Genomic DNA, 56,918 nt, shown 5'->3' with positions numbered 1-56,918 from the left:
AAGCGCAGGCTGCCGCCCTGGCGCGCGGGCGTGACGTCGGCGGCCTGGGCCTCGTTGCCTAGCAGGGCCGAGCCCAGAAAGGTGCTGGCGCTGGCGACGGTGACGCCCAGCAGCGCAGCGGTACGCAGAAATTGGCGACGGTTTATCTCACCGCTTTTTACTTGCGCGCACAGTTTATCAACGGCTGGATGCGGCAGGGAGCCGTCCAGGGTAGTCAAGTCTTTCATAAGCCTCTCCGGAACTTGCGAATATGCGTTTTTGTTGAACCGCAAGGGTCAGTGGCAGGCGCAGCAACGGCGCAGCACGGACCTCTGTGAAACCGGCAGAAGAACAAAACACAACGAATTCAGGAGGCGGGCAACGGGATAGGACATAGGGCAGCTCTCATGTTGTTTTTATTAGAGATGCCCGCAGTTTTGTCATTTACACAACGATGGACAAACGACAAATTCTGCGCAGTAACCTTCTATAAATGCATGTTACAGATCCGTCCCACGGCCGCCTGTGTTGCTGGACCGGTTCAGCGCGGCAATAGGCGCGCATCGAACGGGTAATCGGAGAGCAGCTCGATGCCGTGCTCGTGAATGTAGATCTGTTCTTCGAGCTTCACGCCTTCGCCGCCGTCGTCGTGGCCAATGTAGCTTTCCACGCAGATGGTCATGCCGGCTTCGAATACGCCGTCGTAGCCCAGCGCATCAATGTCCTCACGGTGCACCACGTAAGGGTATTCACCGGTCATGCCAACCCCGTGCACCAGGGCGAAATAGCGGTTGTTTTTGTAATGCTCGGGGATCTTCCAGGCCATCTCGGCGTATTCCTTGAAGCTACGGCCGGCCTTGAGCATTTCCACGTTGGTCTGCACCTGTTCATAGGCGAGCTTGTACAGTTCCTGCTGCCGCGCGGTGGCGGGTTGATCGCCACACAGGAACGTGCGGGAAAAGTCGGCGTAGTAACCGAAGCGCCCGACCACGTCCGTGTCCAGTGCAACCAGATCACCGGCCTCGATAGGCCGCGTGCTGCATTCCTGGAACCACGGGTTGGTGCGCGGCCCGGAGGACAGCAGGCGGGTTTCGACGTAGTCGCCGTCAGTGGCGATCACATGCTGGTGCAGATGCGACCACAGTTCGTTCTCGCTGATGCCCGGCACCAGCTTGCTTTCCATCAGGCGCACCCCGGCCTCGGTGGCGCGCAGGCTGGCGCGGATCATCTTGAGCTCATTGGGTACCTTGATGCAGCGCGCCCGCTCCAGGGGTTCCTGGGCGTCGAATACCTGGTAGCCGAGGCGTTGCAGTTCGAATGCGGCGGCCGAGGTAGCGCTCTCGATGGCGATGCGTTTACCGCCGCCGCACTGACGTACCAGTTCGTCGATCTCGGCAGCCCAGTCGGCGGTGACGTTGCTCAGGAAACTGTCGCAAAAGTAATAAGAGATGGCTTTGGCCGGGCGCACTTCGTCCACGGTATTGAGGGTGTCGGCCAGGTGCAGGCAGCCGCCGAACTCGAAGATCACCACCGGGCCTTCTGCCGGGATAAAGGCATAACGCGCCGGGTTGCGTGCCGAGTACACCTGCATGTTGCGCGAGCCGGTGGCGTAGCGCATATGGGTGGGGTCGAACAGCACGCAGGCGGCGTAGTCGCGTTTTTTCAGTTCATTGCGTACCCGTTGCAGCCGGTCCAGCTGGATCTGCTGGATTTCGTCATAGGTAGGTTCGCAGTCGGCGGGGTTGCGGTTCGGGCCGGACAGACTCATGGGTGTTCCTCGCAGGGCAAATACGGTTCTGGGTTTTCAGGACGGTGAATCAGTCGAGCAACTGGTCGCTGCGCACCAGGTTGCGTTCGGCTTGCAGATGAGCCTCGGACAAGCGTCCGTAAAGCTGTTTGGTACGTTGGGCGCGGCCGATGATCCCGGGCTTTTCCGAGTAGGCGAAAATCGCCGTGTTGCGCTCTATGGCGCCTTCCACGCGGGTGACGCGGTGAACCGAGAAGCGGCCTTTGAAGATCTGCAGGTCGCCGGGGTTGAGCTCCAGTTCCTGCACGCGTGAGCGGTCTTCACCGCGCACCACTTTGCCGACCGCGCCGAGGTTTTCCTGGCTGCGCGAGCGGATCATCGGCGCGTACTCGAACAGGCCGCCGGCCTCGGGTTTCTGGGTCATCATGCTGACGATGAATTCGTTGGTGTCGAAGTGCCAAGGCTGTTCGGTGCCTTCTGGCATTACGTTGATGACCAACCCGGCGAAAGGGTCGGCGTATTCGAAAATCTCCGGTTCATCCAGGCAGGCGCCGATAAAGCGTTTCATCATGGGTGAGACGTACAGACGGTGGATGATCGCGTCAGGGGCAATCATGTCGCGGGTCACAAAGCCACTGGTGCGCTCCATGAATGTGCGGCGCGGGTCATCCTGGGGCAGGCTGGGGTCATCTTCGGTGAAATAGGCGTTGACCTTGCGCACCGAGTAAAACGTCTTGCCCGACAGTGCCTGGCCTTCCAGGCGCGCCTGTTCCAGTACTTCGGGGCGCAGGAAGTTCTTCAGCAGGCAGCAACCGTCTTCGGCCAGTTCGGCCCGTGCATGTTCAATGAGTGCCCGTAATTGAACATGGCCCGAATCATGTATGGGATAAAGTTCGGTATTAACGATGTCGCTGATATCACCGGTTTCGGCATCGGCAAGTTTAAGACTCATACACGTCTCCTGAAGTCGGTTGTTGTGTTGAGTTGATAGTTGCGTAAAGCGCTTTGAAGTGGAAATTACAAGTTGTGATCGAATCCATCGGCAGGGGCGATAGTTATGTCAGGCGAACTGGATGGCGGCTTACTTAAAGTATTTGTGGCAATTATCGAGTGCCAGGGGTTCTCGGCCGCTGCCGAGCGTCTGCATAAAACCCAGTCCACCGTCAGCCAGAGTTTGCAGCGACTGGAAGATATTGTCGGCACGCCGTTGATCCACCGCACCAGCCGCTCCATCGGCCTCACGCCGAGCGGGGAAACATTCCTGATCTATGCCCGGCAAATCCTCAAGCTGCACGTTGAGGCGGTCAATGCCGCGCAGTTGCCCAATGAGCAGGTGTGCATCCACCTCGGCATGCCGGAGGACTATGCCGAATACTGCCTGGGTGGGATGCTCAAGGACTTCCAGGCACAGTTCGCCCAGGTGCGCCCGGATATCTGCTGCGAGATGTCTACTGCGCTGGTCAGCCGCTTGTTCCGGGGCGAGCTGGATCTGGTGCTGGGGGTTGAGCATGCCGGCCTGCAGCCGGGGGAATACCTGTGCGATGAGCCGCTGGTGTGGGTGGCGGCACCGAGTTGGAGTGGCGTGGGGCGCCAGTCGGTGCCGCTGGCGGTGTACGCCGAGGGCTGCGCGTTCAGGGCCAATGCCGTGCAGGCGCTGGCCCATGCCGGGCGTTCGTGGCAGGTGGTCTACACCAGCCAGAGCCCGCGGGGGATTGCGATTGCCATCGAGCAAGGACTGTCCGTGGGCGTTATGGCGCAGCGTTTGGTGCCGCAGGGCTGGCAAATCCTCGACGAGCGCCAGGGCTTTCCGCCGATTGCCCCGGCACGCCTGATGTTCTGGCGCTCAGTCGGTTGCCAGGTGCCGGAAGTGGACGCACTGGTGCAGATTCTGCAGCGTCAGTTGGGCGATTCAGGGGATCGGCACCCCCGGCGCTTCCACAGCCTTTCCACGTGCCATGCGCTTGAGCAATAGCAGGCTGGCCAAGACCCAGCCGGCGATCCAGGCATGCACCACGGCAAACTCGCCGCTGACCTGCAACAACCAGCCGCACAGTGCATTGGCCGTGGCGCTGGCCAGGCCATAACTGACCATGCTCAGGCTGACTACCTGCAGGCTGTGCACCGGCTCCAGGCGAGCACTGAGGTAGGCCGCCATCAAGCCCCAGGACGGGAAATAAAACAGCGCAAACAATCCGGCGGCCCACCCACTGAGCAACAGGCTGGGATGCCCCAGCAGGCCGAGCATGGCCAGGCCGAAGGCGCCGATACTCCATGCCATGACCCGCAGCGCGCCCCAGCGATCGGCCAATGCTCCGAGAAGCAACCCGCCGACGGCGCCACCGATGCCGATCAGTGTCCACAGCGTCCCGGTCACGGTTGCGCCGGCCTGCAGTTGATCGCTGACAAACGCCGATAGAAAGTTGAGAAACGGCCCACTGATCGCGCCGATAAACCCGCTGAGCAACACAATCTGCAGGGCCACCGGCTGCTCGAGGCACAGGCGCAGCCATTGCTTGAACACCTGGCTGAATGTAGGCGGCGCCTTAGCGGAGCGGGGCGCTTGCTCCGTGTGGGGCGCCAAGGCCCATAGCGTCAGCAACGTGACCAGCAGCGTCAAGCCTGCGCAAATCAACCAGAACTGGCGCAAGGACAAGCCCTGCAGCAATGCAATCAATAGCCCGTTCAAGCAGATTGCAAAGGCCGCTCCCGATGAAGCCAACCCCAGGACACGGCTACGATGGCTGGCCGGGATGACCTCACGCGCCAGGGCCGCAATCGCGTTCCAGTTCGACACCGCGCACGCCGACACCAGCGCCAGGCACAGGGCAAACGGCAGCACCCACGGCGTGGCGACGGCCAGCGCCAGCAGTACCGGGCTCAACATGATCGTCAGGCGCACCATGGTGCGCGGGCTCACCCACGCGGCGGCAATGCCGCTGGCAATCGAAGCCCCCATGTAGAACAGCTGCAGCAACGCGGCAATCAGGGCGGCCTGGCTGTAGCTCAATTCAAATAACTCACGGATCTGCGGCAATAACGCTGAATACAGGAAAATACTGAAACCGTGGGTGGTCGCATTGCAAGCGGTAAAGACAAGTGCCAGCAGCCCCATACTTCGTCGCGATGAGACAGTTGTTTTCGACATCGTGCGACCCGGAGTTAATGAGTGAGCTAGTTATTGAGCAGACTAACTTTTGTAGCAGGTCAGCCACCAATGCTTAATTGTCTTAGTGTGCATGCGTAATACGCGTGCTATTTATTCGATAACGACCTCATCCGTCGAAAAACGACGCGCAGGGTTAAAGAACAGCGTTTTTCCAGCCGCGTGGGGTGCTACCGCTGACCTGATACAAAAAGGTATGTTGTGGGCAAATTTCCTGCGTTGCCGTGGGATTTCGTTTCCTTGCCAGCGACTGTCGAGTGCCCCCATGAAACGCAAGATGCCCGGTCTCAATGCCCTAAAAGCCTTCGAAGTCGCCGGCAGCACCGGCAGCTTTACCCGGGCGGCGGAGTTGTTGAACGTGACCCAGAGCGCGGTCAGCCGCCAGGTGCGCCAGCTTGAAGAGCAACTGGGAGAGAGCCTGCTGGAGCGACGCCACCACCACCTCGAACTCACCAGCGCCGGGCGCGTATTGCTGCGGGCGCTGCACCAGTCCTTCGACAAGATCGAGCTGACGGTGCGTAGCATCCAGCAGAAAACCCATTCCAACCGGTTGCATATCAACGCTCCGCCGACCTTCACCAGCCGCTGGTTGATGCCGCGCCTTGGACGTTTGCGCGAGGCGCATCCCGAGTTGGAACTGAGCATCACCACCTGCCTGCAGGACAGCCTGGCGCAAACCAGCACACTCGATTGCGCCATTCGTTTCGGTAACGGTGAGTGGGACGGGCTGGACAGTTCGCTGTTGATCCAGGAGCGGCACATTGCGGTGTGCGCGCCGTCGCTGTATGCCCGGGAATGCAGTGATGGGGTAGATCTGAATCGCATGACGTTGTTGCATGTGTTGGCCAGTGAGGACCAGCGTTACCTGACGTGGAAGCATTGGCTGGACGCGGCGCGGATTCATGGCGTCGATACCCAGGGCGGTTATGAATTCGACCTGCTGGACCTGGCGATCCGCGCGGCGACGAATGGGTTGGGAATTACCATTGCGGACTGGCATATGGTCGCGGCGGAACTGGCCAGCGGGCAGTTGACGCAAGTGTTGAATGTGCACGTGGAGGGCCATCAGTCGTACTGGCTGGTGACCCGGCCGGAGCAGACGGATATGCCGCAGTTGCAGGTGTTCGGGCGGTGGTTGCAGGAGGAGATCTGGTTGGCGCAGCGCCAGCTTGAGCCATCTACGGCGGCGGTCTGATTGGGTACCTATCCGCCATTGCCTGAAAACGGACAGGTAACCGCGTCACTGTCCATAACCTGCATTTTTCTCACGTTACCCCACCCAATAAGTCGTTTGCCCACCGCCCTGACTGCGACAAAACTGCATGTCACTCGCAAAACAACAACGTTGGGCAAACCACATGCAATTCGAGCGCAATTTCTACAACGGCCAGTTCGTCGAGCCGGCCAGCGACGCCCTGATCGCCGTCTACAACCCTGCCGATGAAACCCTCGCAGGTCACGTCAGTGCGGCCACCGCCGATGAAGCCATCGCCGCCGTCGACGCCGCCGCCATTGCCCAGAAAACCTGGGGCAAGCTCACCAGCATCGAGCGTGCCGAGCACCTTCGCGCGTTTGCCGATGCCCTCGACAGCCGTGCGGTAGCCATCGGCACGGCCCTGGCGAGCGAGTCCGGCAAGAGCGTCAGTGATGCCAGCAACGAAGCCCGTTATGCCGCGCAAATCACCCGTTACCACGCCGAATGGGCACGCCGTATCGAAGGCGAGATCATCCCCAGCGACACCCCGGACGAAAACCTGTTCCTGCACCGTGAGCCGATTGGTGTGGTGGCGTGCCTGATTCCGTTCAACTACCCGGCGTACACCTTGCTGCGCAAGATCGCCCCGGCGCTGATTGCCGGTAATACCGTGGTGATACGCCCGAGCAACAACACGCCGCTGTCGGCGTTTGAAATCGCCAGGGCGGTGGCTGCCGCCGGGATTCCCGCCGGTGTGATCAATATCCTGACCATGGACCATGCGACCGCGGCCAGCGTCTGCACCCACAAGGCCGTCGGCTTGATCACTCTCACCGGCAGCGTGAACGCCGGGCGTATCGTGCTGGATTACTGCAAGGCCAACATCGCCAAGCCGTCCCTGGAACTGGGCGGCAAGACGCCGGCGATCATCGAGGCCGACGCCGACCTGGAAAAAGCCGCCAGTGCCATCGTCGCCTCCAAGACCACGCATTGCGGCCAGCTGTGCACGGCGGTGGAGCGGGTGTATGTGCATGAAAGCATCTACGACAGGTTCCTCGCACTGCTGAAAGCCAAGATCAGCGCAGTGAAGTTCGGCGACCGCGCCAAGGATGAAAGCCTGATGGGCCCGCTGGTCAACGCCAGTTCCCGGAAGACTATCCACGCCATGGTCCAGCGTGCCGTCGCCGACGGTGCTGTACTGGAAACAGGCGGCGTGTTGCCTGAAGGGGCGGGGCATTTCTACCCGCCGACCTTGCTCGGCAACTGCCGGCAGGACATGGAAATCATCCAGGAAGAAATCTTCGGCCCGGTACTGCCGGTGCTCAAGTACCGCGACATCGATGAAGCGCTGGCCATGGCCAACGATCATCAGTTCGGCCTGTCTTCGGTGCTGTACACCGAGAACTACCGCACGGCGATGAAAGTGGCGAATGCCATCGAGGCCGGCGAGTTGTACGTCAATCGCACCCCGGCCGACCCTTATCAGGGCTTCCACGCCGGTTGGAAACGCTCGGGGCTGGGCGGCGATGACGGTAAGCACGGGATGCTTGAGTTCACCCAGACCCGTCTGGTGGTCATGAAGTACTGACACACGCACACCTGCCTGATGCCGGTCAGTTAAGAAGGAGAAAGCTAAAAAATGACCTGTGGCGAGGGAGCTTGCTCCCGTTGGACTGCGCAGCAGTCCCATGCTTTGTAAACAAAGAGCGGGGCCGCTTCGCGGCCCAACGGGAGCAAGCTCCCTCGCCACACATACAGCGTTCACCCTTAACTGACTGGCATTAGGGGTATGCCCCTCTCTCGTTTATTTATTGCGCAACCAACGCATCGACTTCAGCGGTGCCGGGAGACGTCGCCGGTCCCCAGCGCGTTACCGCTAATGCCGCCGCCGCATTCGCTCGCCGTGCAGCCTTGGTTGGGCTCAAGCCATTTGCCAAGCCTGCAATAAATACGCCCGCGTGCGCATCCCCCGCGCCATTACTGTCCACGGCCTGCACCTTGAAACCGGGCACGTGTTCTATCGCCCCCACGCGTCCTACCCAGCATCCATTCGGTCCATCACGAACGATCAACAATGACTCGGCGGGCAGATGTCGGCTCAGCTCCGGCAACGCATCTGCAATGGACGCCGCGCCGGTAAATGCCAAGGCTTCGGGACCATTGCTGGTCCAGATATCGATACGCGGCAATAACGCGCGCATCAGCGTCGAGTCCCGCGTCTTCACCAACGGGCCAGGGTCAAACACCACCATGATCGCCCGTGGCAGCGCCAGCAACCAGTCCACCAGCGGCTGCGCCTTGCCCTCCAGCAACAGGCTGTAGCCGCTGACATACACATAGTCGTCAAGCTGCGGTCTCACCTTGGCCAAGTCCTCGGCGCTCAGTTCGCCCTCGACCCCAATATGGGATATGAACGTGCGCTCGGTGGTGGCTTCGGTCAGGGACACGCACAAACCGGTGTCCTTGCCATCGCTGGCCGCAAGGGCCATCTCAATGCCCTCGGCCTGCATCGCCGTACGGGCCAAGTCACCAAAACGCCCGCTCCCATGACGGCCCAGATAGAGCGTCGACAGCCCATTGCGCCGCGCAGCCGCCATTACATTGAAGCCACCCCCGGCTTCAAAGCTGGCCGATTGCGCCAGCACGTCGCCGCCGGTGGCAGGCAGCGTATCGAGGGCCATGACCAGGTCGACGATGACCTGGCCTGTGTGCAGCAACCTAGACATTGTGGCTCTCTACCAGTGACGCGGGGCGACGGTCGGCCGCGCCGCCCAGCGCCGCATATATCCCACCGGCCACCAGGAAGGTGACGATCCAGCCCAGGCCGTTGTGGCCCAGCCAAGAGTCGGACAATGGCCCGGCGAACCAGATATTTTCGGCGGTGGTGCCGATGGTGGTGAAGCTGAAGCCCAGCACGATCGCCACTGCCCAGGCGCCGAACGCACGCCATTCCACGCCACCGCGATACCAGTAGGCACTGCTAGGACTCACGTCCAGCAAGTCTTTGGCGCTGTAGTAGTGACGGTGGATCAGGTCAACTACGAAGATCCCGACCCACGCGGTGATCGGCACCGCCAGCAGCGAGATGAACGTGATGAACGGGCCGTAGAAACTGTCGGCGATCAGCATGAAGTAAATGGAGCCGGCAAAGATCGCTACGATGTCGACAATCACCGCGTGCACGCGCTTGACCTTGAGACCCAGGGTCAAGGTGGTGAGCCCGGCCGAGTACACCGAGAGGTTATTGGACAGCAACAGCCCACCAAAGGCGGTGATCAGGTAAGGCACGGCCATCCAGGTCGGCAGCATGTCGCGGATCGCGATGATCGGGTCGGTGGCCGAGGCCAGGTCATTGTTGCCCACCGACAGCAGCCCGCCGAGGGTAATCAACAGTACCAGCGGAATGCCCGCACCAAACGCGGCGGACGCCACCAGGCGCGCCGCCTTGACGCTGCGGTGCTGGTAGCGCGACATGTCGGCACCGGCGTTGGCCCAACCGATCCCGGTACCGGCGGCCATGGTACCGACGCCAATGATCATCGCACTGAGCGGCGCCGGCGTGGCGTTGAACACCGCGCTCCAGTCGATCGTGGCACAGAGGAAGCCGCCCACCAGAATATTCAAGGCGCCAAACACGTAGGTGGCCCACTTCTGGATGACCAACAACGTGGCGTGGCCGAGGCCGGAAACCGACAAGGTCAGCAGCACGAAAATCGCGATGAAGATCAATGTCAGCATCGGTGCGCTTTTCGCTTCGACCGGCGAATCGAACAGGATCGAACACAGCGACAGCAATACGAAGGCCGCGGTGGTGGTGTTGACGGTTTCCCAACCCAGGCGCGACATCAGCGACACCAGAGTGGGACCGATATTGCCGCGCACGCCGAAGATGGCGCGCGACAGGGTCAGGCTGGGCGCCCGGCCACGACGGCCGGCGATGGAAATAATGCCCACCACCGCGAAAGAACCGGCGGCGCCGAGGATCGCGACAATGATCGCCTGCCAGATGGACAGGCCACGAAACGCCACCAGGGTCGCGCCGAGCGGCAAGCCGAGGATGCTGATATTGGCCGCGAACCAGACCCAGAACAGTTGCAGCGGATGGCCGTTGCACTCGCTGTCAGGGACCGGCTCGATGCCGCGTGTTTCCAATTGCCCGGCGCTTTGGCCGGAAGAAGTGCTGCTCATGAGGAGCTCCTGGTGCCTGTATTGTTGTGGTTGTGGCAAGGAATCAACGCGTTTGTCAGTCGTCCTGACTCAAACACGATTGAAGTCGGCAGTGCGGCGTCTATCTCAACGCCAGCAAGCCCTGAACAAGCGGCTGCAAATCCAGGCCATTGACCCGCTTGACCTGCTCGATCAACGCCTGCGGCCAGCACTGCATGCCCAGGCACGCACCGAGCATGGCGCCGAGAATCGCGGCGATGGTGTCGGTGTCACCGCCGAGGCTCGCGGCCAGGCACAGCGCTTCGAACGCGTTCATGTCGCCCACCGCTACTTGCTGGGCCAGGGCAAACGACACCACCACCGACTCCTGGGACGCAACGGAGGTGCCGATCAACTCATAGAGCAGATCGGCGAACAGCGCCTTGTCGCCACTGCCCACGCTCAAGGTGCGTGCCCAACTGATGCGCGTGGAAATACGTCCGCCGGCAACCCAATAGCCATGCTCTTGCGCTTGCTGGACGACCTGGACGCCAATGTTCAAGGCTTCGCCCAGGTCCACACCGTTGACGCCAGCCGACACCACCGCCGCCACCGCTGCCGCACTGGAGATGCCCAGCGTAGTGTTATGGGTGACCTGGCACGCTTGGATAACTGCCTGGATAAACTGCGCCGGGTCGCGGATGTCGGCGGCGATCCCCACCGGCGTGATGCGCATGGCAGCACCATTGGTGGTGCCGTAGCGTCCGGACTCTTGTGGGGTGTGGCCGGCGAGGATCATGTCGATCGCGCGCTTGGTCGACGGGCCGAGCAAATCCTGTGAACCCTTGGCGCGCATGACCGCTTCCCAGTCGATCAGGCGTTGGGCGAGCACCTTGGGTTCGATCTTGCCCTGGCCCTCTACCAGTAATTCGCCGACCAGGATCGCCTGCTCGGTGTCATCGGTAATGGACCCGGCCGGCATGTTGGGTGCGATAGGTTGCTCGGCGCCGGCGTCTTCCAGAGCGGTGATCACACCGAAGCGTGCGCGAACCTGCTCGCGACTCAAGGACTGGGTGGGCATACCCAAGGCATCGCCCAAGGCCAGACCGTAAAAAGCACCCAGGGCGCGATTTTCCATGCTCATTTCGACGCTCCAAACTGCAGGTGCAGGCGAAAGTGCAAAGGGTCAAGCCAGCTTTCGACATACTCCATGAAGCGCTTGCGACGGTCGTAGGTGGTGCGCGAGGCTCTGAGAAACACAGTGCCGGCGGGCCGCCCGAGCAACTCGGCATCTTCGTCACTCAAGGCTTCGGCGCCGATCCATTGGTCGCCGTCAGCGCCCACGTAGCCAAAGGCCGCCAAGGTGATGGTCAAGGAGTTATCGATCAGGCCGACGCTGGGCAAGCTTTCCAACCCGCCGGAAGCAGGCATCAACGAACGCTCCAGGGACACCGCTATGCCATCGAGGGAGCGACGACGACGGTCGAGCGCAATGAACTGATCGCTGCCGAAGCGGCTGAGCAGGTCCGGACGCGTCACGGCTTCCAGGCGCAGGATATCGGTGTTGACCAGGGCGCCGGTATCCGCCAGGGCCTGGGCCCAACCGTTGCGTTGGTCGAGCACCATACCGTCAAAGGTGACGATAGAGCCGACACCGCTCTGGGTGGCGATGTAGTTGCGCCGCTTGAGTTCGGCCAGCGCTTCGCGCAGGGTGCCGCGGCTGACCGCGAACTCCTCGGCCAGTTGGTGCTCGCCGGGCAGCAGGAAACCGTCAGCCATCATGCCACCCTCGATACGGCGGATGAGCTCGTCGACGACGCGTTTTTTCTTATCAAATCGAACATGTTTAATCATGTACAAATTGATAGCCGAAAGTGCCTGTTTCCAGCAAGCAAATTATTTCAGGGAGATGAAAAAACTCGGCTCAGGGTTCCAGGCCAATGGGGAAAAACGCCCCACCGCTCCAGACACCCAGCCAGTTCTGACCGTTGATCGGGCGACTTACCGCCAGCTCGACCAACTGATAGAACGCGTTGCGATGCACAAGGGCTTCCAGATTGGTGCGCACTCGCACATAGGGGGCGGGTTCCTGAGTGACGGGATCGATCACCACCCGCAACGGGTGTTCGAGGCCGGCTTCGATCTGCTCGTCGACGTTGGTGGTGAAGCGCAGCAGCTGATTTTCGCCGTGCCCTTGCACCTCCAGGGTCACCGCGACAAACGGCGCATCATCGACGCTGATGCCAACCTTTTCCACAGGCGTGACCAGGAAATACTCGTCACCGTCGCGGCGGATAATGTTGGAGAACAATTTGACCATCGGCTTACGCCCAATCGGCGTGCCCTGATAAAACCAGGTGCCGTCGCGGGCGATGCGCATGTCGATGTGGCCGCAGAAATCCGGATTCCACAGGTGCACCGGCGCCGGTCCCTTGCCCTTGGGCAACTGGGCCAACAGATCATTGGCCTTAGTGGAATCGGTCATCGGTTTCTCCTGTTTTTACTGGTCGCTCATGCCCAGCAAGCCTCGGGCGTACTGCGCCAGCGGGCGGGCAATCAGATCTTCTGGCTTGTTGTCATGGAACGTCAGTAAACCGCCACGACTGCGAATGCGTGCAGTATCAATCAAATACTGGGTGCTGGTCTCGATCAACATGATCTGAATTACCCCGCTGTCCAGCCCAACCCGGTCCAGGGCTTGCTGATCGGTCCACTCATCGGCGTTGCCGATACGGTCATCGGCTGCCGCAAAGCGGCAATACAACAGGTAATGCGCCCCTGCGGCCCGCGCTTCAGCCAATGCTTGCTCAAGCCCTTCCGGCTTGCGCGCCCGGCGCACCATAGGGAAATACTCGACGAAACCATTGAAGGCTTCCTCGGCCACCACGTTGGGTCGCGGGTAGGCGCTGCCCGGCGGCACAAAGGCGCCCTGGGCAATAAAGACAAAGGAGTCCGGCTGTATGCGCACCGACGCCGTACGGCGTGTATCGCTGTGGTCCAGCAACCCGGCGTCGCTCATCTGATAACGGGTGCCTTCGGCCATATCGCTGACGGTCATGCAACCACTCAGCGTCAACGACGCCAGCAACAACACCAGACTACGCATCCTAATCCTCCAGAAGCCGGTGACGGAAAACCGGCGAATGGGCGTGAGATGCAGGTTCTGCGCCAGCTTGGCTCAGCCGCCGATGATCTTCATGATCGTCGCGCCGCCGGAAAAGGCCACTTCCTGTTTGTCTCCCAGGGCTTTCATCAACAAGCCTTGCAATGCCGGCAACGCCTGGTGGCGCGGCTTGTCCAGCAGGTCGCCGATGTAATGCCGGTTGCTCGACGACAGGCAACCATGTAACCAACCGGTAGAGGACAGCCGCAGTCGTGAACATGTGCGGCAGAACGGTACGCTTTCGTTGGCGATCACACCAAAGAAGCCTTTGCCCGGCACCTCGTAGCGCACCGCCGTGGCATCCACAGGGGCATCGGCCTGCAGGTATTCGTGATGTTCGCCGATCAGGCCGAGCAGTTGCTGCAGGCTGACAAATTGCTGCAGGAAGGCATTCGAGTCCTTGGCCAAGTGGCCCATGCGCATGAGCTCGATAAAGCGCAGCTCGTAGCCACGCTCCAGGCAGTAGTCGAGCAGCGGCATCACCTGATCCAGGTTCTGCCCGCGCAATGGCACCATGTTGACTTTGATCTTGATCCCGGCCGCATGCGCCTGGTCCATGCCAGCGAGCACGCTGGCCAGGTCGCCGCCACGGGCAATGCTGCGAAAGGCATCGGCATCCAGGGTGTCGAGGGAGACGTTGATGCGCCGGATACCGGCATCCAGCAACAGCGGCAGTTTGCGTGCGAGCAACTGGCCGTTGGTGGTCAGGCTGATGTCATGCAGGCCCATCTGCCCTACCGCGCCCATGAAGGCTTCCAGCTTGGGGCTGACCAGCGGCTCACCGCCGGTGATGCGCAGGCGATCGATGCCCGCCGCTTCGATAAGGTAGGCCACGCCACGGGCCATGGCTTCAGCCGAGAGTTCATCCTGGGCAGCCACCAACCGCTTGCCGTTGGGCACGCAGTAGGTACACGCATAATTGCAGGCTGAAGTCAGGCTGATTCGCAAATTGCGAAACCGCCTGCCTTGACGATCAACGATCATGGATCACTCCGGCAGAGGATAATGTGGGCGCGCTTGAAGCTGACTCAAAAATCAGCTTTTAGCAAGATCCCTGCCTGAGTATATTCCCGGGATAATACGCCTGGCAGTAAATCATTATGAGGCGGGTGGCAGGTCCGTCGAGTGTTTGCGCTTGTTGCCCATGCGCACGCCGATGTCCATCAGGAACTGGAAAAAGCCTTCCTGATCTTCCAGGACATTGCTCCAGAACGGCGAGTGGTACAGCGCCACGGCCCCATGCACCAAGGCCCAGGCGGCGCAGTAATGGAAATAGGGAGGCACATCTTCAAGCTTGCCTTCACTGATGCGCCCCTTGATCAGCAAGGTCAGGCGTTCGAAATTCGAGGCACGGATCTTGTGCAACTCCTCGACCATTTCCGGCACCTGATGCCCCTTGACCACCTTCTCTTCCAGTCGGTCGAACAAGCGATAACGCTGCGGGTCACGCATGCGGAATTCGAAGTAGGCCCGCGACAGGGCTTCCTTATCCTTGTCCACGTCAGCCGAGTGCAACAGCTCGTTCAAGTCGCGCTCGTAGTCGAGCATCAGGCGCAGGTAAATCTCGGCCTTGGACTTGAAGTGCTTATAGATGGTGCCTTTGCCGATACCCACGGCATCCGCAATCATCTCGACGGTGACGCTGTCTTCACCTTGTTCGAGGAACAGCTTGAGTGCGGTGTCGAGAATTTCCTGCTCACGGCGGCGAAACTCACGGACCTTACGGGGTTCTTTGTACATGAGGAAAAGGTCTGCAGAGGTGAATAGGGGAAGGGTTGCGCAAGGCCAAGGATACCTGGCGATACGATTTACCCGGTGCGAGGGATTATCCCGACTGAACGGTCGTTGGGCAACGCCTATGTGAACCCGTTCCGTACTTAACTTTCAGCACGCCAACGATTTCACCGGTATCAGTCAGAAATAATACGCAACATCTGCCCTTGCCCATCCACCCAATGAGAACTCAAGCAAAGCGCGTGTATTCCAAATCTGTTTAAAAAACGATCAGATCCGACTGGACTGAATGGGATAGTGATCAATACTTGAACTGTCGGCGTGGCATCTCCCCCAAGTGGCGCGTCGACCTGGGTACCGACGGACTGCGTGCCCTTGTTTTACTCCTAATGGTCTTAGCCCGGATTCACCCCCCAGAACCCGGGTTTTTTTTGCCTGGCGTTTGGCCCCGTTAAACCGCGACGTGAGCCAACGGAAACAGGCGCCTGAAGTTCTCGGTGGTCTGTTCGGCAAAACGCTCATAGGACTCGCCGCGCAACATCGCCAGATAATCCGCCACGTCGCGTACGTACTCCGGCAGGTTCGGTTTGCCACGATGGGGAATCGGCGCCAGGTAAGGCGAATCGGTCTCCACCAGCAAGCGGTCGGCCGGCACTTGGCGCGCCACGTCACGCAGAGCGTCAGCGTTGCGAAAGGTGACGATGCCTGACAGCGAGATGTAGAAGCCCAGGTCCAGGGCGGCCTTGGCCATGTCCCAGTCTTCGGTGAAGCAATGCAGCACGCCGGCCTGAGGCAATGCGGCTTCGCGCAGCAAGGCCAGGGTGTCGGCACGGGCGCCACGGGTGTGCACAATCACCGGCTTGGCGGTTTGCCGGGCAGCCTGCAGGTGCAGGCGGAACGATGCCTGCTGCAGTTCGGCGGCTTCAGGTTCGTAGTGGTAATCCAGGCCGGTCTCGCCGATGGCCACTACACGCGGGTGGTTGAGCTCACTCAGCAACCAGTCGAGGGCCGGCGCTTCGCCGGGCTTGAGGTCCAGTGGGTGGATACCGACCGAGCAATCCACATCGGCATAACGCTCGGCCAGGGCCTTGACGTCGGCGGCGTTGTCGGCGCTGACGCCAATACACAGGAAGTGCCCTACCCCGCGCAGGCGCGCCGCTTCAAGGGCGGCGTCAAGGGAGCCGCCGTGCTGGGCAAGGTCGAGGCGATCAAGATGACAATGGGAATCTACGAGCATAGGAAGTTACGACTTGAGTCACGATAAGTGTCTGGCCAACGATACACCCGTCAGCCACGGAATTTAACGACGGCCGAGCAGACCGGCCCATTGCACCAACAACGCTTCGAGCAGCAGCACGCGGTTGAGGTTGGCCTTGCCGAGGACCTTCTGGCGCTGAGCGAGAATCCAGTCCTGGATATTCAGCACTTTGTCCTGCGCACTTTTCTGCGCGAGGTACTGAACAACTTTGCGCATATCCGACAGCCCCAGGCCGCTTTCATCCTGGGTCAACTGGTAGCGCAGGATCAGGCTCGACCAGTCGCAGAACCAATCGAACAGCAACAAGAGGGGAATATCTTTCCAGGCGCTTTCCGCCAGTTGAGTGGCCGAGAGTTCCTGCTTGAGCAGTTTCTTCACGCCATCCACCACCAGCGCCCGTTGCTCACGCACGCCCTGGGCCTGCAGCTTGACGGCGGCCAACGGTGAACCGGCGGCCAAGGTCAACAGTTCAACCCGTTCCTGCGCAGAACAGTCCGGCAGCACCTGCGCCAGCCACTCAAGGCTCATCGCTTCACTCGGCAATGGGCACGCCTGCTGCACACAACGACTGCGAATGGTCGGCAACAAACGGCTGGACTGGTGGCTTACCAACAGCAGTACCGTATCGCCGGACGGCTCTTCCAGGCTCTTGAGCAAGGCGTTGGCGGCGTTGATGTTCATCGCCTCCACCGGCTCGATCAATACGACCTTGCGCCCGCCCGTCTGCGCGGTCTGCACCACGAAACTGACAAGGTCGCGCACCTGGTCGACCTTGATCGCCTTGTCGGCTTCCTCGGGTTCCAGCAGGTAGTTATCCGGGTGGCTGCCGGCCTTGAGCAACAGGCAGGATTTGCACACGCCACAGGCTTCCAGGTTGACCGGCTGCTGGCACAACAGGCTCGCCATCAGGCGCTCGGCCAAGTCACGCTTGCCGATACCTGCCGGCCCGTGCAACAGGTAGGCGTGAGCGTGCTGGGCACGACCGGCCAATTGCTGCCAAAGGCTATCCTGCCATGGGTAGGCTTCAGCCACGGGTGCGCTCCAGCAATTTGGGCAACAGCGCATCGATGGCGAGTTGTACCTGGCTCAGTGGCTGGGCGGCGTCCAGCAGGTAGTAGCGCGTTGGCTCGGCGGCAGCGCGCTTGAGGAACGCAGTGCGCACGGCGTCAAAAAAGGCCCGGCCTTCCAATTCGAAACGGTCCAGGCGACCACGGGCGCTGGCCCGTGCCAGGCCGACTTCAACGGGCAGGTCGAACACCAGGGTCAGGTCAGGGCGCAAATCGCCTTGCACGAAGGTTTCCAAGGTGGCGATACGCTCAAGCGACAATCCCCGGCCGCCCCCCTGATAGGCGTAAGTGGAGTCGGTAAAACGGTCGCAAATCACCACGGCACCGCGCGCCAGCGCCGGGCGGATCACTTCGGCCAGGTGCTGGGCACGCGCGGCAAACACCAGCAGCAGCTCGGTGTCCGGGTTCATCGGTTCTTCACCCGGCGCCAACAGCACTTCACGAATGCGCTCGGCCAGCGGCGTGCCGCCTGGCTCACGGGTCAGCACAACCTCGATACCCTCGTCGCGCAGTCGTTCGGCCAGGTAATCGCGGTTGGTACTTTTGCCGGCGCCTTCCGGGCCTTCCAGGGTAATAAACAAGCCAGTCACAGGCAGTCCTTAGTCAGAGTCATTGCGGCTTTGCGGCGCGGCGGTGTCCGGCGCAGGCTCAGGGGGTGCATCGGCCGGTGGCGCTGTGTCCTGCGTCGGTTTGACCACCGGCGCCGGGCTGGAACGATAGTCGGCACGGCGCTTGAGTTGGAACTCACGCACGGCAGCATTATGCGCATCCAGGTCATCGGAAAAAATATGACTGCCATCGCCACGTGCAACAAAGTACAGGCTGCTACCGGGCACCGGGTTCAGCGCAGCGTGGATGGCCTCGCGGCCGACCATGGCGATCGGCGTCGGCGGCAGGCCGACGACCATGTACGTGTTGTAGGGGTTGGCCTCCTTGAGATGCGCACGGGTCAGCTTGCCGGTGTAGCGCTCACCCAGGCCATAGATCACCGTCGGGTCGGTCTGCAGCAGCATGCCGATCTTCATGCGCCGCACGAACACCCCGGCAATCTGCCCACGTTCTTCGGGCACTCCCGTTTCTTTCTCCACCAGGGAGGCCATGATCAGCGCTTGATAAGGGTCGGTGTAGGGGGCATCGGCAGCACGCTTGCTCCACTCCTGAGCGAGTACATCGTCCAGGCGGTTGTAGGCTTTTTTGAGGAATTCGACGTCGGTCATACCGCGCACGAAGCGGTAGGTATCCGGGAAGAAGCGGCCTTCAGGAAACACGTCCGGGTGACCGAGTTTGTCCATCACCTCTTTGTCGCTCAGGCCGGACAGGGTCTGCACAATCTTTTCGTGCTTGGCCAACGCCGCGCGCACTTGGCGGAAGTTCCAGCCTTCCACCAGGGTCAGGCTGTATTGCACCACTTCGCCACGCTGCCACAGGCCGATCAAGCCCTCAGCAGTCAGGCCAGGGGTCATGCGGTATTCGCCGCTGTGCAGTGGCTGGCCGTCCAGGTTGAAACGCCAGTACAGGCGTAACCAGAAGGCACCGTCGAGCACCCCCTCCGCCTCGAGACGATTGAAGGTGCCCGTCGGCGTTGCCCCAGCCGGTACATCGAGCAACTGCTCCTGGCTCAGCTTCAGGGGCTGCTTCAAGGCAGAATCGAGCTTCCAGGCCGAAAAACCCAGCACCAAGCCTGCCGAGACCAAGCCAATCAGCAGCAGTAAAACCAGTTTTCGTATCAACTCAAATATCCAATAGCGCGCGAACAATGCCCTGCAGTTTACGGGTGAGCGGCCCAACCGACCAGCTCATCGCAGCGCATCCACGCACCGGCCAAATGCCATAAATGCTGTTGCACACAAAGACTTCATCAGCCTGCTGCAACTGCTCGAGACTGATGTCGGCCACGGCCATCGGGAGGCCCAGCACCTGTGCCTGGGCCAAAACCTCAGCGCGCATCACCCCGGCGACACCGCAACGATTCAGATCAGCGGTCAGCAACCTGCCGTCGCATACCAGAAACAGGTTGCTGAACACGCCTTCGATCACGCGGCCGGACATATCCAGCATTAAACCTTCGGCATGCTCGGCATCCTGCCATTCGGCACGGGCGATCACCTGCTCCAGGCGATTAAGGTGTTTGAGCCCCGCCAGCAACGGCTGTTCGGCCAAGCGAGTGGCGCACGGAAACAGGCGGATACCGTCGATTCCATGGGCCTGGGGATAGGTAGCGGGCGGATTGCCCTGCAAAATACGGCGCACGGGAGCGCCAGGGTTGATGCCATAACCGCGCAGGCTGTCGCCACGGGTGAGGATCAACTTGAGCACACCGTCGCCGAGGGCGGCGGCATAAGCCAGCACTTCGCTGCGGATCAGTGGGTGATCCGCAACCAGCGCCAACCGCCTGCACCCCTCATCAAGGCGTTGCAGGTGGCGGTCGAGCAGCACGGGCTGTCCAGCCTTGACGGCGATGGTCTCGAACAGCCCATCGCCATACGCCAGGCCGCGATCTTTCAGAGGCACGCTGTCCGCTGGCTGACCGTCGACCCAGCTGTGCATCACTCGGCGAACCGGCGGAACACCAGGGAACCGTTGGTGCCACCAAAACCGAACGAGTTGGAAATCGCCACGTCGATCGGCATCGGCTGCGCTTCGTGAGGCACGAAGTTCAGGTCGCACCCTTCGTCCGGCTCATCGAGGTTGATGGTCGGCGGAGCGACCTGATCCTTGATGGCCATGACACTGAAGATCGCCTCAACCGCGCCCGCCGCACCCAGCAGGTGGCCGGTCATGGACTTGGTGGAGCTTACCGCCAGCTTGTAGGCGTGTTCGCCGAACACCGACTTGATGGCCTCGGCTTCCGCCAGGTCACCCGTCGGAGTCGAAGTGCCATGGGCATTGATGTACTGCACCTGGCTGGCATTGATCTTCGCATCACGCAGGGCGTTGGCGATACAGCGTGCAGCACCGGCACCGTCGGACGGTGGCGAGGTCATGTGGTAGGCGTCACCGCTCATGCCGAAGCCGATCAGCTCGGCGTAGATGGTGGCACCACGCGCCTTGGCGTGTTCCAGCTCTTCCAGTACCAGGGCACCGGCACCATCGGACAGTACGAAACCGTCACGGCCTTTGTCCCACGGACGGCTGGCACGGGTCGGCTCGTCATTGCGGGTCGACAGTGCGCGGGATGCACCAAAGCCACCCATGCCCAGGCCGCAGGCAGCCATTTCGGCGCCGCCGGCGATCATCACGTCCGCTTCGTCATAGGCAATATTGCGCGCCGCCATGCCGATGCAGTGAGTGCCTGTGGTGCACGCCGTGGCGATGGCGTAGTTGGGTCCCTGTGCCCCCAGGTGGATGGACAGGAAACCGGAAATCATATTGATGATCGAGCCCGGCACGAAGAACGGTGAAATTCGACGGGGGCCGGAATCGTGCAACGTGCGGCTGGTTTCTTCGATATTGGTCAAACCGCCAATACCCGAACCCATGGCCACGCCGATGCGGTCACGGTTGGCGTCGGTGACTTCCAGGCCGGCGTTACGCACTGCCTGAAAACCGGCTGCCAGGCCGTATTGAATGAACAGGTCGAGTTTGCGGGACTCTTTTACCGAGAGGTATTCCTCGACATTGAAACCCTTTACCGAGCCGCCAAAACGGGTGGAATAGGCAGAAAGGTCCGTGTGTTCGATCAGACCGATACCACTGTGGCCAGCCAGAATGCCCTGCCAACTGCTTGGCACATCCGTGCCCAGTGGCGACAACATACCCATACCGGTGACTACGACGCGTCTACGCGACACAGCACTCTCCTTTTTCTAATGACGACACTTTGCTTCAGCACTCACTTTTCATCAGGGCTAAAGAAAAAACCGCACGCCGTTACAGCAGTGCGGTTTTTCCCTGACAGCAAGCGACGACTACAAACTATTACGCCTGGTGGCTAGTAACGTAGTCGATAGCAGCTTGAACAGTAGTGATTTTTTCAGCTTCTTCGTCCGGGATTTCGGTCTCGAATTCCTCTTCCAGAGCCATCACCAGCTCAACGGTGTCAAGGGAATCGGCACCCAGGTCTTCTACGAAGGAAGCAGTGTTGACCACTTCTTCTTCTTTAACGCCCAGTTGCTCGGCGACGATTTTCTTGACGCGCTCTTCGATGGTGCTCATACCTTGTTTAACTCCTAATGGACAAATTCAGGCAGCTGGCCAGTGGGTAAGTGTATAGAAAGCCATTTCAGCTTTTCAACTGAAAGCTTCACCCTGTACCCGGTCGGCCACCTGCCTATAAATTAAGTTGCAGCTTTATAACGGATTTTAGACAGCTCGTATGACATTTTTTTGAAGCGATCCGTCACAATTTAACTCATGTACATCCCGCCGTTAACCGGGATTGTAGCCCCAGTCACGTATGCCGCACCGTCGGATGCCAGGAAAGTGACCACATTCGCGATCTCTTGAGCCTGGCCCAGACGGCCCAGCGGAATCTGCGTCAGCAAGGCTTCACGCTGCGCTTCCGGCAGCTCACGGGTCATATCGGTGTCGATGAACCCTGGGGCCACCGAGTTGACCGTAATCGACCGCGAGCCGACCTCACGCGCCAGCGCACGGCTGAAACCTTCCAGGCCGGCCTTGGCGGAGGCGTAGTTTACTTGGCCTGCGTTGCCCATGGCACCCACTACGGAGCCAATATTGATAATTCGGCCCCAACGCGCCTTGGTCATGCCGCGCAAAACGCCCTTGGACAAGCGGAACAGACTGTTCAAGTTGGTATCGACCACGTCGTACCACTCGTCGTCTTTCATACGCATCATCAGGTTATCGCGGGTGATACCGGCGTTGTTTACCAGGATCGCCGGGGCGCCGAACTGTGCAGTGATCTCGGCCAATACGGCGGCCACGGACTCATCGCTGGTCACGTTCAGCTCAAGGCCAGTGCCCTGAACGCCGTTTTCCTTGAGGGTCGCGGCGATACGCTCGGCGCCCGAAGCGGAAGTGGCGGTGCCGATCACGACCGCGCCCTGACGGCCCAATTCCAGGGCGATCGCCTGGCCAATGCCACGGCTTGCGCCGGTGACCAGTGCAACTTTACCTTGCAGACTCATGCAGGCTTCTCCTAAGCAGGGGGATCAGGCCAGTGCCGCGCGAGCGGCAGCGAAGGCATCCGGGGTATTGAGGTTGGCAGTCGACACGCCGTCGGCACAGCGCTTGTTGAGGCCGGCCAGGACTTTGCCCGGGCCGCATTCGACCAGCTCGGTGGCACCATTGGCAGCCAGGGCCTGGACCGACTCAACCCAGCGTACAGGCTTGTAGAGCTGCTCCAGCAGGTCACGCTTGAGGGTGTCGAGGTCGGCGGCCACAGCCGCGCTGACGTTCTGTACCAATGGAATCTGCGGCGCTTGCCAGCTGATGGCATTGATGGACTCGGCAAAACGTTCGGCTGCCGGACGCATCAATTCGCAGTGGGATGGCACGCTCACCGGCAAAGGCAGCGCGCGCTTGGCGCCACGGGCCTTGCAAATTTCAATGGCACGCTCAACGGCAGCCTTGGCACCGGCGATCACCACCTGGCCCGGGGAGTTGAAGTTGACCGCGCTGACCACCTCGCCCTGGGCCGCTTCGGCGCACGCTTCGATCACCACGGCATCGTCCAGGCCCAGGATAGCGGCCATGCCGCCCTGCCCGGCCGGAACGGCTTCCTGCATCAATTGACCCCGACGCTCAACCAACTTGACCGCTTCACCCAGGGTCAAGCTGCCGGCGGCAACCAAGGCACTGTATTCACCCAGGCTGTGACCGGCAACGAATGCCGGGCGCGCGCCACCTTCTGCCAACCACAAGCGCCACAGAGCGATCGAAGCGGTCAGAATGGCCGGCTGGGTTTTGTCGGTTTGATTGAGTTGCTCTTCCGGCCCTTGCTGGGTCAGTGCCCACAGGTCATAACCCAGGGCATCGGAAGCTTCCTTGAAGGTTTCCAGAACCAGCGGATATTGCGCGCCCAGCTCGGCCAACATGCCGAGGGACTGCGAACCCTGCCCTGGAAACACGAATGCGAGGGATGTAGACATGTAACAAGCCCCTAATGATCTGGTCGTCAAAATGGTCGCTCCTACGGTGGGAGCGAACGAAACTGACAGATTGGATGGTCAATTGAACTGGCCGGTCACATTTAAGCACTCCCGGGCCGATTCGCCTAAGACAACAAATCCTCAAGACGGCCGTGCAAACGCTGCGGCAGGTTTTCCTGGATTTCGATCACGGCGCGCGCAATCGCACTTTGAAAGCCCTCCACCCCCGCCGAGCCATGGCTTTTCACCACAATGCCCTGCAAGCCGAGAAAGCTGGCGCCATTGTGCCGCGCCGGCGCCAGGTCGGCCTGCAAGCGACGCATCAACGGCAATGCCAGGGCACCGACCACACGCGACGCCAGGTTTCGCCTGAACAACGCTTCAATACGCGCGGCGATCATGGTCGCCAAGCCTTCACTGGATTTGAGCAGGATATTGCCGACAAACCCGTCGCACACCACCACATCCGCTTCGCCCCGGTACAAACCGTCACCTTCGACAAAGCCGATGTAATTCAACCCGCGCGCGCCCTGCAACAATGCAGCCGCCAGCTTGACCTGCTGGTTGCCCTTGATGTCTTCGGTACCGATGTTCAGCAGGGCCACCCGCGGCCTGACCACGCCCAACGCTTCGGCGGCCACCGCGCCCATCACGGCGAACTGGAACAGGTGCTCGGCACTGCAATCGACGTTCGCGCCCAGGTCCAGCAACTGGCAATAGCCCTTTTGCGTCGGGATTGCCGCCACCATCGCCGGCCGATCAATGCCCGGCAGGGTCTTGAGCACATAACGCGACAACGCCATCAAGGCCCCCGTGTTCCCGGCGCTGACACACGCTTGCACCTTGCCGTCGCGTAATAGCTCCAAGGCTACTCGCATCGAGGAATCAGGTTTGCCACGCAAGGCTGTCGCGGGCTTTTCATCCATGCCGATGGTTTCGCTGGCCGGCGTAATCGTCAGGCGCGCGCGATCCACTGCCGGATGGCCAGCAATCAGTTCTTCAAGTAAGGGGGGTTGACCGACGAGGGTCAGGTGCAGCGAGGGTGTTGCAGACAGGCTGGCAATGCAGGCCTGAACAATGCTGCGGGGACCGAAGTCCCCGCCCATTGCGTCAATCGCGATGACTTGAGCAGACAAGTGATTACTCGTCAGCGCCCTTGTCGATCACTTTACGGCCACGGTATACGCCTTCTGGCGATACGTGGTGACGCAGGTGAACTTCACCGGTGGTCTTTTCTACGGACAGGGTGCTTGCCTCGAGAGCGTCGTGCGAACGGCGCATGTCGCGGGCGGAGCGGGATTTTTTGTTCTGCTGAACAGCCATAATTGATTAACTCCTAAACGTTTGGGTCACGCTTTAACTGCGCCAATACACTGAACGGGTTGGACCGCGTTACCTCGTCCTCGCTCGGTTCGGGCTCGTCATCGAGGCCCGCCGGCTGCTGGCATTCTTCCGGATGATGAGCAGGCACAATGGGCAAGGCGAGCAAAAGCTCCTCCTCGATCAGTGCATGCAGATCCAAAGGATCTTCGCCCAGTTCCAGCACGTCATAACCTTTCGGCAACGACTGGGTATTCGCACCCTCCTTCACCACAGCATAACTGCACTCGCTGTGGATCGGCAGGGTGACCAGCTCAAGACAACGCTGGCAAACCATTTTGACTTCGGTGTCGATAAAACTGTGGATTACCACAGACTTACGCTCATCTCGTTCAAAAACGAATTTGGCCTGCACCGTACCGACAGTGTCGGAAAGCGGGTCGCAGAGTCTCTCCAAATCGGCCAGCGGCAATTCACCTTGAAGGGAAGTGCCACGATCTGCCAATTTGCGCGGGTCAACGTGAGGTGGAATCGGGTCATTCAACATAGGCGCAGCATTATAGGGATGCACCCGGCCATGTCAAAGGAAATTCAGCCCTGTGCGTCAGCCGGTCGCCCCGCTAGAATCCCAGGCCGCCCTGAGGAGACGCACATGCTGCCTTTATTACTCGCATCCAGCTCGGTTTATCGCCGGCAATTGCTGAGCCGACTGCACTTGCCGTTCATCTGCAGCTCGCCGGATATCGACGAAAGTCATCGCGACGACGAGCCAGCCATCGAACTGGTCAAGCGCCTGGCCGAAGAGAAGGCACGCGCCCTCGCCGGCAGCCATCCAGGGCATTTGATCATCGGCTCCGATCAGGTGGCTGCGCTGGAAGGCCGCATCATCGGCAAACCCCACACCCTCGAGAAGGCCCGCGAGCAATTGCTGGCCGCCAGCGGCAAACGGGTCAGCTTCCTGACCGGCCTGGCGCTGCTGAACAGCGAGACCGGGCACTGCCAGGTCGACTGCGTGCCGTTTACGGTGCACATGCGCGAACTGAGCGCTGAACGCATCGAGCGCTACCTTCGGATCGAGCAACCTTATGACTGCGCCGGCAGCTTCAAGGCCGAAGGGCTGGGCGTGAGCTTGTTTCAGAGCACCGAAGGACCGGATGCGACCAGCTTGATCGGCCTGCCGTTGATTCGGTTGGTGGATATGCTGCTGGCTGAAGGCGTGCAGATCCCCTAGACCCGCCGCCGAAACAAACGTGGGAGCGGGCCTGCTCGCGACAGCGGAGTGTCAGCCAACCTGTCGGTCACTGCCCCACCGTACTCGCGAACAAATCCGCCCCCACACTTGAAACAACGACAAAGCTGAAATATCAGCGCAGCGTCGGGCCCTGGAAGCCCATGTACATCGCCAGCTTCTCGGCCACGCTGGCGCCCAGCTTCTTGGAGAAGCGATCGAACGGCGACTCCTGAACAGTGAAGTCCACCAACTCCTTCTCGCCAACCACATCCCGCGCCACCGAACTGGCACTGCCCAACCCATCAATCAAGCCCAGCGGCAAGGCCTGCTCGCCAGACCACACCAACCCGGAAAACAGCTCTGGATGGTCCTTGTCCTTCAGACGATCACCACGCCCCTGCTTCACACTGGCAATGAACTGACGATGGGTGGTATCGAGCACGCCCTGCCAGAACTGGGTTTCGTCAGCCTTTTGTGGCTGAAACGGGTCCAGAAACGCTTTGTGCTCACCCGAGGTATAGGTGCGACGCTCCACACCCAGCTTCTCCATGGTACCGACAAAGCCATAGCCGGCAGCGGTCACACCAATGGAGCCGACCAGGCTGGCCTTATCGGCGTAGATCTGATCGGCAGCGCTGGCGATGTAATACGCACCCGAGGCGCCGAGGTCGGAAATCACTGCGTAGAGTTTGGTATCCGGGTGCAGCGCGCGCAGACGGCGGATTTCGTCATACACGTAGCCTGACTGCACGGGGCTGCCACCCGGGCTATTGATGCGCAGGATCACAGCCTTGACCTTGGGGTCTTCAAAAGCAGAACGCAGGCTGCTGACAATATTGTCGGCGCTGGCGGACTCCTTATCGGCAATCACCCCGCGCACTTCGATCAACGCCGTGTAGTGACTGCCACGGGTAGCGCTCTTTTCCACATCCATCAATGGACTAAACAGCGCCAGCATGGCGAGCAGGTAAACAAAGGTCAGCAATTTGAAGAAAATGCCCCAACGCCGGGAGCGACGCTGCTCCTGGACACTGGCCAGCAGCGTCTTCTCCAACAGCTTCCAACTTTTATCATCGCCGCTTTCGGACTTCTCGGGCGCTTTCCACTCGTCACTCATGCCATTAACCCCAGCAAAGACTTATCGGGCCTGACTGAGCCAGGCCTGCAATTCAGAAAAATGATCAATCGTCAGCCTGGGCTCGTATTGCTGCAAGGCCTCGGCCGCCTGGGCACCATAGCTGACGGCCACACTGTCCATACCGGCATTGCGCGCCATCATCAAGTCGAAGGAGGCATCACCCACCATCAACGCCTGGCGCGGCGCTACACCGCAGTGAGCCAGGATCTGCTCCAGCATCAGAGGATGAGGCTTGCTGGCAGTTTCATCCGCAGCACGGGTGATATCGAAATAATCCTCGAAACCATGGGCCTTGAGTACACGATCGAGCCCGCGCCGGGCCTTGCCGGTGGCCACGGCCAAGTGATAGCCCTCGGCGCGAAAGGCCTCAAGGGATTGCCTTACACCGTCAAATAACGGCGAAGGCTCTGCCTCAAGGGCAATATAGTGATCGGCATAGTGCTGACGAAACGCAATCAGCGCTTCATCGTCGATCTGCGGATATAACGTGCGTATCGCCTCAGGCAAGCCCAGGCCGATGATGCCCTTGACCGCCAGGTCGCTGCACGGCGCGAAGCCGGAACGGGTCGATGCCACATGCATCGACTCGACAATCCGACCAATGGAGTCAGCCAGCGTGCCATCCCAATCGAAGATCAGCAGCTTGTAGTCAAGGTGCGGCACTCAAACGCTCCACGGTCTTGGCCCACATCTCGTCGACCGGCGCCTGCAGCTTCAGTTCGCCGCCATCGGGCAGCGGCACGGTCAGCATGTAGGCATGCAGGAACAGGCGCTTGCCGCCGAGGTCGCGAATTTCCTTGGAGAAATCTTCGTCACCGTACTTGGTGTCACCCGCAATACAGTGGCCGGCGTGCAAGGTATGCACACGAATCTGGTGAGTACGCCCGGTCACCGGCTTGGCTTCGACCATGGTGGCGAAGTCACCGAAACGGCGCAGCACCTTGAATAGGGTCAGGGCTTCTTTGCCCTCCTCGTCCACTTCCACCATGCGCTCGCCGGAACGCAGGTTGCTCTTCTGCAACGGCGCACGAACGCTCTTGACCGAACTGGCCCAGTTACCGCGCACCAGCGCCATGTAGCGCTTGTCCACGCCATCGCCACGCAGGGCGGTGTGCAGGTGGCGCAGCATGCTGCGTTTCTTGGCGATCATCAGCAGGCCGGACGTGTCGCGGTCCAGGCGATGGACCAGTTCCAGCTCCTTGGCGTCCGGACGCAACTGACGGAAGGCTTCGATCACGCCGAAATTCAGGCCGCTGCCGCCGTGAACCGCAATACCGCAGGGCTTGTTGATCACGATCAGCTTGTTGTCTTCGAAGACAATCGAGGCTTCCAGGCGCTGCAACAACCCCTGCGCCAGCGGCACAGGCTCGTCACGCTCGGGCACGCGAACCGGCGGCACGCGGACGATATCGCCCGCCTGCAGTTTGTACTCGGGCTTGATCCGTCCCTTGTTCACGCGCACTTCACCTTTTCGCAAAATGCGGTAAATCAAGGTCTTGGGCACGCCTTTGAGCCTGGCCAGGAGAAAATTGTCGATGCGTTGGCCGGCATATTCCGGCGAGACCTCGAGCAGCTGGACGCTGGGGGTCTGGGGGGCAGTAGTCGTCATGGCGGCGATGATAACAATTTTTTATGGAATTGAAGCACTTAATCATTGCTGCTATAGTCGCGAACGCCGCCAAAAGCGGCCTGGGCAGAGGACTTGCGGCAAACTGCCGGCCCTGACCATCGCAATTCATCAGGACGCGAGGCCGTCCTACGGGGCTTTCGCCACCTTGGAAGACTCGGGATTGTAACAAGCGCAGGTGACATGAGGCCTGAAGCGAGTGCAGAAAGCAGAGTGAATACTCGCGTTTTGCGCCGATATTTACGGCCAGTTCACAAAGTGCAGTCAGTCTTGAGCCAGACCATGGCGAATGCTTCGGAAATAACGCCTGTTAAGAGCTGAGTGAGAGCGCAATCGCCCACACCTAGTCTTGTTTAGCCATGAGCGTGAACTCCCCATTGGAGAACACGGTAAATGCCAACCCGCTGCGGATTCTGCGCGCGGCAGCACCCGAATTATCAGGGATACGTGTAGGGTGGAGATGCACAACCGTCGGACCGTGTAGCACTAGGCTTATATTTAGACGCTTCATCTCGTCCACAGTCGCCGGTTGATTCCTCCTCCTGACCTTAGCTTTTGTTGAAGTGGTGCCTTTGTCACCACCGCTAACAAGCAGGACGCGTCCGTCGCGATACCGGCCCAATTGGCTGGTTTTTGCTGGACACTGGAGTGGCCAACCACTCTTGACGCACCTGACACCGACCGTGAGAAGTCGTGTGTGCCGAACGCCGTTTCCGGCAGCCCGGAAACCGACGGTACAACATGAAAAGAATGCTGATTAACGCAACTCAACCCGAAGAGTTGCGTGTTGCACTGGTAGATGGCCAACGCCTCTACGACCTGGACATCGAGTCCGGTGCACGCGAGCAAAAGAAGGCCAACATCTATAAAGGCCGTATTACTCGCATCGAACCAAGCCTTGAGGCTGCCTTTGTCGATTTCGGCTCCGAGCGCCACGGCTTCCTGCCCCTCAAAGAAATCTCCCGCGAATACTTCAAGAAAGCCCCCGAAGGCCGCGTGAACATCAAGGACGTCCTGAGCGAAGGCCAGGAAGTCATCGTCCAGGTCGAGAAAGAAGAACGTGGCAACAAGGGCGCCGCCCTGACCACCTTCATCAGCCTGGCCGGCCGTTACCTGGTCCTGATGCCGAACAACCCGCGTGCCGGCGGCATTTCCCGTCGCATCGAAGGCGAAGAGCGCAACGAACTGCGTGAAGCGCTGAACGGCCTGGTTGCTCCTGCCGACATGGGCCTGATCGTGCGCACTGCCGGCCTGGGCCGCAGCAGCGAAGAAATGCAGTGGGACCTCGACTACCTGCTGCAACTGTGGACCGCCATCAAAGAAGCGTCCCTGGATCGTTCCGCACCCTTCCTGATCTACCAGGAAAGCAACGTCATCATCCGCGCCATCCGCGATTACCTGCGCCAGGACATCGGCGAAGTGCTGATCGACAGCGTTGAAGCCCAGGACGAAGCCCTGACCTTCATCCGCCAGGTGATGCCGCAGTACGCCAGCAAGATCAAGCTGTACGAAGACAGCGTGCCGCTGTTCAACCGTTTCCAGATCGAGAGCCAGATCGAGACCGCCTTCCAGCGCGTAGTCGAACTGCCTTCCGGCGGCTCCATCGTGATCGACCCGACCGAAGCCCTGGTGTCTATCGACATCAACTCGGCACGCGCCACGAAAGGTAGCGACATCGAAGAAACCGCCCTGCAGACCAACCTGGAAGCGGCTGAGGAAATCGCCCGCCAGCTGCGCCTGCGTGATATCGGCGGCCTGATCGTGATCGACTTCATCGACATGACCCCAGCCAAGAACCAGCGCGCCGTGGAAGAGAAAGTCCGCGAATGCCTGGAAGCTGACCGCGCCCGCGTACAGGTCGGCCGCATCTCGCGCTTCGGCCTGCTGGAAATGTCCCGTCAGCGCCTGCGTCCGTCCCTGGGCGAAAGCAGCGGCATCGTTTGCCCGCGCTGCAACGGCACCGGCATCATCCGTGACGTTGAATCGCTATCCCTGGCGATCCTGCGCCTGATCGAAGAAGAAGCCCTGAAAGACCGCACCGCCGAAGTCCGCGCCCAAGTGCCGATCCCGGTCGCCGCGTTCCTGCTCAACGAAAAACGCAACTCGATCACCAAGATCGAACTGCGTACCCGTGCCCGTATCGTGATCCTGCCGAACGATCACCTGGAAACGCCGCACTTCGAAGTACAGCGTCTGCGTGACGACAGCCCGGAAGCCCACAACAACCAGTCCAGCTACGAGATCGCGGCCGCCGCCGCTGAAGTGGAAGAAGTCCAGCCGGCCGCCGCGACCCGCACCCTGGTGCGCCAGGAAGCTGCCGTGAAGACCGCACCGGCACGTGCCAACGCACCGGTGCCGACCGAAGCGGCGGCCCCGGCTGCCACTCCGGCCGCCCTGCCTGAGCCAAGCCTGTTCAAAGGCCTGGTGAAGTCGCTGGTCAGCCTGTTCGCCACCAAGGAAGAGCCTGCGGCTCCGGTTGTCGTTGAAAAACCGGCTACCGAACGTCCTGCGCGTAACGAAGAACGTCGCAACGGTCGCCAGCAGAGCCGTAACCGCAACGGTCGTCGTGACGAAGAACGCAAACCACGCGAAGAACGCGCACCCCGTGAAGAACGTGCGCCGCGTGAAGAGCGTGCACCTCGCGAAGCCCGCGAAGAAACCCCGACCGTAGCCCGCGAAGAACGCGCGCCGCGTGAAGAGCGTGCGCCACGCACACCACGTGCACCGCGCGAAGATCGCAAGCCACGTGGCGAGCGTGAAGAGCGTGTACGCGAACTGCGTGAACCACTGGACGCCGCGCCGGCAGCTGCTGCCGTTGCTGGTGCCGCGGTCGTCGCCGAAGAACGCCCGGCTCGCCAGCCACGCGAAGAGCGCGCCCCCCGCGAGGAGCGTCAACCGCGCCCACCGCGTGAAGAGCGTCAACCACGCGCCGAGCAAGCCGCTGCCGCCAGCGAAGAAGAAGTACTGAACGGCGAAGAGCAACTGCAGGAAGACGGCCAGGACAACGCCGAAGGTGATCGTCCACGCCGCCGCTCCCGTGGCCAGCGTCGTCGCAGCAACCGTCGTGAGCGTCAGCGCGATGCCAACGGCAATGTGATCGAAGGTTCGGAAGAAGCCGGCGAGCACTCGGAAGCCGCTACCAGCGAGCCGACTGGCGCCGAACTGGCTGCAGGCCTGGCCGTTACCGCCGCCGTTGCCGGCTCGGTCATCAGCGCACCGGCTGAAGCCCAGGCTTACGAGCAGGCTGAACGCGCTACCGCTGCTGTTGAAGAAACCGTCGCCGTAGAAGCGCCAGTGGTTGAAGCAACGACCCCAATCGAAACCCCTGTGGTTCCGGAAGTGGAAGTTGCACCGGTTCGCGAAACCCAACCAGAAGCCGAAGTGATCGCTGTCGAGCCTGCACCCGCTGCTGAACCTCAGCCAGTGGTTGAGGCTGCCGTGGAAGCCCCGGCGGAAGTCGTTGCTGAAGCATCGGTTGTCGAAGCATCGGTTGTCGAAGCTGCTCCAGTGGTGCGTGAAGTTCGCGAAGAACAGACCGCCTTCCAGTGGGCCGCCGAACCAGCTCCGGTTGAAGCGCCGACTCCGGTGGCCGAAGAAGCGCCAGCCCCAGTGGTAGAAGAAGCGCCGGCACCGGTTGCCGAAGTGGTGACTGCCGAGCCAGCTCCGGCGGTAGAGCCCCAGCCAGTGGTTGAAACCCCAGCCGTAGCCGAAGTGGCTGCACCGGTGGTTGAAGCCGCGCCCGCCAGCGCCCTGACTGAAAACGGCCGCGCACCGAACGACCCGCGTGAAGTGCGTCGCCGCCGCAAGGAAGCTGAAGCCGCTGCTGCTGCCGCTGCCGCTGCTGCACCGGCCGCAGTTGAAGCTGCCGAGGCGCCAGCCCCGGTCGCCGAAGCGGTGGTTGAGCACAAGGTCCAGGAAGAAGAGCACGAGCCTAAACCCCTCGTCTGATTCCGACAGCAACTAAAAAGCCCCGCCTGAGTGATCAGGCGGGGCTTTTTTATATCGGTTGAATTATGAGTAGCTCAATGACGCCGGCACATCCACATCCCACAAAACACCGGGATCATCCACCGCCACCTCCCTCAGAACAGCCTGGGCAAATAATGACCTGGCCCCCCGATCTCCCTTCAGCGCCATCAAGCCTTGCCCAAGCATCCGGCCAAACGCCACTGGATGCCCGTAGTGGCCGGCCTGGACCGGCACACGGATGCCATCCGCTTGCAGCCCTTCAATCACCCGCTCGATGCTGGAGGGCTGAATAAACGGCATATCCCCCAGCACTATCAACCAGCCATCAGCCGAACCGCTGGCCGCCACTGCCGCCGCAATACTTTCGCCCATGCCGGCTGAGTGCAACACCAGGACTTCACAGCCGTACGCCTCGGCCAAACGAATAACGTCAAACCGATCCGGCGAAGTGATCACCCAGCGTTTTACAACGCGTGCGGGCAAACTCCTCAATACCTGCTCGATTACCGGACGCGTCACGCCATCCAGACCTATGCAATCAGCCAGCAACTTATCCTGATCAGCTCCCACCGCAGCCCGAAAGCGACTGCCCTGCCCCGCCGCCAGCACGATCGCGGTGACTGTCACTCAACCACCACCGATAACGGTTTTTTCTGCATGGGTGCCACGCCGTTTTTGATCGCGACAATTTCCGCCAGCAGTGACAACGCGATTTCCGACGGCGTATGGCTGCCGATATGCAAACCGATCGGCCCGTGCAAACGCGCAATCGATTCTGCCGACAACCCCAGTGCCGCCAGGTTTTCCCGGCGTTTCTGGCTATTGACCCGCGAGCCGAGGGCGCCAACGTAAAACGCGGAGGAATTCAACGCGGTCAGCAGGGCCATATCGTCCAGACGCGGGTCGTGGGTCAGACACACGATGGCCGTGCGCTCATCGGTCTGGATATTCAGCACCGCTTCATCCGGCATACCCGGTACAAAGCGGCCATGCTGGTCTTCCCAGCCGTAGACGAACTCTTCGCGCGGGTCGCAGATCAGCACTTCGAAATCCAGCAACCGCGCCATTTGCGCCACGTAGCGCGACAGTTGCCCGGCGCCGATCAACAGCAGGCGCCAGCGTGGGCCGTAGATGGCGCGCAGGCGCTCCCCGTCAAAAGTCACCACATCCGTCTTGCTCGCGCTACTGAGGGTCACCGCGCCCGTGGCCAGGTTCAGCTCTCGGGCGACGACTTGGTGGTCCTCACAACGCGCCAGCAGTTGTGCGACCCATTGCCAGTCGTCTACCCGCTCTTCGGTCAAGCGCAACGTGCCACCGCACGGCAGGCCAAAGCGCGCCGCTTCATCACGGGTGACACCATAAGTCACCAATTGCACCGGTGGGCCGTCTTCCGGCAGGCGTCCATCCTGCAGGCGCGCAATCAGATCATCCTCGATACAACCGCCGGACACCGAGCCGATCACAACCCCGTCGCCACGCAATGCCAGCATCGCCCCAGGCGGGCGCGGTGCGCTGCCCCAGGTCTGGACCACGCTGTACAACACCACCCGCTGCCCGGCGCGACGCCATTCAAGCACACTGCGCAGGACATTCAGATCCACGCTATCCATCCAACCTCCTGCCAGCCTTACAACGAATTACACAGCCAATTACTGTAAAGCAAAAGCATCCGGAATGGCCGGCCACAAACGCAAACGCCCCGAAACAGTCGGGGCGTTTGTGGATGGCTCAGGCGTCAGTTCACGCCAACAGCGACTTACTTGATAACAGGAGCAGGGCCTTCGGCCACACCCAGGTCATCTTCCGGACGGGTATCAGAGATACCGGTGCCACCAGATGCCAGCTCGCTGTGCAGCTTGTCGGTGTCCAGTTCCTTGACCCACTTGGCCACGACGAGGGTGGCAACGGCGTTACCGACCAGGTTGGTCAGGGCGCGAGCTTCGGACATGAAGCGGTCGATACCCAGGATCAGCGCCAGGCCGGCAACCGGCAGGTGGCCTACGGCCGACAGGGTTGCAGCCAGCACGATGAAGCCCGAACCGGTCACACCCGCAGCGCCCTTGGAGGACAGCAGCAGCACCAGCAGCAAGGTGATCTGGTGGGTGATGTCCATGTGGGTGTCAGTCGCCTGGGCGATGAACACGGCAGCCATGGTCAAGTAGATCGAAGTGCCGTCGAGGTTGAAGGAGTAGCCGGTCGGAATCACCAGGCCTACTACGGATTTCTTCGCGCCCAGACGCTCCATCTTGATCAGCATGCGTGGCAGTGCGGATTCGGAGGAGGAAGTACCCAATACGATCAACAGTTCTTCACGGATGTAGCGCACCAGCTTCAACACACTGAAACCGTGGGCGCGGCAGATAGCACCCAGCACCACCACCACGAACAGGACGCAGGTGATGTAGAAGCAGATCATCAACTGACCCAGTTGCACCAGAGAACCTACGCCGTAGGCGCCGATGGTGAACGCCATCGCACCCAGGGCACCGATTGGCGCGAGCTTCATGATCATGTTGATGATGTTGAACATCACGTGGGCGAAGCGGTCGATGAAGTCGAGCACCGGCTTGCCGTAGGCGCCCAGGCGGTGCAGGGCAAAGCCGAAGATCACCGAGAACATCAGCACTTGCAGAATGTCACCGTTGGCGAAGGCGCCCACGATGGTGTTCGGAATCACATTGAGGATAAAGCCAACCACGCTCTGGTCTGCGCCGGCGGTCACGTAGGCAGCGACTTTCGAGGCGTCCAGGGTAGCCACGTCAATGTGCATGCCGGCGCCCGGTTGCACGACGTTGACCACGACCAGGCCGATCAGCAGGGCGATGGTGGAGACGACTTCGAAGTACAGCAGCGCGTAGCCGCCGGTTTTACCGACCGATTTCATGCTTTGCATGCCAGCGATACCGCTGACAACGGTGCAGAAGATGATCGGGGCAATGACCATTTTGATCAGCTTGATAAAGCCGTCACCCAGTGGCTTGAGAGCCACACCGGTCTGGGGGTAGAAATGACCGAGCAAGATACCGATAACGATTGCAACGATCACCTGGAAATACAGGGATTTGTACAGTGGCTGACGAGTCGTCATTACAAAGTTCCTCAATCGTCCCGTGTAGCAAATATCCGCCATTGCCCACGACACTTGAATTGCGAACCCTCCTGCACTGGAGGGATTTGTTGTTTGCGAGGCTGGTAAGACCAGGCCTGCGCTGCCATTTCTTATCGCAAACGCCGTGCCACTTTCTTCAAATCCGCTAGAGGCCTTTAGACATCAGGGCTTGGAGCGTTCAGGCGCCCTCCAAAGCCTCTGAACCAGTGGCGGATTTCCGCCAGGCCAGCAGATCCCGTCCTACAATTTGGCGGATATCCGCCTTGTTGCCCTGCCGGGGGATGGCTAACATCCGCCATTCCATGGACGAGGCTCTGACATGCGTGAACGCACCATCGCCAGTCACTACGCCCGAGCGGCCCTTGGCGGTGCCCGCCGAGCGGGTTACGACTATTCGGCCCTGTTGCAACAGGTGGGCATTACCCCAGAGTTGCTGACCGAACCCCGCGCCCGTATTGCGCCGGAACAATTTACCCGGCTGTTGCAGATGCTCTGGCTGGCGCTTGACGATGAATACCTGGGGTTCGCTGAAGGCTCGAGTAAACGCGGCACCTTCGCCATGATGTGCCACGCGCTGATTCACTGCCGCACCCTGGAGAAGGCTCTGGAACGCGGTTTATTATTTTATAGCCTATTCCCACAAGGTCCGCGCTGGCATCTGACAAGAGAAGGCGACATGGCTCGTCTGAGCCTGGACGACTCACAACTGTGGGACCCGGATCACTTCCTGAGTGAATGCCTGCTGGTGATCTGGCATCGCCTGGGCAGTTGGTTGATCGGCCAGCGAATTCGGTTGCACCAGGCGACATTCAACTACCCGATGCCGGACCATGCCGGCGAGTATGACTTGCTCTTCCCCTGCCCCCAGGTATTCAACGCACCGCGCAGCAGCCTGGTATTCCCCTGCCGCTATTTGAACTTGCCGCTGCTGCAGGATGAACGCACGCTCAAGCATTTTCTGGAGCGGTCACCCGCAGACTTGCTGTCACGACCGGATGAAGGCGATAGCTTGAGCAGCCAGCTACGCCGCTTGTTGAGCCGCGATCGCACGCCCTGGCCGGACCTGGAGGCCGTGGCGCAGCACCTGCACATCAGCCCGCAGACCCTGCGCCGACACCTGCGGGAAGAAGGCACCAGTTTCCAGGCACTCAAAGATGAATTGCGGCGAGACATCGCCATTTATCACTTGGGGCGGGCCAACCTGTCGTTGCAGGAAATCGCCGAGCAGTTGGGGTTTTCCGAACCGTCGGCGTTTCATCGGGCGTTCAAGAAGTGGACCGGGCTTACGCCGGGTGCCTATCGTGCGCAGGACAACTAGAGCGCCGGGAAGTGAATCTTGAACGCCGCCCCACCCAAGGGTGAATCAACCAAGGTCAGGCGCGCCCCGTAACTTTCGATGATGTCCTTGACCACCGCCAGACCGATCCCCTGCCCCGGATGCTGACGGTCCAGCCGTTCGCCGCGTTGCAGAATCCGTGCGCGCTGATCCGGTGGCACGCCGGGGCCATCGTCCTCAATGCACAGCTCAGTGCCTTCCAGGCTTTCTACCAGGCTGATGCGCACTTCGCTCAGGCAGAGGCGATAGGCGTTTTCCAGCAGGTTGCCGAGCATTTCGAGCAGCGCACCTTTCTCGATGGGCACATCACACTCGTCCGGCAAGTCAAAGGACACGGTGACGCGCTTGTCGCGGTAAACCTTGTCCAGCGTATCGCAAAGGCTTTGCAGCACCGGCGCCAGGCGTACCTGGTGGCGCACCAGACCACTTTTGCGCAGGCTGGCCCGCTGCAGCTGATAGCCGATCTGCTGGCTCATACGCTCGATCTGAGATTGCAGAACCCACGCCTGACCACGCTCTTGCGGGCGCTGCGCCATCTCTTCGCTCACACCTTGCAATACCGCCAACGGGGTTTTCAGGCTGTGGGCAAGGTCGTCAAGAGAATCGCGGTAACGCGCACGCTGTTCACGCTCACTGTGCAACAAACGGTTGAGGGAGCCGGTGAGGCGCAACAATTCGCGTGGGTGTTCTTCGGTAAGGCTTTCGCGAGTGCCACTTTCAATCTGGTCCAACTCTTGGCTAAGGCGCCGCAGGGCTTGCAGGCCCCACGTCAAACCAAGCCAGAGCAACGTCAACAGCACCAGCAAGGCCGCACCAAAACCCAGGTAAAGGTTTTCCCGCAGGCCTTCAAGAGTCAGCTGATATTCGCGTACAGGCTGCAAGGCGACGATGCTGAATGCTGCGCTTTTGCCCCCCAGCAGTTTGACCTCGACGTCATACACGAAAAACTCCTGGCCGCTGGCCTCGCGGATACGTGCGAATTCGTTGCCTCGCCCGTCGTAACGCGGCCGGTAGTTGATGTTTTCTTCCTGGGTAGCTCGCGAACGCCAGACCAGATGGCCTTCACGGTCGTAGATATAACCCAGCAGCCGGCTGTCGGTGAGGTTGAAGCGCTCATCGGGCAACTGGGCGGGCATCAGCAACCGGTTATTCTCGACCCGTGCCGCAGAAATCAAGGTGGTCACGTCCGAGGCCAGCCGCTGTTCGATGGAATCCTGCAACGCCAGGCTGAAAGCGCCTTGCATGGCGGGCAACAAGCCCAGCATAAACAGCACGGCCAGGGTTGCGGCCGCCAGCATCAAGCGCACGCGTAGCGAGCGAATCAACGGCAACGCTCATTGAACAGGTAACCCAAGCCGCGCACGGTATCGATCGGCTTGAACCCCGCAGGGCCTTCCAGCTTGCGGCGCAGGCGCCCCACCAGCACTTCGATGACGTTCGGATCGCGCTCGTCATCATCGGGATAGAGCTGCTCCATCAGGCGATCCTTGGCTACCACCTGCTGATGGTGGCGCATCAAGTACTCGAGAATACGGTACTCATAGGCGGTCAACGCCAGGGGCTGCTCATCCAGGGAGGCTTGTTTGCGGTTGAGGTCCAGCAATAAGGGGCCCGCCACGATCGTGGACTGGGTGAAACCACTGGAGCGACGCAGCAGGGCATTCATACGCGCCTCCAGCTCTTCGAACTGGAATGGCTTGACCACATAATCGTCGGCACCGGCGGCCAAGCCTTCGACCTTGTCCTGCCAGTTGCCACGTGCCGTAAGGATCAGGATCGGGAAGCTCTTGGCCTGAGTGCGCAGTTGGCGGATCAGGTCCAGGCCGCCCATGCCCGGCAGGCCCAGGTCGATGATGGCGAGGTCGTGGTTGAACTGACCGGTCTGGTACAAGGCTTCTTCGGCATTGGCCACGGCTTCAACCACATGCCCACTGTCGGTCAGGCGGGTCAACAGGTGATGGCGCAACAGCGCCTCATCTTCCACCACCAGCAATTTCATAAGGCTCTCCAAGGCGATTCAACTGTCCGACAGAGGGATATCATAGCGGCCCTGCAAATCTTGCGGGCGCAGTTTAATGCCATTGTATTGGCCCGTCAGGTGTTCGTAGCCGGTGCGGTAACCCGGTTGCGGGACGGTCTGCCCCAGCAACTGGCCCCACGGCGCGGCCTGGCTGCCTGCATCGTCGAAGCTGACACGGTGGATCAGGTTGCCGGACTTCTTGGTTTTCTCGCCGCCGAATGCCGCAAAGGTGCCGTCCGAAGCCTGCACTCCGGCAGTGGCACTGAGCATGGTCAATGCCAATATCAGCTGTTTGATCGCAGTCATCTGGTTACCTCTACGCGTTTGGCTGTTGGAGCCAGACTACGCAGGCGCCCCTGAACTCCCCCTGAACGGGCTCTGAACCTCACCTGAACCGTTGCAGGCTATCCACTGGCGTGCCAACTGAAGCAAAATACCGCGCATGACACCTCTACCCGCTTGCTGCACCCCACTCAACGCCCATTGGCCACTCCCCGAACCCTTGCCGGGCACGGTGTTTCTCAGTACCCGCTTCGACCCCGCCTTATTGAATGCCGGCGACTTCCAGCGCAGCGCCGTGCCGCCGCCCGCCAGCATCCAGCGCTCGGTGGCCAAGCGTCAGGCCGAGTTCCTTGCCGGCCGCCTGTGTGCCCGTACGGCGCTGCAACAACTCGATCGGCTCGATTGCGTCCCGGCCATCGGCGAAGACCGTGCACCGGTGTGGCCTGGGCATATCAGCGGCTCCATCACCCACAGCACCGGGCATGCCGCGGCGATAGTCGGGTACAAGGCACAATGGCGCGGACTGGGTATGGACCTGGAGAACCTGTTGAGCTTGGAGCGGGCCGAACGCCTGGCCGGGGAAATCCTCACTGCCGATGAGCTGCAACGCATGGCCGACCTGCCGCGTGAGCAGATCGCGCTGTTGGTGACGCTGACGTTCTCGCTCAAGGAAAGCCTGTTCAAGGCGCTTTACCCGATTGTGCAAAAGCGCTTCTACTTCGAGCACGCCGAGGTGCTTGAATGGTCCGACGCAGGCCATGTGCGATTGCGCTTGCTGACGGACCTGTCGGCCGAGTGGTGCCATGGCAAGACACTGGAGGGGCAGTATGCGGTGGATGGGGATCAGTTATTGAGCCTGGTCGCCATCAGCGCCTGACACGCCGCGCGCAGTTTCAGGGTTTGTCCTGATCCCGGGGCCAGCTCAGACTGAAGCATGCCCCGCCCAGGTTGTTGCTCTTACCGATCAAGGCGCGCCCGCCGTGCCAATAGATGATCCGTCGGACAATCGATAAACCCAAGCCGTGCCCGCCCGAGGCACGCGTGCGACTGTCGTCCAGGCGCAGAAATGGCGTGAAGATCCGCTCCCACGCACTTTCCGGCACACCCGGGCCATCATCTTCCACATCAATGCGACAGCGCACCTGGCCCACCTGGTAACTGATCAACACCTGGCCCTGTGCGTGGCGCATGGCATTGCTCACAAGATTTTGCAAAGCCCGGTGCAGGTAACGCGGTTCGGCATCGACCCAGGCGTCTTCCCAATGCGCCGAGGACAGGCAGGTACCGCGACTCACGCTTACCTGCGGGCGCAGTGGCGACAATTCGCCGATGACCTGATCGAGCAAAGCGCTGAGGTCGATCCGCTGGAAATTCAGCTCCGGCGCACCTTGCTCCAGGCGTGCATAGGTGAGCATTTCGTCCACCAGGCCATCGAGGTCCTGGATATCACTGTCCATCCCGTCCATGTATTTGCGCCGTGCCTCGGGGGTGGCGGCGTCACCGATCATCTCCAGGCCAAAACGCAGGCGCGCCACCGGCGTACGCAACTCATGGGACACCGCGCGCACCAGTTCCCGCTGGATCGCCAGCAACTGCTGCAGGTGCTCGGCCATGCCGTTGAAGGCTGCCGCCAGACGCCCTACCGAGTCCGCCCCGCGGGCCGGCACGCGCACCTCCAGGCTGCCTTTGGCAATACGCGTGGCCGCCGCCTCCAGCCCGCGGAGGCGCTGTTCAAGCTGGCGCACCAGGAAATACACGATCAAGCCGATCAGGGTCAGGCTGACCAACGCGATCAGGATCAGCCATTGCGCCGGGTAAGGGTTCATTTGATACAGCGGGCCAAGCTCCAGGACCCAAGGCGTACCGACCATACCGGCGAACACGCGGATTGAATCGCCGCCCTTACCCAGGGCCATCACGGTATCGCCCTCCGACACACGACGGCGCTGGTCATCATCCATGTCAGCCTGATCGAGCGTCATCAGGTGCATCTCGAAGCCAAAGCCCTTGGCTTTCTTTATGTCGGCAAGACGCTGCGGCTGCTCCGCGACCGGAAAACGCACCAGCTCATCGGCCAACAGGTAGATAGTTGCACGCGCCAGCTGCTCGCTGATCTGCTGCACTTCGCCGGTCAACACCAGCGATTCCTGCTCACTGACCAGGCGCAAGACGCGAGCGGCATGAGGGCCGGTCTGTTGCACCAGCACCTGGCCGCGTTGCAGGCGATTGCGCTGGGTAAGGTCCAACTGCGCGTCACTGAGGCTGCGCAGTTCCAGGGGGATTCCCAGCAAACGCTCCCACACCGCCAAGGCACGCTGACGCTCGATGGCGCTCATGGGTTGCAGGTTGTCCCCCATCAACGCAAAGGTGCCATGGGCCAGGCGCTCACGGTACTGCCCGCTGCGCACCTCGTTGAGCAGGTGCAGCGCCAGCACCCCCAGCAGCGCCACCAGAATCAGCGCCGCGCACATGCCGCCGTAGATGCGCAGGAAGATCGAGTTCACAGCGGCATATCGACAGCGGCTTCGGGGACGAACAGGTAGCCTTTGCTGCGGATGGTCTTGATCAGGCGTGGGTGGATCGGGTCGTCGCCTATTTTCGGGCGAATGCGGGAGATACGCACATCAATGGAGCGGTCCTGGCCGTCGTAGCCGATACCGCGCAGGGCAATGAAGATTTCTTCGCGGGACAGAATACGGCCGGCATTCGCCACCAGCAGCCACAACAGGTCGAACTCGGCACTCGTCAGTTCGATGCCCCCCTCATGCAGCCAGGCTTCACGCAGGGCGTTGTCCACTACGAGTGGGCCGAATTGCAGGCGGCGCTGGCTCTCCACGGCGCCATGTTCGGCCGGCTCACTGCGGCGCAACAGCGCCTGGATACGCGCCAGCAACAGGCGCGGACGCACGGGTTTGCACACGTAATCGTCGGCCCCCATGTCCAGGCCCTGCACCTGGTCCATGTCATCGGTACGCGCAGTGAGCATCAGGATCACGCCATCGTAGCCTGCGCGCACTTTGCGGCAGATGCTCAGGCCGTCTTCACCCGGCAGCATCAGGTCTAGGATAACCAGGTCCGGCTGTTCAGCGATGATGCGGGCCGCGGCCAGCGCACCATTGCTTTCCACCGCTACGCGCAGGCCATTGCTCTGCAGGTAATCACGGGTCAATTCGGCCAGTCGCTCATCGTCCTCGACAATCAGTATTTGCCAGGCTTCTTGCTCCACGGGGGATCCTCGTTTTTATAAAGGCATACCTTGGCTGTTTCATTCGCCAGCCACACCTTATTTGTAATGTTCAGAGGGCATAACAAGGACCGATTGTAGCCACGGGCCAGCCCTCTGGCACAAGCCTGGAAATCCACTCGGTGATCGTGTTTTTTTGTGATAGGGTTCGCGCCCTTCGAAAAACAGCCAGTTGTTTTGAACCCGAAACATTTAATGACAAACGGTGCAATCCAGCAGTAATGCGGCCTACACGGACATTGAACCCTTCTTACACATTTTACTCACAGCGTTATCCACAGGTTACTGCGTTGCTAACCCCTCAGAAACGCATTATCTTGTACCTCGGCGACAGACAAGACCCTACATGTGGGGTTTTTGACCCAACCGCCTAACCACACAAGTGGCTCGAAACTCAAGCGCTTTATTTGCTGGCGCAGCGTGGAACCAACAGATTTTCAGTAGACCAAACCGCTCACGCGGATGGCAGCTGTTCTCCATCCCCGACATGGAAAACGGTACGGGTGTTGCAGGAAAAAGCCTGGCACTCGCAATCAAATATAGAACGTGGAGACAACCCCCCATGCAAACCGACACAACTCGCGAGAACCCGCAAGGCTCCGTGCCGCAGGCCGCTGATTCAAACCTGGATCTGTCCGCCACCGCACCAGGCCAACTGCGCGTGATCAAGCGTAACGGCACTGTCGTTCCTTACACCGATGACAAAATCACCGTCGCGATCACCAAAGCGTTTCTTGCAGTTGAAGGCGGCACCGCTGCTGCCTCGTCGCGCATCCACGACACCGTTGCCCGCCTGACCGAACAGGTCACCGCAACGTTCAAACGTCGCATGCCCTCGGGCGGCACCATCCACATCGAAGAAATCCAGGACCAGGTCGAACTGGCCCTGATGCGCGCCGGCGAACAGAAAGTGGCTCGCGACTACGTGATCTATCGTGACTCGCGTGCCAAGGAACGTGCCGTTCGCTCCCCTGCTGAAGAAGCCGCGGTGCAAGCTCACCCGTCGATCCGCATCACCCTGGCCGACGGTACGTTTGCACCACTGGACCTGGGCCGCCTGAACACCATCATCACCGAAGCCTGCGAAGGCCTGGAAGAAGTCGACGGCGACCTGATCCAGCGCGAGACCCTGAAGAACCTGTACGACGGCGTGGCCCTGACCGACGTCAACACCGCCCTGGTGATGACCGCTCGTACCCTGGTTGAGCGTGAGCCGAACTACTCGTTCGTGACCGCACGCCTGCTGATGGACACCCTGCGTGCCGAAGGCCTGGGCTTCCTGAACGTTGCCCAGAGCGCCACCCACCACGAGATGGCCGACCTGTACGCCAAGGCCCTGCCTGCCTACATCGCCAAGGGTATCGAGTTCGAATTGCTGAACCCGGTCCTGGCAACCTTCGACCTGGAAAAACTCGGCAAGGCTATCAACCACGAGCGTGATCAGCAGTTCACCTACCTGGGCCTGCAAACCCTGTACGACCGTTACTTCATCCACAAGGACGGTGTACGTTTCGAACTGCCGCAAGTGTTCTTCATGCGCGTGGCCATGGGCCTGGCGATCGAAGAGAAGCAGAAAGAAGACCGCGCCATTGAGTTCTACAACCTGCTGTCGTCGTTCGACTACATGTCGTCGACTCCAACCCTGTTCAACGCCGGCACCCTGCGTCCACAGCTGTCCAGCTGCTACCTGACGACCGTGCCGGATGACCTGTCGGGCATCTACCACGCGATCCACGACAACGCCATGCTGTCCAAATTCGCGGGCGGCCTGGGCAACGACTGGACGCCGGTGCGTGCACTGGGTTCGTACATCAAGGGCACCAACGGCAAGTCCCAGGGCGTCGTACCGTTCCTCAAGGTAGTGAACGACACCGCCGTCGCCGTTAACCAGGGTGGCAAGCGCAAAGGCGCTGTGTGTGCCTACCTGGAAACCTGGCACATGGACATTGAAGAGTTCATCGAGCTGCGCAAGAACACCGGTGATGACCGTCGTCGTACCCACGACATGAACACTGCCAACTGGATCCCTGACCTGTTCATGAAGCGCGTCTTCGATGACGGCAAGTGGACCCTGTTCTCGCCATCCGAAGTACCGGACCTGCACGACCTGACCGGCAAAGCCTTCGAAGAGCGCTACGAGTACTACGAAGCCCTCACCGAGTACCCAGGCAAGGTCAAGCTGTTCAAGACCATCCAGGCCAAAGACCTGTGGCGCAAAATGCTGTCCATGCTGTTCGAAACCGGCCACCCATGGCTGACCTTCAAGGACCCATGCAACCTGCGCAGCCCGCAGCAGCACGTCGGCGTGGTGCACAGCTCGAACCTGTGCACCGAGATCACCTTGAACACCAACAAGGATGAGATCGCCGTTTGCAACCTGGGCTCGATCAACCTGCCGAACCACATCGTCAACGGCAAGCTGGACACCGCCAAGCTGGCGCGCACCGTCAACACCGCCGTTCGCATGCTCGATAACGTTATCGACATCAACTACTACTCGGTGCCACAGGCGCAGAACTCCAACTTCAAGCACCGTCCAGTGGGCCTGGGGATCATGGGCTTCCAGGACGCACTGTACCTGCAGCACATTCCTTACGGTTCGGACGCTGCGGTCGAGTTCGCCGACAAATCCATGGAAGCGGTCAGCTACTACGCGATCCAGGCTTCCTGCGACCTGGCCGACGAGCGCGGCGCCTACGAGACGTTCCAGGGCTCGCTGTGGTCCAAGGGCATCCTGCCGCTGGATTCGCAACAGATCCTGATCGAAGCCCGTGGCCAGAAGTACATCGACGTTGACCTGAACGAAACCCTGGACTGGGCACCGGTACGTGCCCGTGTGCAGAAAGGTATTCGTAACTCCAACATCATGGCCATCGCACCGACCGCCACCATCGCCAACATCACCGGCGTGTCGCAGTCGATCGAACCGACCTACCAGAACCTGTATGTGAAATCGAACCTGTCGGGCGAATTCACCGTGATCAACCCGTACCTGGTTCGCGACCTCAAGGCCCGCGGCCTGTGGGACTCGGTCATGATCAACGACCTGAAGTACTACGACGGCTCCGTGCAGCAGATCGAGCGCATCCCGCAAGAACTCAAAGAGCTCTATGCGACCGCCTTCGAAGTGGACACCAAGTGGATCGTTGACGCGGCCAGCCGTCGTCAGAAGTGGATCGACCAGGCCCAGTCCCTGAACCTGTACATCGCCGGCGCCTCGGGCAAGAAGCTGGACGTGACCTACCGCATGGCTTGGTACCGTGGCCTGAAAACCACTTACTACCTCCGCGCCCTGGCTGCGACCAGCACCGAGAAGTCGACCATCAACACCGGTAAGCTGAACGCTGTTTCCAGCGGTAACCACGGTGATGATTCGGTTCTCGCGGCTCCAGCCGGACCGGCGCCAGTGCCAAAGGCCTGTGCGATCGACGAACCGGATTGCGAAGCTTGCCAATAAGCTGAGCCGATCCCGGGCTTGAACAGCCGGGGTTGTCCTCTATCCCCGATAGACCCTGGCTGCAGTTGGGTTTATCGGGGATTTTGTTTTTCGGGCTGGCTGATCAGAACAAGACCGTGGCCGTCCCTGCCTTGGGCACCCCGCCTCGCGCGCCCCACAACTCGATCCGTCCGTCGATCACTGCCATTGAGTGGCCGTCATACTCCACCGTTCCCACTTTGCTGCTTCTCAATTCCGTGTCAGACGCGGGCCTGTAACGCCCCTTGAGCCCCAAACGATCCAAACCTTCCCGACTGTCTTCCCCATCGTTCAAGCTGTTCAATGCGGACTGGTAACTGCGCCCGCCAGTGCCATCATTGTTTTCCATTTGAGCCCGCTTAGCGCTCACGGCATACATGAAGTTTGCATCGGTCATCATTTGCGGGTCAGCCCCTCTGAAGCGTGCCTCCTTCGCCGCAAGTTGCAGTTCACCTTTGGACAGATGCAGCTTGAAGCCATCACGCATGGTCACGTCATAACCATCGCCACGTTCCTTGACCTCTTTATACACATCGGTAGGCTTCTGGCCGTACTGCATCATCGCTGCTTTTATCGCGGAAACCGTGATGCAATTGCCGTCCGGCCCCTGACTGAATCCACTCCAGATATTGTCTGGCTTTTTCCCTGGATTGCTGGAGTCCGGCTTGTAGTTGAAATGTTTAGCCCCTTCGGTAATCGACTTGTTGCTCATTGACTCACTGGGCCCGAAATCGCTTCGAGGCACATTTGGGCCACGGCCGCCGCCAGGCGATGCAGGTGACGGGCTTGGGGGGGCATCATCCGTATCCGGAAACCATTCCCTCAACAATCGTTTGAGAAACTCACGAAACTGTGTGGTCGCCTCTTCGCTCAGTTCGTCAATGAGTGCTTTGAATTTCTCATCACCCAGCTTCTCGCGCACGGCATTGAGCTTATCGCGCACATCCCGGGCCGTCTGGGACCTGGAACCTTGCTCAGCGTCAAACAGCTCATTGAGCAGTTTCTTGAGCGCCCCCGCCTCAACAACAGGCGCGACAGGTGCCGACGCCAATTGCTCCACACCGGGCGTTGAACCCGCACGCCCATATCCGACTCCCGACACACCTGAATTCCACATTCCCAAGCCTCTCCATTGAGTAACTGGCCTACTCAGTGGCGATTCAGGACCCAGGCGTTCCACAACACTCCCTTACAGCTGCGCGAGTGATTTCTCACGCAAAAAAAAAGCCCCTCAATCGAGGGGCCTTTTCATGGAGCGCGCCAACCCAGGTACATCACGTCATCTGGATAATGGTCTGCATGATAGTGCTCTGGGTGGAGATGGTCTTGGCGTTCGCCTGATAGTTGCTCTGGGCCTTGATCAGGTCCACCAGCTCGTTGGTCAGGTTGACGTTGGAGCTCTCCAGGGATTTGGACACGATCGAACCCAGGGTACCGGCTTGCGGCGTGTCATAACCTGGCTGGCCAGAGGCGAAGGTCTCTTTCCAGGTCGTGCTGCCAGCGGGCTGCAGGCCTTGCTCGTTGTTGAAGCTGGCCAAGGAGAGCTGGCCGATAGCCTTGCTCTGCTGGTTGCTGAACGTAGCGAACAGCACGCCGTTACCGTCAATGTTCAGGCCGGTGATCTGGCCGGTGGCGTAGCCATCGGTGACCGGGGGGTTACGGTAGGTGGCCGAGTTGTACTGAGTGATGTTAGCCATGTTGATGGCGATCCCAGTCGGGTTGGCCGTCGCGCCGTTTGCCGTCCACACACCATTAGTCACGGTGCCCGGGGTCCAGTTGGCAATGGTCAGCGTAGTGCTGGACGTGCCACCGGTGACAATCCCGGTGAGTTTACCGGAGCCGTCAAAGCTCAATTTCGACGCAACCGGCGGCGTGGAGCCCGTGCCCGTTGGCGCGGTACCGTCAGGGTTACGGCCATCGATCAGGGTGTAGGAGTTCCAGGTGTTGCCGGCCGTCTTCACCAGGTACTGCACCATCGGGTGAGCGTTACCCTGGTTGTCATACAAGGTCGTGGTGTACTGGGTGGTGAAGGTTTCGGACTTGGTCGGATCGAACGGGGTGGCCGTCTGGTCGATCACTGGCGACGACGAGTTCAGGTTGCTTTGGGAGTCCACTTTGGTGGAAGCCTTGGGCGGCAGGTTCGACAGGTTCAGTTGAAGGTCGGTCAGGGCGCCCTTGACGATATTGCCATTGGCATCCGCCGCGTAGCCCTGCAAGCGCGACGTGCCGGTGTTATTGGTGATGTAGCCGTCCTTGTCCGCGCGGAAGGAGCCGTTACGGGTGTATTCCAGCGAACCGTCACTGCCCTTCTGCACAAAGAAGCCGCCGCCCTGGACCGCCATATCCAACAGGCCTCCGCTGCCGACGACATCACCTTGGGTGAACTGCTGGGACACTGCCGCCAGGCTCACACCACTGCCGATGCTGTTCTGGCCAGTACCCAGCTTGGAGGCTGCGTAGATGTCCGCAAATTCCGCACGCGACGATTTGAAGCCGGTGGTCGCGACGTTGGCGATGTTGTTACCGGTCACGTCCAGCTGTTTGTTGGCCGCATAGAGGCCGCTAAGGCCGATGTTAAAAGACATGTTTCTCTCCCTCTGCCGTATTTAGCCGGCTCTATGTACCGATAGTCTGAATTTGCGACAGCTTGACGCTGCCCATGCCACCTGCAAGGTTCAGCAGCATCTCGCCGCCGGTCTTGCTCAATGTCACGCTGGTCACCGTGGCGGGCAACGAAGTCAACAGGGCAGCCGAGTCACCCTGGTCATTCTTGTAGGTGGCGTTAAAGGTGTAGGTGCCAGCAGGGGCAACCTCACCGTTGTCGTTCTTGCCGTCCCAGATAAAGCTGGCATTCCCGGCACTCTGGGCGCCCATATCAATGGTGCGCACCACGGCTCCGTCCTTGTCAGTGATTTTGACGGAAACGTTACCGGTGGCTGCCGTCACCGCTACCGAGCCGGTCATGCTCTTGCTGGTATCGACGGTGGCTTTGTCGGTCTGGGTGATGATCGAGCGCCCGACCAACGACGATGCCTGCAGCGCTTGCGACGAGCTGAAGTTGCTGGAGATCGCATTCACCGAGTCATTCAGGGTATTGATGCCTTCCAGGCTGCTGAACTGGGCCAATTGCGCCACGAACGCGCCGTTGTCCTGGGGCGACAGTGGGTCTTGGTTTTTCAGTTGGGTCACCAGCAGTTGCAGGAACGCGTCCTTGCCCAGCGACTGATTGCCCGTTGCAGCCTTGGCAGCGCTATCGAGGCTGCTGTTGTTCGTCGCGGTATTGACCTTGGAATTGAACAGGTCCTGAACCGGCGTATTGGCTGAATTAGTGGTATCAACAATGGCCATTATTTGGCGCCCCTTATCACTGACCCAGGGTCAGGACCTTCTGCATCATGGTTTTGGCGGTGTTCATCATTTCCGCATTGGTCTGGAACGAGCGGCTGGCGGAGATCATGTCAGCCATTTCCTCGACCACATTGACATTGGGGTAGTACACGTAGCCCTTTTCGTTCGCAGCCGGGTGGTTGGGCTCGTAGCGGGCCTCAAGGTTGCTCTGGTCTTCGACCACACCCAGCACCTGCACACCGGAGCCGGCAGCGTCCTGGTTTTGAAACAGCGAATCACTGCCGTTACCCTGGCCACCCTGGAACATAGTGGCGAACACCGGGTGACGGGCGCGGTAGGTCTGGTCAATGCTCGAAGACACGGTCTCGGCGTTGGCGATGTTACTGGCGACGGTGTTCAAACGCGTGGTCTGCGCGCTCATGCCACTGCCGGCAATATTGAAAACACTGGACAGGGACATGGCTTATTCTCCACGCAGGGCTGACATCAGCCCTTTGAATTTACTGTTGAGCAGGGTGAAGCTGGCCTGAAAGTTCACCGAGTTCTCGGCATAGGCCGATTGCTCCAACTGGGCGTCGACGGTGTTCTGATCGATCGACGGTTGCATCGGGGTGCGATACAGCAACGCCTCATCACCACTGCTCAGACCTTGTGCTTCGATATGCCGGCTATTGGTCATATTCAAGGCAAAGGTGCCATTCTTGGTTTTGTCTTGCTGTGCAGCGAGCACAGCAGAGAAATCCAGATCCCGGGCTTTGTAATTCGGGGTATCGGCGTTGGTAATGTTGTTGGCCAGGACTTCAGCACGCTGGGCGCGGAAGCCCAGGGCTTGTTCGTGAATACCGAGCGCTTTATCGAAGCTGATGCTCATGGCGGAAACCTTTAGGCTGACCTGCTTTTCGTATCTGGGTTATAGCAAGGCTCATGCCAATTCTCCGAATCCCCGTATTTCAAGGGTTTGCGGGATGTTGTCCAGCGGCAATGCCAGAAAAGCGGCAACGGGTTTCCGTGTAGAGCCAGTAAAGCGGCAATGGGGGTTGCCGCTTTGAGGCGAAAAAAATGGGAGGCCTTTGCGGGGCCTCCCATTTTTATTCAAAGGTGCATCACTTTGCCTGGTAGATGATCCCAGGACTGCATTGCACCATCTGGTAATGATCGGGCAAACCGTTCAACGCTTCCGAGGCCCCGAGGAACAGGTAGCCGCCACGCTTGAGCGTGCCATGGATGCGCAACAGGATGTCTTTCTTCACTTCGGCCGAGAAATAGATCAGCACATTGCGGCAGAACACCATGTCGAACTTGCCCAGGCTGGCATAACTGTCGAGCAGGTTGAACGAGCGAAACTCCACCCGGTTCTTGATCGGCGGCTTGATCGCCCAACGCCCTGCCCCTTTCGGTTCGAAGTAACGTTGCAGGCGCTCCTGAGAAAGCCCACGGCCCAGAGCCAGGCTGTCGTATTCGCCCGTCTTGCAGTTGGTGAGCATGGTACCGGACAAATCGGTGGCAACAATTTGTGCCCCCGCCTTCAACTGGCCGATGTTGGTTCGCTCAAATTCATCGATGGACATCGAGATCGAATACGGTTCCTGCCCCGACGAACAAGCCGCCGACCAGATGCGCAGGCGCTGGCCCGGACTGGCCTTGATGGCCTCGGGCAGCACTTTGCTCTTGAGCACCTCAAAGGGGTACGTGTCGCGAAACCACAAGGTCTCGTTGGTGGTCATCGCATCGACCACCATTTCCTTGAGCCCACTGCGCGGCTGTCCCTGGATGCGCTGAACCAATTCGCCCAGCGACTTGATACCCTGCTGCTCCATCAGCTTGTTGAGACGGCTGGATACCAGGTACTGCTTGTTTTCACCGAGCAATATGCCACAGGCCTTTTCCAGGAAGACCCGGAACTGTTCGAAATCCAAATTACCCGTAGACAATGATACCGCCTCTTAAATCGTGTGACCGCCAGGGGGGAATGTCCCCCTAGCCATGATCTGCTGCCTTGATCCGGTCGACTACCCGGGATGCCAGGTCATCAGGACGAAATTTGGCCAGGAAGTCATCAGCGCCGACTTTCTTGACCATTGCCTGATTGAATACACCCGACAATGAAGTATGCAGGATGATATGCAATTTTTGCATGCGTGGATCGCTGCGTATTTCAGCCGTGAGGGTATAGCCATCCATTTCCGGCATCTCGATGTCGGAAATCATCATCAGGAACTCCTCCTCCGGCTTCTTGCCCTCATCTACCAGGTTACGCAGGTAATCCAGAGCCTGGCGACCGTCATTGAGCGCCACAACATCTACGCCGACGGTTTGCAGGCAGCGAGTGACCTGCTTGCGCGCGACCGAGGAGTCATCCACGGTCAATACACGCAGGGACACAGCCTTGTGCGCGGTTTCAGCATCCACCACGCCTACCGAGATGGCTTCCGAGGTCGGCGCCACTTCGGCAAGAATTTTTTCCACATCGATGATTTCCACCAACTGGTTATCAACCCGCGTCACTGCCGTGAGGTAGTGATCGCGCCCGGTCCCCTTGGGCGGCGGATGGATCTCTTCCCAGTTCATGTTGACGATACGTTCCACCGAGCGCACCAGGAAACCCTGAGTCTTGGTGTTGTATTCCGTGATGATCACGAACGGGCTTCCACGGTCTTGCAAACCAGTGGAGCCCGTGGCCAAGGCCAGATCAAGAATCGGGATGGTCGCCCCGCGGATATTGGCCACGCCACATACCACCGGACTGGACTTGGGCATGATCGTCAATTTGGGACACTGCAACACTTCCCGCACTTTAAATACATTGATGCCATATAGCTGGGTGCCGTCGAGGCGAAAAAGCAACAACTCCAGGCGATTCTGCCCTACCAGCTGTGTACGCTGGTTTACTGAATCCATTACACCTGCCATGCCTGCACTCCTACGCTAAAACCTTGGGCCATACCTACAGGGCAGAGCGCCCCTAACACTAAACGGCACGAGCTTTGCTATTTATTGGCCATGGACATTAAAACGACAGTTTCCCGACACCTCCGCCTTCGCTACCGCAGATTGCTCTGCGTCACGATGGTATTGCTTGCCTTGACGGCAGGCGCCACGGCCCGGGGTGATAACGTCACATTGCCTGATCTACTTATCGGCGTCACGCAGGGCTTTCTTGAGTTCACTGTAGAAGATTATCTGGCAACCACACAAACGCCGGGACGCTACGAGATCCAAGTCAATCAGTTAGACCCTCGCCTACGCATGCCGATGTGCGACAAAGAATTGACTGCAACCTTGGAAAGCCCTGCCCAGCCTATCGGTCGTGTCACGGTCAAAGTGCGCTGTGAAGGCACTTCGCCCTGGACGGTATTCGTGCCGGCTCAAGTCAAATTGTTCCGTGATGTCGTAGTGGTTACGCGCCCGCTGAAGCGGACCGGCATCATCGGTTTCGAAGACGTTGCCCTGCGCGAACGTGATATCAGCCTGATCAACCAGGGGTATCTCACATCGGTAGATCAAGCCATCGGGCAGAAATTGACCCGACCAATGGTCACCGATCAAGTCATCACCTTGGTCCACCTGGAACAGGCCGAGGTGATCCGCAAGGGGGATCAGGTGGTGATTTCCGCCAGCAGCGGCGCGCTGACTGTAAAAATGCCGGGGGAAGCATTGTCCAACGGTGGCATGAGCGAGCAGATTCGCGTCAAGAATCTCAACTCCAACCGTGTGATCAAGGCGCAAGTGACGGCGCCGGGACAAGTCGAGGTGGCTTTATAGAGTTCACTGGCATAGGACGCATGCTTTTCCTACACTATGCGCTGAACCTCCGAGCATCGAGATTTATTGTCAATCGCGCCTAAAGTTTATTTGGGTATGGCCGAAAACATGGCAAGCGTCCAAATACCCAGAGGTTTTTTATCATGGTCATTGATTTCAGTCGTTTGAATAACACCCCGGCTTTACCCGGCTCTACGCGCACCGGCGGCGCAAAGGACAGCGTGGAAGCCAAGTCCCAGCCTGCTCCCACCAAGGCAGAGCAGACTGGTGCCAGCCAAAGCGGGGAATCGGTACACCTGAGCAATGAGGCTCAACAGTTGCAGAAGGTCACTGACTCGCTGCGCGATCAACCGGTTGTCAATAAAGCCCGTGTGGCCGAGTTGAAACAGGCTGTCGCAGATGGCAGCTATAAAGTCGACAGCAACCGTGTAGCCAGCAAACTGCTTAACTTCGAAGCCGAGCGCTAGGCAAAGGCCTGCGCTGGGCTTTTGGACGCTTAAAACCCAAGGCCAGCCATGCACCACGACGAACATTTGCTCCAACTGATCATTGATGATCTGGCGCCGACGCAACATTTGCTCGAGTTGCTCAAAGAAGAATCCCTGGCCCTGTATGGCCGGGATATGCCCTTGCTGGAAGAAATCCTGGCGCGCAAACAATCGCTGATTGTGCTGCTTGAACAACACGGCAAGAAGCGCAGCGAAATTCTTATCAGCCTGGGCCTCCCAGCTGATCACGACGGCCTCGCTCAGCTGGCCAGTCACTCTTCGGTCGGCGACCAACTACTGACGCAGAGCAGTGCGCTCAATCAATTGCTCGCACAGTGCCAGGAAGCCAACCTGCTCAACGGTCAGTCGATCCAGCTTCAGCAAGCCACGACCGCCAATCAGTTACGTATACTCCACGGCGGGGAGCCGCCGGCTCTCTACAATGCCCAAGGTTCCACCTCGCGGCTGGTCAAACCGAGCACCCGCAGCCAAGCCTGAGGCCGGTTCACCGCGCGACCTATCCAAGGCACGCCACATACTGGCAAAATGCCCTTTCTTGCGTGTAGTCGTATTTTGTCTGGAGATGGAAGAACCGTGTTCAACGCCCTTAATGCGGAAGATGCCCCGCAGCCACCGAAGGTCCTCACCACGCCTCTGGAAATCGCCGGCACTTTGCGAATGCTGCAGGAAAGCCATGATCCACTGATCATTACCTTCCACGAACGCAGCCAGCGCTTTCAAAGTTACCTGGTAGACGTTGACCGGGACAGCAAGACGCTGGCCCTGGACGAAATGATTCCCCGCGATGGTGAACGCTATCTCGAGAATGGCGAACCCTTCCGTATTGAAGGCTTCCATGACGGAGTGCGGGTTGCCTGGGAAAGCAGTGGTACGCTCGTCATCAGCGAGAAAAGTGGCCACCGCATTTACACCGGCAGCATGCCTGACGAAGTGGTCTACCATCAGCGACGCAATGCCTTCCGCGCAGCGTTGAAGCTGGCGCAGTTGGTGAGTATCGAGCTGGGCGGCGAGAAGCTCAAGGCACCGATCAGTGGCAAGCTGCTGGATATTTCTGCTACCGGCTGTAAGCTGCGCTTTGAAGGCGACATATCCGAGCGCCTGCAACTGGGGCAGGTCTATGACCGTTTCGTCGCCGCCCTGCCCTTTGGCAGCATGAGCACCTCCGTCGAACTGCGTTATCTGCACTTCGAAGACAAGATCAATACCACCTTCGCCGGCGTGCGCTTTCATAACATGAGCGGCCTGGTGCAGCGCCAGGTAGAACGTTTTGTGTACCAGCTACAGCGTGAAGCGCGGCGCTTCGACAAGGATGACGATTTTTAAGCCTTCGTAAGGCGCGTCAAAAAAACGGGCAGATCCTTAGGGGATCTGCCCGTTTTTACATTCAGGGGCGCGCCTTGCTCAGATGATGAGGGTGATCATCCGGGTCTCGATGCTCCGGCGGAGTATCAGCTGCTACCTCTTCAATCGGTGCTTGCGGACCGGCTTCAGAAACGGGCTCCGCTGCGGCGGTTTGCATCTGCTCCTGCACCACAGCCTCATCGACGCGCGGATCGAGTGCAGCCACCAATGGTGAACTGGACATGCTGTCAGGCATTGCCACGTGATGCAGCGGGGCATCATCAACCTGATGCAGGTTAGTCACTGCCTTCGGCCGGATACGCCAGACCAGAATCAGCGCGCACAGGCTGAAAAACGCGTACAGCATATGGCTGCCGAACACCTTCATCACTACCCCCGCCAATAGCGGCCCGACGCTGGCACCAATGCCGTAGGTGACCAGCAGCATAGCTGTCAGCGATACCCGGCGATCCCCTTCTACATGGTCATTGGAAAAGGCCACGGCCAGTGGGTACAGGCAGAACTGCACCAACGAACACAGGAATCCCGCTACAAAAAGCACTTCCAACGGTACTTGCGTCATGATCGCCAGCGGTAGAGCAGCTACCGCGAGGCACAAAGCGAAACAGCGAATCAATAATGCGCGGTCATAACGGTCCGATAACCAGCCCAACGGCCACTGCACCACCAGACCGGCAAAAATGCAGCAGCCCATGAACAAACCGACCTGCTCGGTCGTCAACCCCTGCTGGGATGCGTAGAGCGGCGCCAAGCCGTAAAAGGAGCCCACAATCAAGCCTGCTCCCAACACGGTACTCAGCGACTGGGGCACACGCTTGATAAAGAAGCGCGGCTCCATCGGCGCCGGATGTAACGGGGCGGGGTGAATACGTCGAGTCATGGCCACCGGCACCAGGCACAAGGCAAAACACAACGCCACCAACATCAACAGCTCCAGGCCAAGCTGGGGATGCATCACGAGAATCAACTGGCCCAATACCAAGCCCAGGTAGGAAGCGATCATATAACCGCTGAACACCACGCCGCGCTGCTTGGCGTCCGCCTGCTCGTTCAGCCAACTTTCGATGACCATGTACTGACACATCATCCCCAGGCCTACGATCATCCGCAGCACGATCCAGGCCGGCAACCAGTTGATCAGCCCGTGACCCAGCACAGCAGCACCGACAATTCCGGCGCAAGTGGCATACGCACGAATGTGCCCGACGCGGGCAATCAGGCGATGCCCGATCTTGCCACCCAACACCAGGCCAAAATAGTTGGCCGCCATCAATGCACCTACCCATAGGCTATCGACATGGTCAGCGGCCAGGCGCAACGCCAGGTAAGTACTGAGCAAGCCGGAGCCGATCAGCATCATCAAGGAGGCGAAATAAAGGGCTCGAAAAGATTTCCAGATTTGGCGCATCGGCGTTCCGAGCGGCTCCTTGCGGTAAGGGATAGGGTTATCGGCATGATAGTCCGGGGTGACTGTGCCCGGACAGGCGGTATGGGCTGTTTCCGTAGATTATTTTGCTTACAAGCTCAGACGCAGCGTCACAGTCTCAAAGGTACATAACGATACTGAAAAATATGCAGCGCACTATTAGAGTGGAGCTCAGCCGCAAAAATTCAGCGGCGAGGTAGTTGAAGTCCGAAGGCACAGTTGCATTGAAGGCAACCTCGATGAGGCCCCTCGCAT

General features: G+C 59.9%; 55 protein-coding genes (1 of these 55 running past the window's edge). 12 read left to right on the top strand and 43 right to left on the bottom strand.

What is annotated here, in order from left to right; genetic code table 11:
- The 3 genes from EXW71_RS21055 to EXW71_RS21045 form a co-directional block, all read right to left on the bottom strand.
- Positions 1-227, bottom strand: partial view of an ABC transporter substrate-binding protein gene (locus tag EXW71_RS21055; protein WP_134661319.1) — the start only. Its footprint begins 1,408 nt before the window's first position; only the first 227 of its 1,635 coding nucleotides appear in the window; its start codon is at positions 225-227; its stop codon lies beyond the left edge, outside the window.
- A gap of 293 nt (positions 228-520) precedes the next feature.
- Complete coding sequence (locus EXW71_RS21050) at positions 521-1,747, bottom strand: Xaa-Pro peptidase family protein (protein ID WP_134661320.1); 1,227 nt, start codon at positions 1,745-1,747, stop codon at positions 521-523.
- A gap of 49 nt (positions 1,748-1,796) precedes the next feature.
- Positions 1,797-2,678, bottom strand: coding sequence for a hypothetical protein (locus tag EXW71_RS21045; RefSeq protein WP_134661321.1), 882 nt, complete (start codon positions 2,676-2,678; stop codon positions 1,797-1,799).
- A gap of 105 nt (positions 2,679-2,783) precedes the next feature.
- Between EXW71_RS21045 and EXW71_RS21040 the strand changes: the two genes are divergently transcribed.
- Positions 2,784-3,698 (top strand): LysR family transcriptional regulator, encoded by a 915-nt coding sequence (locus EXW71_RS21040; protein WP_134661322.1) that lies wholly within the window; start codon positions 2,784-2,786, stop codon positions 3,696-3,698.
- Here the strand turns inward: EXW71_RS21040 and EXW71_RS21035 are convergent.
- Complete coding sequence (locus EXW71_RS21035; RefSeq protein WP_134661323.1) at positions 3,636-4,871, bottom strand: MFS transporter; 1,236 nt, start codon at positions 4,869-4,871, stop codon at positions 3,636-3,638. The two genes, EXW71_RS21040 and EXW71_RS21035, sit on opposite strands and share 63 nt — an antisense overlap.
- A 283-nt stretch (positions 4,872-5,154) precedes the next feature.
- On the opposite strand from EXW71_RS21035, the gene EXW71_RS21030 reads away from it, so the two are divergent.
- Both EXW71_RS21030 and aldA read left to right on the top strand, forming a co-directional pair.
- Positions 5,155-6,084, top strand: a complete 930-nt coding sequence (locus tag EXW71_RS21030; RefSeq protein WP_134661324.1) for a LysR substrate-binding domain-containing protein — start codon at positions 5,155-5,157, stop codon at positions 6,082-6,084.
- A 163-nt stretch (positions 6,085-6,247) separates the two neighbouring features.
- Positions 6,248-7,672: an aldehyde dehydrogenase gene (aldA, locus tag EXW71_RS21025; protein ID WP_134661325.1), complete on the top strand. Its 1,425-nt coding sequence runs from the start codon at positions 6,248-6,250 to the stop codon at positions 7,670-7,672.
- Positions 7,673-7,892: 220 nt separating this feature from the next.
- Here aldA and EXW71_RS21020 read toward each other — a convergent pair whose 3' ends face one another.
- The 20 genes from EXW71_RS21020 to EXW71_RS20925 form a co-directional block, all read right to left on the bottom strand.
- The gene (locus EXW71_RS21020) at positions 7,893-8,810 is read right to left on the bottom strand and encodes a PfkB family carbohydrate kinase (protein WP_134661295.1); all 918 of its coding nucleotides are present in this window, start codon (positions 8,808-8,810) and stop codon (positions 7,893-7,895) included.
- Entirely contained in the window at positions 8,803-10,272 is a 1,470-nt protein-coding gene (locus EXW71_RS21015) for a cytosine permease (RefSeq protein WP_134661294.1), read from the bottom strand. Before EXW71_RS21015 ends, EXW71_RS21020 begins: the two co-directional genes overlap by 8 nt.
- A gap of 100 nt (positions 10,273-10,372) precedes the next feature.
- On the bottom strand, positions 10,373-11,374 hold the full coding sequence (locus tag EXW71_RS21010; protein WP_134661293.1) for an ADP-ribosylglycohydrolase family protein: 1,002 nt from the start codon (positions 11,372-11,374) through the stop codon (positions 10,373-10,375).
- Complete coding sequence (locus tag EXW71_RS21005; RefSeq protein WP_123718915.1) at positions 11,371-12,084, bottom strand: GntR family transcriptional regulator; 714 nt, start codon at positions 12,082-12,084, stop codon at positions 11,371-11,373. The genes EXW71_RS21010 and EXW71_RS21005 overlap by 4 nt, the downstream gene beginning before the upstream one ends.
- A 70-nt stretch (positions 12,085-12,154) precedes the next feature.
- A complete protein-coding gene (locus tag EXW71_RS21000) occupies positions 12,155-12,715 on the bottom strand; it encodes a DUF1285 domain-containing protein (protein WP_134661292.1) in 561 nt (186 codons plus the stop codon).
- A gap of 15 nt (positions 12,716-12,730) precedes the next feature.
- Positions 12,731-13,336, bottom strand: coding sequence for a DUF4823 domain-containing protein (locus EXW71_RS20995; RefSeq protein ID WP_123718913.1), 606 nt, complete (start codon positions 13,334-13,336; stop codon positions 12,731-12,733).
- 72 nt (positions 13,337-13,408) lie between these two features.
- Entirely contained in the window at positions 13,409-14,377 is a 969-nt protein-coding gene (locus EXW71_RS20990; protein WP_123718912.1) for a GTP 3',8-cyclase MoaA, read from the bottom strand.
- 114 nt (positions 14,378-14,491) lie between these two features.
- A complete protein-coding gene (locus tag EXW71_RS20985; protein WP_123718911.1) occupies positions 14,492-15,133 on the bottom strand; it encodes a TetR/AcrR family transcriptional regulator in 642 nt (213 codons plus the stop codon).
- A 445-nt stretch (positions 15,134-15,578) separates the two neighbouring features.
- Positions 15,579-16,364: a TatD family hydrolase gene (locus EXW71_RS20980; RefSeq protein WP_134661291.1), complete on the bottom strand. Its 786-nt coding sequence runs from the start codon at positions 16,362-16,364 to the stop codon at positions 15,579-15,581.
- A gap of 63 nt (positions 16,365-16,427) precedes the next feature.
- On the bottom strand, positions 16,428-17,417 hold the full coding sequence (locus EXW71_RS20975; RefSeq protein WP_134661290.1) for a DNA polymerase III subunit delta': 990 nt from the start codon (positions 17,415-17,417) through the stop codon (positions 16,428-16,430).
- Positions 17,410-18,042, bottom strand: a complete 633-nt coding sequence (gene tmk, locus EXW71_RS20970) for a dTMP kinase (protein ID WP_123718908.1) — start codon at positions 18,040-18,042, stop codon at positions 17,410-17,412. Before tmk ends, EXW71_RS20975 begins: the two co-directional genes overlap by 8 nt.
- A 9-nt stretch (positions 18,043-18,051) precedes the next feature.
- Positions 18,052-19,182 (bottom strand): endolytic transglycosylase MltG, encoded by a 1,131-nt coding sequence (mltG, locus tag EXW71_RS20965; protein ID WP_134661289.1) that lies wholly within the window; start codon positions 19,180-19,182, stop codon positions 18,052-18,054.
- A gap of 1 nt (position 19,183) precedes the next feature.
- Positions 19,184-19,999, bottom strand: a complete 816-nt coding sequence (pabC, locus tag EXW71_RS20960; RefSeq protein WP_134661288.1) for an aminodeoxychorismate lyase — start codon at positions 19,997-19,999, stop codon at positions 19,184-19,186.
- Positions 19,999-21,243, bottom strand: a complete 1,245-nt coding sequence (gene fabF / locus EXW71_RS20955; protein WP_123718905.1) for a beta-ketoacyl-ACP synthase II — start codon at positions 21,241-21,243, stop codon at positions 19,999-20,001. The genes pabC and fabF overlap by 1 nt, the downstream gene beginning before the upstream one ends.
- A 127-nt stretch (positions 21,244-21,370) precedes the next feature.
- Positions 21,371-21,607 (bottom strand): acyl carrier protein, encoded by a 237-nt coding sequence (acpP, locus tag EXW71_RS20950; RefSeq protein ID WP_003175607.1) that lies wholly within the window; start codon positions 21,605-21,607, stop codon positions 21,371-21,373.
- A 191-nt stretch (positions 21,608-21,798) separates the two neighbouring features.
- Positions 21,799-22,542 (bottom strand): 3-oxoacyl-ACP reductase FabG, encoded by a 744-nt coding sequence (gene fabG, locus EXW71_RS20945; protein WP_005790544.1) that lies wholly within the window; start codon positions 22,540-22,542, stop codon positions 21,799-21,801.
- 24 nt (positions 22,543-22,566) lie between these two features.
- Entirely contained in the window at positions 22,567-23,505 is a 939-nt protein-coding gene (fabD, locus tag EXW71_RS20940; protein ID WP_134661287.1) for an ACP S-malonyltransferase, read from the bottom strand.
- Positions 23,506-23,630: 125 nt separating this feature from the next.
- Positions 23,631-24,641 (bottom strand): phosphate acyltransferase PlsX, encoded by a 1,011-nt coding sequence (gene plsX, locus EXW71_RS20935; protein ID WP_123718902.1) that lies wholly within the window; start codon positions 24,639-24,641, stop codon positions 23,631-23,633.
- A gap of 4 nt (positions 24,642-24,645) precedes the next feature.
- Complete coding sequence (gene rpmF, locus EXW71_RS20930) at positions 24,646-24,828, bottom strand: 50S ribosomal protein L32 (protein WP_003179396.1); 183 nt, start codon at positions 24,826-24,828, stop codon at positions 24,646-24,648.
- Positions 24,829-24,841: 13 nt separating this feature from the next.
- On the bottom strand, positions 24,842-25,372 hold the full coding sequence (locus EXW71_RS20925; RefSeq protein ID WP_123718901.1) for a YceD family protein: 531 nt from the start codon (positions 25,370-25,372) through the stop codon (positions 24,842-24,844).
- A gap of 105 nt (positions 25,373-25,477) precedes the next feature.
- Here EXW71_RS20925 and EXW71_RS20920 point away from each other — a divergent pair, with 105 nt between their 5' ends.
- A complete protein-coding gene (locus EXW71_RS20920) occupies positions 25,478-26,056 on the top strand; it encodes a nucleoside triphosphate pyrophosphatase (protein WP_134661286.1) in 579 nt (192 codons plus the stop codon).
- A 133-nt stretch (positions 26,057-26,189) separates the two neighbouring features.
- Here the strand turns inward: EXW71_RS20920 and EXW71_RS20915 are convergent, their stop codons facing one another.
- The 3 genes from EXW71_RS20915 to rluC are packed head-to-tail and all read right to left on the bottom strand — an operon-like array spanning position 26,190 to position 28,803.
- Positions 26,190-27,173 carry a S49 family peptidase gene (locus EXW71_RS20915; protein WP_123718899.1) on the bottom strand — a complete coding sequence of 328 codons (984 nt, stop codon included), beginning with the start codon at positions 27,171-27,173 and terminating at the stop codon, positions 26,190-26,192.
- Between the two features lie 21 nt (positions 27,174-27,194).
- Entirely contained in the window at positions 27,195-27,857 is a 663-nt protein-coding gene (locus EXW71_RS20910; RefSeq protein ID WP_134661285.1) for an HAD-IA family hydrolase, read from the bottom strand.
- Entirely contained in the window at positions 27,844-28,803 is a 960-nt protein-coding gene (gene rluC / locus EXW71_RS20905) for a 23S rRNA pseudouridine(955/2504/2580) synthase RluC (protein WP_134661284.1), read from the bottom strand. The genes EXW71_RS20910 and rluC overlap by 14 nt, the downstream gene beginning before the upstream one ends.
- 768 nt (positions 28,804-29,571) lie before the next feature.
- On the opposite strand from rluC, the gene rne reads away from it, so the two are divergent.
- A complete protein-coding gene (gene rne, locus EXW71_RS20900; RefSeq protein ID WP_218569366.1) occupies positions 29,572-32,769 on the top strand; it encodes a ribonuclease E in 3,198 nt (1,065 codons plus the stop codon).
- 63 nt (positions 32,770-32,832) lie between these two features.
- On the opposite strand, the gene EXW71_RS20895 is transcribed toward rne, so the two are convergent.
- The 3 genes from EXW71_RS20895 to EXW71_RS20885 form a co-directional block, all read right to left on the bottom strand.
- The gene (locus EXW71_RS20895) at positions 32,833-33,417 is read right to left on the bottom strand and encodes an NTP transferase domain-containing protein (protein ID WP_134661282.1); all 585 of its coding nucleotides are present in this window, start codon (positions 33,415-33,417) and stop codon (positions 32,833-32,835) included.
- Positions 33,414-34,400, bottom strand: a complete 987-nt coding sequence (locus EXW71_RS20890) for an XdhC family protein (RefSeq protein WP_134661281.1) — start codon at positions 34,398-34,400, stop codon at positions 33,414-33,416. Before EXW71_RS20890 ends, EXW71_RS20895 begins: the two co-directional genes overlap by 4 nt.
- A 146-nt stretch (positions 34,401-34,546) precedes the next feature.
- Positions 34,547-35,878, bottom strand: a complete 1,332-nt coding sequence (locus EXW71_RS20885) for a dicarboxylate/amino acid:cation symporter (RefSeq protein WP_123718892.1) — start codon at positions 35,876-35,878, stop codon at positions 34,547-34,549.
- A gap of 340 nt (positions 35,879-36,218) precedes the next feature.
- On the opposite strand from EXW71_RS20885, the gene EXW71_RS20880 reads away from it, so the two are divergent.
- Positions 36,219-37,217, top strand: a complete 999-nt coding sequence (locus tag EXW71_RS20880) for an AraC family transcriptional regulator (RefSeq protein WP_134661280.1) — start codon at positions 36,219-36,221, stop codon at positions 37,215-37,217.
- On the opposite strand, the gene EXW71_RS20875 is transcribed toward EXW71_RS20880, so the two are convergent.
- From EXW71_RS20875 to EXW71_RS20865, 3 genes are read right to left on the bottom strand one after another with little or no spacing between them, the layout of a single operon-like run.
- Positions 37,214-38,560, bottom strand: coding sequence for an ATP-binding protein (locus tag EXW71_RS20875; protein WP_123718890.1), 1,347 nt, complete (start codon positions 38,558-38,560; stop codon positions 37,214-37,216). The genes EXW71_RS20880 and EXW71_RS20875 overlap by 4 nt on opposite strands.
- Positions 38,557-39,234 (bottom strand): response regulator transcription factor, encoded by a 678-nt coding sequence (locus EXW71_RS20870; RefSeq protein WP_060756320.1) that lies wholly within the window; start codon positions 39,232-39,234, stop codon positions 38,557-38,559. The genes EXW71_RS20875 and EXW71_RS20870 overlap by 4 nt, the downstream gene beginning before the upstream one ends.
- 18 nt (positions 39,235-39,252) lie before the next feature.
- Positions 39,253-39,561 carry a hypothetical protein gene (locus EXW71_RS20865; RefSeq protein WP_123718889.1) on the bottom strand — a complete coding sequence of 103 codons (309 nt, stop codon included), beginning with the start codon at positions 39,559-39,561 and terminating at the stop codon, positions 39,253-39,255.
- 136 nt (positions 39,562-39,697) lie between these two features.
- Here EXW71_RS20865 and EXW71_RS20860 point away from each other — a divergent pair, with 136 nt between their 5' ends.
- The gene (locus EXW71_RS20860; RefSeq protein ID WP_134661279.1) at positions 39,698-40,414 is read left to right on the top strand and encodes a 4'-phosphopantetheinyl transferase; all 717 of its coding nucleotides are present in this window, start codon (positions 39,698-39,700) and stop codon (positions 40,412-40,414) included.
- Positions 40,415-40,430: 16 nt separating this feature from the next.
- Here the strand turns inward: EXW71_RS20860 and EXW71_RS20855 are convergent, their stop codons facing one another.
- Positions 40,431-42,041 (bottom strand): ATP-binding protein, encoded by a 1,611-nt coding sequence (locus EXW71_RS20855; RefSeq protein ID WP_134661278.1) that lies wholly within the window; start codon positions 42,039-42,041, stop codon positions 40,431-40,433.
- Positions 42,038-42,763, bottom strand: a complete 726-nt coding sequence (locus EXW71_RS20850; RefSeq protein ID WP_134661277.1) for a response regulator — start codon at positions 42,761-42,763, stop codon at positions 42,038-42,040. The genes EXW71_RS20855 and EXW71_RS20850 overlap by 4 nt, the downstream gene beginning before the upstream one ends.
- Before the next feature lie 580 nt (positions 42,764-43,343).
- Here EXW71_RS20850 and EXW71_RS20845 point away from each other — a divergent pair.
- Positions 43,344-46,238: a ribonucleoside-diphosphate reductase subunit alpha gene (locus EXW71_RS20845; RefSeq protein WP_123718885.1), complete on the top strand. Its 2,895-nt coding sequence runs from the start codon at positions 43,344-43,346 to the stop codon at positions 46,236-46,238.
- A gap of 103 nt (positions 46,239-46,341) precedes the next feature.
- On the opposite strand, the gene EXW71_RS20840 is transcribed toward EXW71_RS20845, so the two are convergent.
- From EXW71_RS20840 to EXW71_RS20810, 7 genes are all read right to left on the bottom strand, one after another.
- Positions 46,342-47,373 (bottom strand): hypothetical protein, encoded by a 1,032-nt coding sequence (locus tag EXW71_RS20840; protein WP_256657152.1) that lies wholly within the window; start codon positions 47,371-47,373, stop codon positions 46,342-46,344.
- Between the two features lie 157 nt (positions 47,374-47,530).
- Complete coding sequence (gene flgE / locus EXW71_RS20835) at positions 47,531-48,841, bottom strand: flagellar hook protein FlgE (RefSeq protein WP_134661276.1); 1,311 nt, start codon at positions 48,839-48,841, stop codon at positions 47,531-47,533.
- Positions 48,842-48,872: 31 nt separating this feature from the next.
- Positions 48,873-49,604 carry a flagellar hook assembly protein FlgD gene (flgD, locus tag EXW71_RS20830; RefSeq protein WP_134661275.1) on the bottom strand — a complete coding sequence of 244 codons (732 nt, stop codon included), beginning with the start codon at positions 49,602-49,604 and terminating at the stop codon, positions 48,873-48,875.
- Between the two features lie 16 nt (positions 49,605-49,620).
- Complete coding sequence (gene flgC, locus EXW71_RS20825; protein ID WP_060756328.1) at positions 49,621-50,064, bottom strand: flagellar basal body rod protein FlgC; 444 nt, start codon at positions 50,062-50,064, stop codon at positions 49,621-49,623.
- 3 nt (positions 50,065-50,067) lie between these two features.
- Complete coding sequence (flgB, locus tag EXW71_RS20820; RefSeq protein ID WP_060756329.1) at positions 50,068-50,475, bottom strand: flagellar basal body rod protein FlgB; 408 nt, start codon at positions 50,473-50,475, stop codon at positions 50,068-50,070.
- A 232-nt stretch (positions 50,476-50,707) separates the two neighbouring features.
- On the bottom strand, positions 50,708-51,535 hold the full coding sequence (gene cheR, locus EXW71_RS20815; protein WP_123718882.1) for a protein-glutamate O-methyltransferase CheR: 828 nt from the start codon (positions 51,533-51,535) through the stop codon (positions 50,708-50,710).
- A 46-nt stretch (positions 51,536-51,581) separates the two neighbouring features.
- Positions 51,582-52,514, bottom strand: coding sequence for a chemotaxis protein CheV (locus tag EXW71_RS20810; protein ID WP_134661274.1), 933 nt, complete (start codon positions 52,512-52,514; stop codon positions 51,582-51,584).
- Between the two features lie 90 nt (positions 52,515-52,604).
- Between EXW71_RS20810 and flgA the strand changes: the two genes are divergently transcribed.
- From flgA to EXW71_RS20790, 4 genes are all read left to right on the top strand, one after another.
- Positions 52,605-53,366: a flagellar basal body P-ring formation chaperone FlgA gene (flgA, locus tag EXW71_RS20805; RefSeq protein ID WP_134661273.1), complete on the top strand. Its 762-nt coding sequence runs from the start codon at positions 52,605-52,607 to the stop codon at positions 53,364-53,366.
- Between the two features lie 143 nt (positions 53,367-53,509).
- Entirely contained in the window at positions 53,510-53,833 is a 324-nt protein-coding gene (gene flgM / locus EXW71_RS20800) for a flagellar biosynthesis anti-sigma factor FlgM (RefSeq protein ID WP_123718879.1), read from the top strand.
- A 48-nt stretch (positions 53,834-53,881) separates the two neighbouring features.
- Positions 53,882-54,352 (top strand): flagella synthesis protein FlgN, encoded by a 471-nt coding sequence (locus EXW71_RS20795; RefSeq protein ID WP_123718878.1) that lies wholly within the window; start codon positions 53,882-53,884, stop codon positions 54,350-54,352.
- A gap of 96 nt (positions 54,353-54,448) precedes the next feature.
- Positions 54,449-55,198 (top strand): flagellar brake protein, encoded by a 750-nt coding sequence (locus EXW71_RS20790; protein ID WP_123718877.1) that lies wholly within the window; start codon positions 54,449-54,451, stop codon positions 55,196-55,198.
- A gap of 61 nt (positions 55,199-55,259) precedes the next feature.
- On the opposite strand, the gene EXW71_RS20785 is transcribed toward EXW71_RS20790, so the two are convergent.
- Positions 55,260-56,645 carry an MFS transporter gene (locus tag EXW71_RS20785; RefSeq protein ID WP_134661272.1) on the bottom strand — a complete coding sequence of 462 codons (1,386 nt, stop codon included), beginning with the start codon at positions 56,643-56,645 and terminating at the stop codon, positions 55,260-55,262.
- Positions 56,646-56,918: the final 273 nt, after the last annotated feature.

Source organism: Pseudomonas sp. BCA17 (genome assembly GCF_004519405.1).
Taxonomy (GTDB): domain Bacteria; phylum Pseudomonadota; class Gammaproteobacteria; order Pseudomonadales; family Pseudomonadaceae; genus Aquipseudomonas.
Note: the sequence above shows the minus strand (reverse complement) of the source record. Positions and strands in the feature narration are given on the sequence as shown.

What these genes read in the sequence shown, in the direction of transcription:
- EXW71_RS20980 (WP_134661291.1), bottom strand. Translation starts at nt 16,364, where the DNA reads ATGCTCGTAGATTCCCATTGTCATCTTGATCGCCTCGACCTTGCCCAG.
- fabD (WP_134661287.1), bottom strand. Translation starts at nt 23,505, where the DNA reads ATGTCTACATCCCTCGCATTCGTGTTTCCAGGGCAGGGTTCGCAGTCC.
- rpmF (WP_003179396.1), bottom strand. Translation starts at nt 24,828, where the DNA reads ATGGCTGTTCAGCAGAACAAAAAATCCCGCTCCGCCCGCGACATGCGC.
- EXW71_RS21015 (WP_134661294.1), bottom strand. Translation starts at nt 10,272, where the DNA reads ATGAGCAGCACTTCTTCCGGCCAAAGCGCCGGGCAATTGGAAACACGC.
- EXW71_RS21040 (WP_134661322.1), top strand. Translation starts at nt 2,784, where the DNA reads ATGTCAGGCGAACTGGATGGCGGCTTACTTAAAGTATTTGTGGCAATT.
- flgM (WP_123718879.1), top strand. Translation starts at nt 53,510, where the DNA reads ATGGTCATTGATTTCAGTCGTTTGAATAACACCCCGGCTTTACCCGGC.
- EXW71_RS20840 (WP_256657152.1), bottom strand. Translation starts at nt 47,373, where the DNA reads ATGTGGAATTCAGGTGTGTCGGGAGTCGGATATGGGCGTGCGGGTTCA.
- EXW71_RS20785 (WP_134661272.1), bottom strand. Translation starts at nt 56,645, where the DNA reads ATGCGCCAAATCTGGAAATCTTTTCGAGCCCTTTATTTCGCCTCCTTG.
- flgE (WP_134661276.1), bottom strand. Translation starts at nt 48,841, where the DNA reads ATGTCTTTTAACATCGGCCTTAGCGGCCTCTATGCGGCCAACAAACAG.
- EXW71_RS20865 (WP_123718889.1), bottom strand. Translation starts at nt 39,561, where the DNA reads ATGACTGCGATCAAACAGCTGATATTGGCATTGACCATGCTCAGTGCC.
- pabC (WP_134661288.1), bottom strand. Translation starts at nt 19,999, where the DNA reads ATGCACAGCTGGGTCGACGGTCAGCCAGCGGACAGCGTGCCTCTGAAA.
- EXW71_RS21030 (WP_134661324.1), top strand. Translation starts at nt 5,155, where the DNA reads ATGAAACGCAAGATGCCCGGTCTCAATGCCCTAAAAGCCTTCGAAGTC.
- flgA (WP_134661273.1), top strand. Translation starts at nt 52,605, where the DNA reads ATGGACATTAAAACGACAGTTTCCCGACACCTCCGCCTTCGCTACCGC.
- EXW71_RS20810 (WP_134661274.1), bottom strand. Translation starts at nt 52,514, where the DNA reads ATGGCAGGTGTAATGGATTCAGTAAACCAGCGTACACAGCTGGTAGGG.
- EXW71_RS20995 (WP_123718913.1), bottom strand. Translation starts at nt 13,336, where the DNA reads ATGCGTAGTCTGGTGTTGTTGCTGGCGTCGTTGACGCTGAGTGGTTGC.
- flgD (WP_134661275.1), bottom strand. Translation starts at nt 49,604, where the DNA reads ATGGCCATTGTTGATACCACTAATTCAGCCAATACGCCGGTTCAGGAC.
- flgC (WP_060756328.1), bottom strand. Translation starts at nt 50,064, where the DNA reads ATGTCCCTGTCCAGTGTTTTCAATATTGCCGGCAGTGGCATGAGCGCG.
- rne (WP_218569366.1), top strand. Translation starts at nt 29,572, where the DNA reads ATGCTGATTAACGCAACTCAACCCGAAGAGTTGCGTGTTGCACTGGTA.
- EXW71_RS20985 (WP_123718911.1), bottom strand. Translation starts at nt 15,133, where the DNA reads ATGTACAAAGAACCCCGTAAGGTCCGTGAGTTTCGCCGCCGTGAGCAG.
- EXW71_RS21045 (WP_134661321.1), bottom strand. Translation starts at nt 2,678, where the DNA reads ATGAGTCTTAAACTTGCCGATGCCGAAACCGGTGATATCAGCGACATC.
- EXW71_RS21050 (WP_134661320.1), bottom strand. Translation starts at nt 1,747, where the DNA reads ATGAGTCTGTCCGGCCCGAACCGCAACCCCGCCGACTGCGAACCTACC.
- acpP (WP_003175607.1), bottom strand. Translation starts at nt 21,607, where the DNA reads ATGAGCACCATCGAAGAGCGCGTCAAGAAAATCGTCGCCGAGCAACTG.
- flgB (WP_060756329.1), bottom strand. Translation starts at nt 50,475, where the DNA reads ATGAGCATCAGCTTCGATAAAGCGCTCGGTATTCACGAACAAGCCCTG.
- EXW71_RS20925 (WP_123718901.1), bottom strand. Translation starts at nt 25,372, where the DNA reads ATGTTGAATGACCCGATTCCACCTCACGTTGACCCGCGCAAATTGGCA.
- rluC (WP_134661284.1), bottom strand. Translation starts at nt 28,803, where the DNA reads ATGACGACTACTGCCCCCCAGACCCCCAGCGTCCAGCTGCTCGAGGTC.
- EXW71_RS20885 (WP_123718892.1), bottom strand. Translation starts at nt 35,878, where the DNA reads ATGACGACTCGTCAGCCACTGTACAAATCCCTGTATTTCCAGGTGATC.
- EXW71_RS20890 (WP_134661281.1), bottom strand. Translation starts at nt 34,400, where the DNA reads ATGGATAGCGTGGATCTGAATGTCCTGCGCAGTGTGCTTGAATGGCGT.
- EXW71_RS21010 (WP_134661293.1), bottom strand. Translation starts at nt 11,374, where the DNA reads ATGAGCATGGAAAATCGCGCCCTGGGTGCTTTTTACGGTCTGGCCTTG.
- EXW71_RS20915 (WP_123718899.1), bottom strand. Translation starts at nt 27,173, where the DNA reads ATGAGTGACGAGTGGAAAGCGCCCGAGAAGTCCGAAAGCGGCGATGAT.
- EXW71_RS20990 (WP_123718912.1), bottom strand. Translation starts at nt 14,377, where the DNA reads ATGATCGTTGATCGTCAAGGCAGGCGGTTTCGCAATTTGCGAATCAGC.
- aldA (WP_134661325.1), top strand. Translation starts at nt 6,248, where the DNA reads ATGCAATTCGAGCGCAATTTCTACAACGGCCAGTTCGTCGAGCCGGCC.
- EXW71_RS21005 (WP_123718915.1), bottom strand. Translation starts at nt 12,084, where the DNA reads ATGATTAAACATGTTCGATTTGATAAGAAAAAACGCGTCGTCGACGAG.
- EXW71_RS20795 (WP_123718878.1), top strand. Translation starts at nt 53,882, where the DNA reads ATGCACCACGACGAACATTTGCTCCAACTGATCATTGATGATCTGGCG.
- EXW71_RS20920 (WP_134661286.1), top strand. Translation starts at nt 25,478, where the DNA reads ATGCTGCCTTTATTACTCGCATCCAGCTCGGTTTATCGCCGGCAATTG.
- EXW71_RS20860 (WP_134661279.1), top strand. Translation starts at nt 39,698, where the DNA reads ATGACACCTCTACCCGCTTGCTGCACCCCACTCAACGCCCATTGGCCA.
- EXW71_RS20870 (WP_060756320.1), bottom strand. Translation starts at nt 39,234, where the DNA reads ATGAAATTGCTGGTGGTGGAAGATGAGGCGCTGTTGCGCCATCACCTG.
- EXW71_RS21000 (WP_134661292.1), bottom strand. Translation starts at nt 12,715, where the DNA reads ATGACCGATTCCACTAAGGCCAATGATCTGTTGGCCCAGTTGCCCAAG.
- EXW71_RS20845 (WP_123718885.1), top strand. Translation starts at nt 43,344, where the DNA reads ATGCAAACCGACACAACTCGCGAGAACCCGCAAGGCTCCGTGCCGCAG.
- EXW71_RS21035 (WP_134661323.1), bottom strand. Translation starts at nt 4,871, where the DNA reads ATGTCGAAAACAACTGTCTCATCGCGACGAAGTATGGGGCTGCTGGCA.
- EXW71_RS20880 (WP_134661280.1), top strand. Translation starts at nt 36,219, where the DNA reads ATGCGTGAACGCACCATCGCCAGTCACTACGCCCGAGCGGCCCTTGGC.
- fabG (WP_005790544.1), bottom strand. Translation starts at nt 22,542, where the DNA reads ATGAGTCTGCAAGGTAAAGTTGCACTGGTCACCGGCGCAAGCCGTGGC.
- EXW71_RS21020 (WP_134661295.1), bottom strand. Translation starts at nt 8,810, where the DNA reads ATGTCTAGGTTGCTGCACACAGGCCAGGTCATCGTCGACCTGGTCATG.